A 47,373-nucleotide genomic window follows, 5' to 3' on the forward strand; every position below is an offset into this window, starting at 1 on the left:
TTTTCTTCTTTCTACAGGGTTTGTGCCGGGATCGGGATGGGGGGGGGGGGGGGAAGGGGAGAAGGGGGGGGGGGGGGGGGGCACGGGGGGGGGGGGGGGGGGGGGGGGGGCCCCCCCCCCCCCCACCCCCGCACCCCCGCACCTCGAACGCCGGCGGGGCTGGATTTGCCCCCTCCGGGGCGCCCGTACGGGTCGGGCGGGGGCACGGTGTACGGGGGTTGTCGGTGGGCGGACGTAGGGTGGTTGGCATGGCCGACCCTTCCAGCTACCGTCCCGCGCCGGGGCAGATTCCCGACTCCCCGGGGGTCTACCGATTCCGCGACGAGCACCGCCGGGTGATCTACGTCGGGAAGGCCAAGAGCCTGCGGCAGCGGCTGGCCAACTACTTCCAGGACCTCGCCGGGCTGCACCCCCGTACCGCCACCATGGTGACCACGGCCGCCTCCGTCGAGTGGACCGTCGTCTCCACCGAGGTCGAGGCGCTGCAGCTCGAGTACTCCTGGATCAAGGAGTACGACCCCCGGTTCAACGTCAAGTACCGGGACGACAAGAGCTACCCCTCCCTCGCCGTGACGATGAACGAGGAGTATCCGAGGGTCCAGGTCATGCGGGGGCCCAAGAAGAAGGGCGTGCGGTACTTCGGGCCTTATGGGCATGCCTGGGCGATTCGCGAGACCGTCGACCTCATGCTGAGGGTGTTCCCCGTGCGGACCTGCTCCGCCGGGGTGTTCAAGCGGTCCGCACAGATCGGGCGGCCCTGTCTGCTCGGCTACATCGGCAAGTGCTCCGCGCCCTGCGTCGGCCGGGTCACCCCCGAGGAGCACCGCGAACTCGCCGAGGACTTCTGCGACTTCATGGCGGGACGGACCGGGACGTACCTCTCCCGGCTCGAGCGGCAGATGCGCGACGCCGCCGAGGACATGGAGTACGAGAAGGCCGCCCGGCTGCGTGACGACATAGGGGCGCTGCGCCGGGCCATGGAGAAGAACGCCGTCGTCCTCGCCGATGCCACGGACGCCGATCTCGTAGCCGTCGCCGAGGACGAGCTCGAAGCGGCCGTGCAGATCTTCCACGTACGCGGTGGCCGGGTCCGCGGCCAGCGGGGCTGGGTCACCGACAAGGTGGAGGCCGTCGACACCGCCGGGCTCGTCGAGCACGCCCTCCAGCAGCTCTACGGGGAGGAGACCGGGGAGAGCGTGCCCAAGGAGGTGCTGGTCCCGGCACTGCCCGAGGACACCCCGGCGCTGAGCCAGTGGCTCGCCGAGCGGCGCGGATCGCAGGTCAGCCTGCGCATTCCGCAGCGCGGGGACAAGAAGGCGCTGATGGAGACCGTCCACCGCAACGCGCAGCAATCCCTGGCCCTGCACAAGACCAAGCGCGCCAGCGACCTCACCACCCGCTCCCGGGCCCTGGAGGAGATCGCCGAGGCCCTCGAGCTGGACAGCGCGCCGCTGCGCATCGAGTGCTTCGACATCTCGCACCTCCAGGGCGACGACGTGGTGGCCTCGATGGTCGTCTTCGAGGACGGGCTGGCCAGAAAGAGTGAATACCGGCGCTTCTCGATCAAATCCTTCGAGGGGCAGGACGACGTCCGGTCCATGCACGAGGTGGTCTCGCGGCGCTTCCGCCGCTACCTCCAGGAGAAGCTGAAGACGGGGGAGTGGTCCCCGGAGGACGGGGAGGACCCCCTCGCCGAGGACGAGGGGCGCCCCAAGCGCTTCGCGTACCCGCCCCAGCTCGTCGTGGTCGACGGCGGCCAGCCGCAGGTGGCCGCCGCCAAGCGGGCCTTGGAGGAGCTCGGCGTCGACGACGTGGCCGTGTGCGGGCTGGCCAAGCGGCTGGAGGAGGTCTGGCTGCCCGGCGAGGACGACCCGGTCGTGCTGCCCCGCACCAGCGAGGGGCTCTACCTGCTCCAGCGGGTGCGTGACGAAGCCCACCGCTTCGCCATCCAGTACCAGCGGAACAAGCGCGGAAAACGGCTCAAGGCGGGCCCGCTCGACGAGGTGCCCGGTCTCGGGGAAAGCCGCAGGCAGGCCCTGGTCAAGCACTTCGGTTCGGTGAAGAAGCTGAGACAGGCGACAATCGACCAGATCTGCGAGGTCCCGGGCATAGGCCGCAAGACGGCCGAGACCGTGGCCGCGGCACTCGCCCGGTCGGTTCCCGCCGGTCCTGCCGTCAACACGGCGACAGGAGAGATCATTGAGGATGACACCCCGCCCCAGCGGGTGGGGGCACCTCCCAGCGGCAGCTGGGAGACATCGTCCGAACGGGGGACCGAGCAATGACCGAGCGCGAGACCGAGCGCGAGACCGAGCAGACGACCGACGAGATGACCGACCACACGACCGAGCACGACCGAGACGGAGCACAGGTGAGCACGGGCACGACAGCGGAGCCCGGAGATACCGCCGAGGCGGCCATCCCCGAGCTGGTGATCATCTCCGGGATGTCCGGGGCCGGCCGCAGTACGGCGGCCAAGTGTCTGGAGGACCTCGGCTGGTTCGTCGTCGACAACCTCCCGCCGGCGCTGATCCCCACCATGGTGGAGCTCGGTGCCCGCTCGCAGGGCAACGTGGCGCGCATCGCCGTCGTCGTCGACGTCCGCGGCCGCCAGTTCTTCGACGCCCTGCGCGAGTCCCTCTCCGACCTCGACAGCAAGGGCGTCACCCGGCGCATCGTCTTCCTCGAGTCCTCCGACGACGCGCTGGTCCGCCGCTTCGAGTCGGTCCGCCGCCCGCACCCCCTCCAGGGCGACGGCCGCATCACCGACGGCATCGCCGCCGAGCGCGACCTGCTGCGCGAGCTGCGCGGCGACGCCGACCTGGTCATCGACACCTCCAGCCTGAACGTGCACGAGCTGCGCGCGAAGATGGACGCCCAGTTCGCGGGCGACGAGGAGCCCGAGCTGCGGGCGACCGTCATGTCCTTCGGCTACAAGTACGGCCTCCCCGTCGACGCCGACCTCGTCGTCGACTGCCGCTTCATCCCCAACCCGCACTGGGTTCCCGAACTGCGGCCCTTCACCGGCCTCAACCCGGAGGTGTCGGGCTACGTCTTCAGCCAGCCCGGCGCCAAGGAGTTCCTCGACCGCTACACCGAGCTGCTCCAGCTCATCGCCACCGGCTACCGCCGCGAGGGCAAGCGCTACGTGACCATCGCGGTCGGCTGCACCGGCGGCAAGCACCGCAGTGTGGCCATGTCCGAGAAGCTCGCTGCCCGCCTCGCCTCCGAGGGAGTCGAGACCGTCGTAGTCCACCGGGACATGGGGCGCGAGTGACCGGACGCACCCTGCGGCTGCGCCGCCTGCGCCGCCTCACCTCGGGGCGGGGCGAGGACGGCGCGGGCCGCACCGGGCTGCGCCGCGGCGCAGCCCCCAAGGTGGTCGCACCCAAGGTCGTCGCCCTCGGCGGCGGCATGGGCCTGTCGGCCTCCCTGGCAGCCCTGCGCCGGATCACCGGCGAGCTCACGGCCGTGGTCACGGTCGCCGACGACGGCGGCTCCAGCGGCCGCCTCCGCGAGGAGCTCGGCGTGCTGCCGCCCGGCGACCTGCGCAAGGCGCTGGCCGCGCTGTGCGGGGACGACGACTGGGGCCAGACCTGGGCCCGCGTGATCCAGCACCGCTTCCAGTCGGCCGGCGCCCTGCACGAACACGCCGTAGGCAATCTGCTGATCGTGGCCCTGTGGGAGCAGCTCGGCGACCCCGTCCAGGCCCTCGACCTGGTCGGGAAGCTGCTGGGCGCGCAGGGCCGGGTGCTGCCGATGTCGGCGGTGCCGCTGGAGCTCCAGGCCCTGGTGCGCGGCCACGACCAGACCCGCCCGGGCGAGGTCGACACCGTCCGGGGGCAGGCCACGGTGGCCACCACCCCCGGCGAGGTGCTCTCCGTACAGGTCGTGCCCGGAGATCCGCCGGCCGTGCCGGAGGCCGTCGCCGCGGTCCTGGACGCCGACTGGGTGGTGCTCGGTCCGGGGTCCTGGTTCTCCTCCGTGATCCCGCACCTGCTGGTGCCGGAACTGCTCGACGCGCTGATCGAGACCAAGGCCCGGCGGGTCCTCTCGCTGAACCTCGCGCCGCAGCCCGGTGAAACAGAGGGCTTCTCTCCGCAGCGTCATTTGGAGGTTTTGGCCCGACACGCCCCTAAACTCGCCCTGGACGTGGTGCTGGCCGACGAGGCCGCCGTGCCCGACCGCGAGTCCCTCGCCGATGCCGCAAAACGGTTCGGTGCCGCGGTCGAGCTGGCGCCGGTGGCCAGGGAAGACGGCTCTCCGAAGCATGATCCGGAGCTGCTCGCCGCCGCGTACGACCGTATTTTTCGGATGCATGGAAGGATCGGCCCATGGCGATGACGCCTGCGGTGAAGGATGAGATCTCCCGCCTGCCCGTCACCCGGACCTGCTGCAGGAAGGCGGAGGTCTCGGCGATCCTTCGGTTCGCGGGCGGGCTGCACCTGGTGAGCGGGCGCATCGTCATCGAGGCGGAGCTGGACACGGGGATCGCCGCCAGACGCCTGCGCAAGGACATCCTGGAGATCTTCGGCCATTCCTCGGACCTGGTGGTCATGGCTCCCGGCGGCCTGCGCCGCGGCAGCCGCTACGTCGTCCGGGTCGTGGCCGGCGGCGACCAGCTGGCGCGCCAGACGGGCCTCGTGGACGGCCGCGGCCGCCCCATCCGCGGTCTGCCCCCGCAGGTGGTCTCCGGGGCCACCTGCGACGCCGAGGCGGCCTGGCGCGGCGCGTTCCTGGCCCACGGCTCGCTCACCGAGCCGGGCCGGTCCTCCTCCCTGGAGGTGACCTGCCCCGGTCCGGAGGCCGCCCTGGCCCTGGTGGGCGCCGCCCGCCGGCTCTCCATCGCCGCCAAGGCGCGCGAGGTGCGCGGGGTGGACCGCGTCGTGGTCCGCGACGGCGACGCGATCGGCGCCCTGCTCACGCGGCTCGGCGCCCACGAGTCGGTACTGGCCTGGGAGGAGCGGCGGATGCGGCGCGAGGTGCGCGCCACCGCCAACCGCCTCGCCAACTTCGACGACGCCAACCTGCGCCGTTCGGCGCGGGCCGCGGTGGCCGCCGGAGCCCGGGTCCAGCGTGCCCTGGAGATCCTCGGCGAAGAGGTGCCCGAGCACCTCGCCGCGGCCGGCCGGCTCCGCATGGAGCACAAGCAGGCCTCCCTGGAGGAGCTGGGCGCGCTCGCCGACCCGCCGCTGACCAAGGACGCGGTCGCCGGCCGGATCCGCCGCCTGCTGGCGATGGCCGACAAGCGGGCCCAGGACCTCGGCATCCCGGGCACCGAGTCCAACCTCAGCGAGGATCTGGCCGACAACATGGCCGGCTAGCCGCACGCCGTTCCGTACGCCTGGTCCCGTACGCCGCAAGGGGGTCTGCACGTCACACGTGCGGACCCCTTTGAGACACGCCCCATTGACATGAGCATCGCCTGATCGTGAGCCTGTCGTCCGAACGCTTTCGTGGCAGACGACGCCCAGGGGGGCACATGAGGCAACGCGCGAGATCGATCCTCGCCGCAAGCGCACTCGTCTTCGGAACCACACTGGCCGCCCTCCCGGCGGCCCACGCCCGGCCCGCAGCGGACGCCGCACCCGGCGCCGACGAGGTACGGGTCTACGACGCGGACGTCACCAAGGAGCAGATCCCGCTCCTCCTCGCCGCGGGCCAGGACGCCCACGAGCTCACCGAACGCGCCCCGCAGACCGGGACCGCCAAGGTCGAGCTGTTCCTCACCGGCGGCCAGGCCAAGGAGCTCGCAGGCCAGGGCGTCAAGCTGGCCGAGCACCAGGTCCCCGCGGGCGCGGCCCGCTCCCGGGCCGCCGGCGACGGGGTCTTCCGCCCCTACAGCGGCAAGGGCGGCCTCCAGGAGGAGATCCTGGCGACGGCCCAGGCCAACCCGGGCCTCGCCAAGGTCGTCTCCATCGGCAAGACCGTCCAGGGCAAGGACATCCTCGCCCTGAAGGTCACCAAGAACGCCCGCACGACCAAGGACGGCGACAAGCCGTCCGTGCTCTACATGTCCAACCAGCACGCCCGGGAGTGGATCACCCCGGAGATGACCCGGCGGCTGATGCACCACACCCTCGACAACTACGGCAAGGACCAGCGGATCACCAAGCTGGTGGACTCCACCGAGCTGTGGTTCCTGCTGTCCGCGAACCCGGACGGGTACGACTACACGCACTCCCCCGACGGCGACCGGCTGTGGCGCAAGAACCTGCACGACAACAACGGCGACGGCAAGATCACCACCGGTGACGGCGTCGACCTCAACCGGAACTTCGCCTACAAGTGGGGCTACGACAACGAGGGTTCCTCGCCGAACCAGTCGAGCGAGACCTACCGCGGCACCAAGGCGTCCTCCGAGCCGGAGACCGTCGCCCTCGACAAGTTCGAGAAGCGCATCGGCTTCAAGTACGCCATCAACTACCACTCCGCCTCCGAGCTGCTGCTCTACGGCGTGGGCTGGCAGGTGGCCACCCCGACCCCGGACGACGTCGCCTACAAGGCGCTCGCCGGCACCCCGGAGAACTCCGCGATCCCGGGCTACTACCCGCAGATCTCCTCCGAGCTCTACACCACCAACGGCGAGGCCGACGGCCACGCCGCCAACGTCAACGGCGTCATGATGTTCACGCCGGAGATGACCACCTGCCAGACCGCCTCCGCCAGCGACCCGAACGACCGGTGGAAGCCCGAGGACTGCCGGTCCGGCTTCAACTTCCCGGACGACGAGAAGCTCGTCCAGGCGGAGTTCGCGAAGAACGTCCCCTTCGCGCTCGCCGTCGGCGAGAGCGCCGCGCACCCGGACCAGCCGAAGTCCTCCGTCGGCCTGAGCGCCGCGGACTTCACCCTGGACCCCTTCACCACCTCCTACGTGGCCAAGGGCGAGGACCAGACGGTCTCCGTCACCGCCCGCAAGGCGCTGAAGGACAAGCAGCTCAAGTTCCGCATCAACGGCGGCCGCACGCACGACGACGGGCTGAGGGCCTGGAAGGGCGGCGACGTCTACGGCGGCGAGGACAACAACTGGTTCGACGAGTACCGGGCCAAGGTCGACGGGGCCAAGCCCGGCGACAAGGTCGAGGTCTGGTTCACCGGCCGCGACCGCTCCGGCAGGCGGGTCTCCAGCGAGCACTTCACGTACACGGTGGCCGAGCGGCCGCGCGCCGACGTGCTGGTGATCGCGGAGGAGGGCGCCAAGGCCCAGCACGCGCAGGAGTACGTCGACGCCCTGCGCGCCAACGGCAAGTCCGCGGCGGTCTGGGACGTGGCGGTGCAAGGCGCCCCGCACCACCTCGGCGTGCTCTCCCACTTCCGTACGGCCGTGCACTACACCGGCGCCAAGACGCCCGGCGGCGACACCCAGCTCGCCGTGCGCGACTTCCTCAACGAGGGCGGCAAGCTGATCGAGGCCGGCGAGCTCGCGGGCGGCAACGCCCAGGTCGGCCGCGCCGTGACCGACGACTTCAGTCAGTACTACCTCGGCGCCTACAGCCGTACGAGCGCCGCCGGCGCCACCGGCTTCACCGGTGCGGGTGCCCTCGCCGGCGCCAAGGACGGCCTGGGCGATGCGACGGGCAACCCGATCAACGCCCCCGGCTCCTACGCGGTCACCTCCGACTCCCTGCCCGCGGCGCAGTTCCCGCAGTTCAAGAGCGCACAGGCGGGCTCGTACGCCGGGGTCGTGAACCCGTACGCCCCCTACGCCGGCGCGGGGATGGCCGCGGCCACCCACGAGGACGACGAGTGGAAGCGGCTGACCCGCACCATCGACCTGACCAAGGTCACCGCCGCCGACAGGCCGCAGCTCAAGATGGCCCTCAACTGGAACACCGAGCCGGGCTACGACAACGCGCTCCTCGAGGCCCACACCACCGGCGCCGAGGACTGGACCACGCTGCCCGAGGCGGGCGGCCTGACCGGCACCGCCGTCCCGACGGAGTGCGAGGCCGGGTTCTACGTCAACGGCCACCCGTTCCTGAAGCACTACCTCACCCTCGACAGCGCCGGCTGCACCGCCAACGGCACCAGCGGCCAGTGGAACAGCTTCACCGGATCCTCCGACGGCTGGAAGCAGGTCTCCTTCGACCTGAGCGCGTACGCGGGCAAGACCGTCGAGGTCTCCCTCTCGTACGTCTCGGACGGCGGCGCCGGCGGCCGGGGCCTGTTCGCGGACGAGGCGCGCGTCTCGGTCGGCGGCGCCGATCAGGCCGTGGAGGGGTTCGAGACCTCGCTGGGGGCCTGGACCGCCCAGGGCGCACCTGCCGGAAGCCCCGTGGTCGCGGGCGATTGGTCCCGGTCCGGGGAGCTGTTCAAGTCGTACGCGTCGGTCACTACGCGTAACACGGTGCTCCTCGGCTTCGGCCTGGAACACGTGCCGGCGGCGGCGGACCGAGCCGTACTCGTCGGTAAGGCGCTCAGGTCGCTGCACCGCTGATCATACGAGCCCCCGTTGCTCACCCTGAGTGACGGCGGGTCAAGGTCCGGGCCCCGCACCGAGCGCACGGTACGGGGCCCCGGCCGCGGTCCCCCCATGTGGCAGGGGGAGTGTCAGGTCCCGGCCGATGTCACTCAAAAGCTCACGGAGAGGTAGGGTCGTAAGCGGTCGGGGACATCCCATACAGCTCGCCGGCGGGACAGGCCGGCGCACCAACGAGGAGATCGGTTCGTGACGATCCGCGTAGGCATCAATGGTTTTGGCCGAATTGGCCGCAACTACTTCCGGGCGCTCCTTGAGCAGGGAGCGGACATCGAGATCGTCGGTGTCAACGACCTGACTGACAACGCGACCCTGGTGCACCTGCTCAAGTACGACACCATCCTGGGCCGCCTCAAGGCCGAGGTCTCCCACACCGACGACACCATCACCGTCGGCGGCAACACCTTCAAGACGTTCGCCGAGCGTGACCCCGCGAACCTGCCTTGGGGCGAGCTCGGCGCCGACATCGTCATCGAGTCGACCGGCATCTTCACGAAGAAGGCCGACGCCGCCAAGCACATCGCCGCGGGCGCGAAGAAGGTCCTCATCTCGGCTCCGGCCAAGGACGAGGACATCACCATCGTGATGGGCGTCAACCAGGACAAGTACGACGCGGCCAACCACCACGTCATCTCCAACGCCTCCTGCACCACCAACTGCGTGGCGCCGATGGCCAAGGTTCTCGACGAGAACTTCGGCATCGTCAAGGGCATGATGACCACGGTCCACGCGTACACGAACGACCAGCGCATCCTGGACTTCCCGCACTCGGACCTGCGCCGCGCCCGCGCCGCCGCCGAGAACATCATCCCGACCTCGACGGGTGCCGCCAAGGCGACCGCGCTGGTCCTCCCGCAGCTGAAGGGCAAGCTGGACGGCATCGCGATGCGCGTCCCGGTCCCGACCGGCTCGGTCACCGACCTCGTCCTGGAGCTCTCCCGCGAGACCACCAAGGAAGAGATCAACGCAGCCTTCCAGAAGGCCGCCGAGGGTCAGCTCAAGGGCATCCTCGACTACACCGAGGACGCGATCGTCTCCTCCGACATCGTGAACTGGCCGGCTTCCTGCACCTTCGACTCCTCCCTGACCATGGTTCAGGACGGAACGCAGGTCAAGGTCGTCGGCTGGTACGACAACGAGTGGGGCTACTCCAACCGCCTCGTCGACCTGACCGTCTTCGTCGGCGGCCAGCTCTAAGTCTCAGGTAGCAGGGCTAGGCACCAAGATGTGAGAACAGGGTCCGGTCAGCGCGATGGAGCGCTGCACGGGCCCTGTTGTCTGCCTCGACCGATCGGCCCCGCACCGGCAGAACCCGTGTATGGGGATAAGGAGTAGAAACACATGAAGACGATCGACGAACTGCTCGCCGAAGGCGTCGCCGGCAAGCGGGTCTTCGTCCGCGCCGACCTCAACGTGCCGCTCGCGGGCGACACGATCACCGACGACGGCCGCATCCGTGCCGTGCAGCCGGCCATCGCGAAGCTCGCCGAAGCCGGCGCCCGCGTGGTCGTCGCCTCGCACCTGGGCCGCCCCAAGGGCGCCCCGGACCCGGCCTTCTCCCTCGCCCCGGCCGCCAGGCGGCTCGGAGAACTGCTCGGTGCGGACGTCGCGTTCGCCACCGACACCGTCGGTGCCTCCGCCAAGTCGACCGTCGCCGCCCTCGCCGACGGCCAGGTCGCCGTCATCGAGAACCTGCGCTTCAACGCCGGTGAGACCTCGAAGGACGACGCCGAGCGCGGCGCCTTCGCGGACCAGCTCGCCGAGCTCGCCGACCTCTACGTCGGCGACGGCTTCGGCGCCGTCCACCGCAAGCACGCGTCGGTCTTCGACCTGCCCGCGCGCCTCCCGCACGCGGCCGGCTACCTGATCGCCACCGAGGTCGGCGTCCTGAAGAAGCTGACCGCCGACGTCAAGCGCCCGTACGTGGTCGTCCTCGGCGGTGCCAAGGTCTCCGACAAGCTGGCCGTCATCGACCAGCTGCTCGGCAAGGCCGACCGCATCCTCATCGGCGGCGGCATGGCCTACACCTTCCTGAAGGCCCAGGGGCACGAGATCGGCATCTCCCTCCTGCAGGAGGACCAGATCCCCGTCGTCCTGGAGTACATGGCGCGCGCCGAGAAGCTGGGCGTCGAGCTGGTCCTCCCGGTCGACGTCCTGGTCTCCGCCGACTTCCCGAACCTGAAGACCAAGGCCCCGGCCGACTACACCATCGTCGACGCGGACAAGATCCCCGCCGACAGGGAGGGTCTGGACATCGGTCCCAAGACCCGCGAGCTGTACGCATCGAAGATCGCCGATGCGGAGACCGTCTTCTGGAACGGTCCCGTGGGAGTCTTCGAGCACCCCGACTACGCCGGAGGCACCCGCGCCATCGCGCAGGCCCTCGTCGACAGCAGCGCGTTCACCGTGGTCGGCGGCGGGGACTCCGCCGCGGCCGTGCGTACGCTCGGCTTCGACGAGAACGCTTTCGGCCACATCTCTACCGGTGGCGGCGCCTCCCTCGAATACCTCGAGGGCAAGACGCTCCCCGGCCTCGCCGCACTGGAGGTCTGACCCTCAATGACCACGCGTACCCCGCTCATGGCGGGCAACTGGAAGATGAACCTCAACCACCTCGAGGCCATCGCGCACGTCCAGAAGCTCGCCTTCGCGCTCGCCGACAAGGACTACGACGCCGTCGAGGTCGCGGTCCTGCCGCCCTTCGTCGACCTGCGCTCGGTGCAGACCCTGGTCGACGGCGACAAGCTGAAGATCAAGTACGGCGCCCAGGACATCTCGGCGCACGACTCCGGCGCCTACACCGGCGAGATCTCCGGCTCGATGCTCGCGAAGCTGAAGTGCACGTACGTGGCCGTCGGCCACAGCGAGCGCCGCCAGTACCACGGCGAGAGCGACGAGCTCTGCAACGCCAAGGTCAAGGCCGCCTACCGGCACGGGCTCACCCCGATCCTGTGCGTCGGCGAGGGCCTGGACATCCGCAAGGCCGGACAGCAGGTCCCGTACACGCTGGCCCAGGTCGACGGCGGTCTCAAGGACGTCCCGGCCGACCAGGTCGAGTCCATCGTGATCGCGTACGAACCCGTCTGGGCGATCGGGACCGGCGAGGTCGCCACCCCCGACGACGCGCAGGAGGTCTGCGGGGCGATCCGCGGCCGCCTCGCCGAGCTGTACTCGCAGGAGCTGGCCGACAAGGTCCGCATCCAGTACGGCGGCTCGGTGAAGTCCGGCAACATCGCGGCGATCATGGCCCAGCCCGATGTCGACGGCGCCCTGATCGGCGGCGCGGCGCTGGACGCGGACGAGTTCGTGAAGATCGTCCGGTTCCGCGACCAGTGAGCTGCGTGATCGTCGCAGCGAGTAGGCGGTAGGACGGATCCGTCGTACCCTTGCGGGGGCCAGGAGGCTGCACCACCAGCCACTGGCCCCCGCGCACATCCAGCAGAGCCGGAAAGCCAGAAAAGCCAGAAAGTAGGAATCAGCCGTGATTATGGGGTTCTCGATCGCCCTGATCGTCTTCAGCGCCCTGCTGATGCTCCTCGTGCTGATGCACAAGGGCAAGGGCGGCGGCCTTTCCGACATGTTCGGCGGCGGCATGCAGTCGTCGGTCGGCGGCTCCTCGGTCGCCGAGCGCAACCTGGACCGCATCACCGTCGTCGTGGGTCTGCTCTGGTTCGCCTGCATCATGGCGCTCGGCATTCTGCTGAAGTAGGGAAGCCGACGGTTCTGGCCATTCAGCCGGTCCGGTCGGCTCCGCCCCGCCTATCATGAGGACGGCGTCCGCGGCCTGGAGTGAGTAACTCCATGTGATGGACGTGCGTTGGGCCTTACGTAGACTGGGGCGCCCGCAGCGGAATCCACTCACGCTTCGCGGCACCATCACGCAGGGAGTTACGACCGTGGCAAGTGGCAACGCGATCCGTGGTAGTCGGGTCGGAGCGGGGCCGATGGGTGAGGCCGAGCGCGGCGAGTCCGCGCCCCGCCTGCGCATCTCCTTCTGGTGCTCGAACGGGCACGAGACGCAGCCGAGCTTCGCCAGCGACGCGCAGGTGCCGGACACCTGGGACTGCCCGCGCTGCGGGTTCCCGGCCGGCCAGGACCGGGACAACCCGCCGGCGCCGCCGCGCACGGAGCCCTACAAGACGCACCTGGCGTACGTACGGGAGCGCCGCACGGACGCCGACGGCGAGGCGATCCTCGCTGAGGCGCTCGCCAAGCTCCGCGGCGAGATCTGAAAACGCAAGAGTGACGGTGTGACATCGGGCCCGGCCCGCAGGAGTTGTTCTCCAGCGGGCCGGGCCCCTTTGCGTACGTTGCGTCCCTTCCGATCCCTTAGGTTGGTGATCGGCGGGGCACGACAGGACGGAAGAAACGGGTTGATGTCCGAGATGAACGCAGACAGGCGTACGAGTCTCAACCGGACTGCCGAGTGGCTGGCACTCGGCAAGCACCGCGAAGAGCTGGGGCAGACGCATCTGCGAGAGCTGTTCGCGGCGGATCCGAACCGGGGCACGGGCTACACGCTGCGGGTCGGGGACCTGCACATCGACTACTCGAAGCACCTGGTGACCGACGAGACGCTGGAGTTGCTGCGGGAGCTCGCGGCGGCGACGGGCGTGGCCGAGCTGCGCGAGGCGATGTTCCGCGGCGAGAAGATCAACACGACCGAGGACCGGGCGGTCCTGCACACCGCCCTGCGCGCGCCGAAGGACGCGGTGGTCGAGGTGGACGGCGAGAACGTCGTCCCCGCGGTGCACGCCGTCCTCGACAAGATGGCGGCGTTCGCCGACCGGGTGCGGTCGGGGGAGTGGACCGGCTTCACCGGCAAGCGCATCAAGAACGTGGTCAACGTCGGCATCGGCGGCTCCGACCTGGGACCGGCGATGGCGTACGAGGCGCTGCGCGCGTTCACCGACCGCGCCCTGACCGTGCGGTTCGTGTCCAACGTGGACGGCGCCGATCTGCACGAGGCCGTACGGGAGCTGGACCCGGCCGAGACGCTGTTCATCATCGCGTCCAAGACCTTCACGACCATCGAGACCATCACCAACGCCGAGTCGGCGCGGGAATGGCTGCTGGCGGGTCTCGGCGGTGACACCGCGGCCGTGGCACGGCACTTCGTGGCGCTGTCGACCAACGCCGAGAAGGTCACGGCCTTCGGCATCGATCCGGCCAACATGTTCGGGTTCTGGGACTGGGTCGGCGGACGCTACTCCGTCGACTCCGCGATCGGGCTCTCGCTGATGATCGCGATCGGGCCGGACTCCTTCCGGGAGATGCTGGGCGGCTTCCGGACGGTGGACGAGCACTTCCGCACGGCGCCCCCGGAGCAGAACGCACCGCTGCTGATGGGCCTGTTGGGGATCTGGTACGGCGCCTTCTTCGACGCCCAGTCGCACGCGGTCCTGCCGTACAGCCACTACCTCTCCCGCTTCACGGCGTACCTGCAGCAGCTGGACATGGAGTCCAACGGCAAGTCCGTGGACCGGGACGGCAAGCCGGTGGACTGGCAGACCGGTCCGGTCGTGTGGGGCACGCCCGGCACCAACGGGCAGCACGCGTACTACCAGTTGATCCACCAGGGCACGAAGGTGATCCCGGCGGACTTCATCGGCTTCGCCCGGCCGATCGGCGAACTGTCGCCGAAGCTCGCGGCCCAGCACGACCTGCTGATGGCGAACTTCTTCGCGCAGACGCAGGCGCTGGCCTTCGGCAAGACCGCGGACGAGGTCCGCGCGGAGGGCGTACCGGAGCCCCTGGTCCCGCACAAGACCTTCAGGGGGAACCACCCGACCACGACGATCCTGGCGCAGGACCTCACCCCGGCGGTGCTGGGCCAGCTGATCGCGCTGTACGAGCACAAGGTGTTCGTCCAGGGCGCGGTGTGGAACATCGACTCCTTCGACCAGTGGGGCGTGGAGCTCGGCAAGGTCCTGGCGAAGCGGGTCGAGCCGGCGCTGACCGAGGGCGCGGACGTGCCGGGACTGGACGCCTCGACGAAGGCCCTCGTGGCGGCGTACCGCGGGCTGCGCGGCCGCGGCTGATCCGGTAGGCACCGCGAAACACGAAGGGCCCGCTCCCCGTCAGGGGGGGCGGGCCCTTCGTACGAACGGTGGCCGTACGGCTCAGGCCGAGGCCGGGGGGTACATCGACGACGGGAGCTTCGCGGCCGCCGCCCGGTCCAGGAGCCACAGCGTGCGGGAGCGCCCGTACGCCGCCGCCGCCGGGGCCTGGATCTCCCCGGCGCCGCCGAGCGCGATCGCCACCGCGCCCGCCTTGTCCTCGCCGGCCGCCAGCAGCCAGACCTCCCGGGCCGCCCGGATCGCCGGGAGGGTCAGCGAGACCCGCGTCGGCGGCGGCTTCGGCGCGCCGTGCACGCCGACCACCGTGCGCTCGGTCTCGCGTGCCGCCGGGTGCTCCGGGAACAGCGAGGCCACGTGCGTGTCCGGGCCCACGCCCAGCATCAGCACGTCGAAACGCGGCACCGGGCCGTGGTCCTCCGGACCGGCGGCCCGCCGCAGCTCCTCCGCGTACGCGTCCGCCGCCGCGTCGACGTCGTCCCCGTACGGGCCGTCCGAGGCCGGCATGACGTGCACGCGTGCCGGGTCCACCGGGACGGAGTCCAGGAGGGCCTCGCGGGCCTGTACGTGGTTGCGCTCGGGGTCGTCGGCGGGGACGTACCGCTCGTCGCCCCACCACAGGTCGAGGCGGGCCCAGTCGACGGCGTCGCGGGCCGGGGCGGCCGCCAGTGCGGCGAGCAGGCCGTTGCCGTTGCGGCCGCCGGTCAGGACGACGGAGGCGCTGCCGCGGGCCGCCTGGGCGTCGACGATCTTCGTGATGAGCCGGGCCGCTGCGGCCTGGGCCATCAGCTCCTTGTCCCGGTGGACGACGACCTGGGGAGTCGTCATACCCATGTGCTGCCGCCTTGTCGGTTGTGCGGTGGGTTCGGGCCCGGGTTCCGCTGCGCGGGGCTTTCCCGGGGTGGGGAGAGCCCCGCGCAGCGGGTACGGCTACTTGGCCGAGGCCTTCTTCGTTGCCTTGGCCGCCGGCTTCGCGGGCTCGGCGTCGGCCTTGGGGCCGGTCACGGTCTCGGGGGAGTCCGTGGCCTTGGCCTTGGCCGGAGCCGGGGCGGAGGCCTCCGCCGCCAGCTTGGCCACGCCGAACTTCAGCGAGGCCTCGTACGTGTTGTCCGGGTCGAGCCGGCGCAGCTCCTCCGCCAGCAGCTCGGCCGTGTCACGGCGCTTGAGCGCCACCGCACGGTCGGGCTGCCCCGGCATGCACAGCGTGGCCAGCGAGCCGTCGGCCCGGTCCAGGACGATGTCGCCGTCCTTGGTCTCCAGCCGGACCGAGGTCAGGCCGGGGCCCTTCGAGTGGGTCCGCTTGACGGGTACCTGGAGGCGGTCCGCCAGCCACATGGCCAGCAGCTCGCAGCTCGGGTTCTCGTCCTCGCCCTCGACGGCCGCCGAGGTGACCTTCAGGGCCTGCTGGTCCAGCGCGGCGGCCAGCATCGACCGCCACGGCGTGATCCGGGTCCAGGACAGGTCCGTGTCACCCGGGGCGTAGGCCGCGGCCCGCTCCCCGAGCGCCTGCAGCGGGTTCTCGCAGGCGTACGTGTCCGTGATCCGGCGCTGCCCGAGCGCACCCAGCGGGTCTCCCGCCAGGTCCGACGGGGCACCGTCCGGCCACCAGACCACGACGGGCGCGTCCGGCAGCAGGAGCGGGAGAACCACCGACTGGGCGTGGTGGACCAGTTCACCGTGAAGGCGGAGCACCACCGTCTCGCCGGTGCCCGAGTCCGCCCCGACGCGGACTTCCGCGTCGAGACGGGCGTCGCGGCGGCTGCGCGGCGAGCGGCTGACCCGCTTGATGACGACGACGATCCGCGAAGGGTGTTCGTGGGACGCGTCGTTCGCCGACTTGAGCGCGTCGTACGCGTTCTCTTCGTCGGTCACGATCACCAGCGTGAGGACCATGCCGATGGCCGGCGTGCCGATGTCCCGGCGCGCCTGCACCAAAGCGGCATTGATCTTGCTGGAGGTGGTCTCCGTGAGGTCGATCTTCATGGCCGGCGCCAGCTCCGTCCGTCTCGTGCGAGCATCTCGTCCGCCTCGACCGGCCCCCAGGTTCCCGCCGGGTACTGCGCGGGCTTGCCGTGCTTGTCCCAGTACTCCTCGATCGGGTCGAGGATGTTCCAGGACAGCTCGACCTCCTGGTGGCGCGGGAAGAGGTTCGCGTCACCCAGCAGGACATCGAGGATCAGCCGCTCGTACGCCTCGGGGCTCGACTCCGTGAAGGACTCGCCGTACGCGAAGTCCATCGTGACGTCCCGGACCTCCATGGAGGTGCCCGGAACCTTGGAGCCGAAGCGCACCGTCACGCCCTCGTCCGGCTGGACCCGGATGACCAGGGCGTTCTGCCCCAGCTCCTCGGTCGCGCCCGACTCGAACGGCAGGTACGGAGCCCGCTTGAAGACCACCGCGATCTCGGTCACCCGGCGGCCCAGGCGCTTGCCGGTCCGCAGGTAGAACGGGACGCCCGCCCAGCGGCGGTTGTTGATCTCCAGGCGGATGGCCGCGTAGGTGTCGGTCTTCGACTTGGGGTCGATGCCGTCCTCTTCGAGGTACCCGACGACCTTCTCGCCACCCTGCCACGCCCCCGAGTACTGGCCGCGCACGGTGTGCTTGCCCAGGTCCTCGGGGAGCTCGACGGCCGTGAGGACCTTGAGCTTCTCCGCCACCAGCGCCTTGGGGTGGAAGGAGCCGGGCTCCTCCATAGCGGTCAGCGCGAGGAGCTGGAGCAGGTGGTTCTGGATGACGTCGCGGGCCGCGCCGATGCCGTCGTAGTACCCGGCCCGGCCGCCGATGCCGATGTCCTCGGCCATGGTGATCTGCACGTGGTCGACGTACGACCGGTTCCAGATCGGCTCGAACATCGTGTTCGCGAAGCGGAGCGCCAGGATGTTCTGGACGGTCTCCTTGCCGAGGTAGTGGTCGATCCGGAAGACCTCGTCCCGCGGGAAGACCTCGTGGACGACCTTGTTGAGCTCCTCGGCGCTCTTCAGGTCGTGCCCGAAGGGCTTCTCGATGACGGCACGCCGCCAGGAGCCCTCCTTCTGCGCCAGTCCGTGGTTCTTGAGCTGCTGGACGACCTTCGGGAAGAACTTCGGGGGCACGGACAGGTAGAAGGCGAAGTTGCCGCCCGTACCCTGCGCCTTGTCGAGCTCGTCGATCGTCGACTTCAGCGTCTCGAACGCCGCGTCGTCGTCGAAATCGCCCTGCACGAAGCGGCAGCCCTGCACCAGCTGCTGCCAGACCTCCTCCCGGAAGGGGGTGCGGGAGTGCTGCTTGACGGCCTCGTACACCTCCTGGGCGAAGTCCTCGTGCTCCCATTCACGCCGGGCGAAGCCGATCAGCGAGAAGCCCGGCGGCAGAAGCCCCCGGTTCGCCAGGTCGTAGATGGCCGGCATCAGCTTCTTGCGCGACAGGTCACCCGTAACGCCGAAAATGACCAGGCCGGACGGCCCCGCGATGCGCGGGAGCCGCCGGTCCTGTGCGTCACGAAGCGGGTTCGCTCCGTTCACAGACAAAGTGTTCAGGCCTCCGTGGGGGCGAGGCGCTCGAGCTCCGCCTCGGTGGACTTCAGCAGGTCGTTCCAGGACGCCTCGAACTTCTCGACGCCCTCGTCCTCGAGCAGCTGCACCACATCGTCGTACGAGATGCCCAGCTTCGCGACCGCATCGAGCTCGGCGCGGGCCTGGTCGTACGTGGCGCGCACGGTGTCACCCGTGATCTGACCGTGGTCGGCGGTGGCCTCCAGGGTGGCCTCCGGCATGGTGTTCACCGTGTTCGGGGCGACCAGGTCGTCCACGTACAGGGTGTCCTTGTACGCCGGGTCCTTGACGCCCGTCGAGGCCCACAGCGGACGCTGCTTGTTGGCGCCGACACGCTCCAGGGCGTTCCAGCGGTCGGAGGAGAAGACCTCCTCGTAGGCCTCGTAGGCCAGACGGGCGTTGGCGAGGGCCGCCTTGCCCTTCAGGGCCTTCGCCTCGTCGGAGCCGACGGCGTCCAGGCGCTTGTCGATCTCGCTGTCCACACGGGACACGAAGAAGGAGGCGACCGAGTGGATCTCGGAGAGGTCCAGGCCCGCGGCCTTGGCCTTCTCCAGACCCGCCAGGTACGCGTCCATGACCTCGCGGTAGCGCTCCAGCGAGAAGATCAGCGTGACGTTGACGCTGATGCCCTTGCCGATGACCTCGGTGATCGCCGGCAGGCCGGCCTTGGTCGCCGGGATCTTGATCAGCGTGTTCGGGCGGTCCACCAGCCAGGCGAGCTGCTTGGCTTCGGCGATCGTCGCCGTGGTGTTGTGGGCGAGGCGGGGGTCGACCTCGATGGAGACCCGGCCGTCCTGGCCGTCGGTGCGGTCGTAGACCGGGCGCAGGATGTCGGCGGCGTCGCGGACGTCCGCCGTCGTGATCATGCGGATGGCCTCGTCGACGGTGACCTTGCGGGCGGCGAGGTCGGTGAGCTGCTGCTCGTAGCCGTCGCCGCTGCTGATCGCCTTCTGGAAGATCGACGGGTTGGTGGTGACACCGACCACGTGCGACTGGTCGATGAGCTCGGCCAGGTTGCCGGACGTGATGCGCTTGCGGGACAGGTCGTCCAGCCAGATCGCCACGCCCTCGTCGGAGAGGCGCTTGAGTGCGTCTGTCATGGGAATTGCATCTCCTACTGGTTCGTGTACCGGTGTCAGCGCGCGGCGGCGGTGATCGATTCCCTGGCGGCGGCGGTCACGGCCTCGGGGGTGAAGCCGAACTCGCGGAAGAGCACCTTGGCGTCGGCGGAGGCACCGAAGTGCTCCAGCGAGACGATCCGGCCGGCGTCGCCGACGTAGCGGTGCCAGGTCAGGCCGATCCCGGCCTCGACCGCGACGCGCGCCTTGACGGACGGGGGCAGGACGCTGTCCTTGTACGCCTGGTCCTGCTCCTCGAACCACTCGACGGACGGCATCGAGACCACGCGGGCCGGGATGCCCTCGGCCTGCAGCGCCTCGCGCGCGGCGACGGCGAGCTGGACCTCGGAGCCGGTGCCGATGAGGACGACCTGGGCGTCTGCGCTCTGCCCGTCGGGGCCCGTGGCCTCGAAGAGCACGTACCCGCCCTTGGCGGCGTCCTCGTTGCGCTCGTACGTCGGCACGCCCTGGCGGGTCAGCGCCAGACCGTGCGGGGCGCCCTTGCCGAAGACCTTGGTGTGGCGGCGCAGGATCTCGCGCCAGGCGACGACGGTCTCGTTCGCGTCGGCCGGGCGGACCACGTTCAGGCCCGGGATGGCGCGCAGCGAGGCGAGGTGCTCGACCGGCTGGTGGGTCGGGCCGTCCTCGCCCAGGCCGATGGAGTCGTGCGTCCACACGTACGTGACCGGCACGTGCATCAGCGCGGACAGGCGCACGGCGTTGCGCATGTAGTCGGAGAACACCAGGAAGGTGCCGCCGTAGATACGGGTGTGGCCGTGCAGCGCGATGCCGTTCATGGTCGCGGCCATGGCGTGCTCGCGGATGCCGAAGTGGACGGTGCGGCCGTACGGGTCGGCCTCCGGCAGCGGGTTGCCCTTCGGGAGGAAGGACGAGTGCTTGTCGATCGTGGTGTTGTTGGAGCCGGCCAGGTCGGCCGAGCCGCCCCACAGCTCCGGGATGACCGCGCCGAGGGCTTCGAGCACCTTGCCGGAGGCCGCGCGGGTGGCGACGCCCTTGCCGGTCTCGAAGACGGGGAGCTTGTCCTCCCAGCCCGCGGGCAGCTCGTTGGCGTTGATGCGGTCGAACTCGGCGGCGCGCTCGGGGTTGGCGGTGCGCCAGGCGGAGAAGTCCTTCTCCCAGGCGGCCTTGGCCTCGCGGCCGCGGTCCAGCGCCTTGCGGGTGTGCGCGAGGACCTCGTCGGAGACGTCGAAGGACTTCTCCGGGTCGAAGCCGAGGACGCGCTTGGTCGCCGCGACCTCGTCGTCGCCGAGGGCCGAGCCGTGCGAGGCCTCGGTGCCCTGGGCGTGCGGGGCCGGCCAGGCGATGATCGAGCGCATCGCGATGAAGGAGGGGCGCCCGGTCTCGGCCTTGGCCGCGGCCAGGGCCTCGAACAGCGCCTTCGGGTCGAGGTCGCCGTTCGGCTGCTGCGCAACGCGCTGGACGTGCCAGCCGTACGCCTCGTAGCGCCCCAGCGTGTCCTCGGAGACGGCCGTCTCGGTGTCACCCTCGATGGAGATGTGGTTGTCGTCCCACAGCAGCACCAGGTTGCCGAGCTTCTGGTGGCCCGCCAGGGCGGACGCCTCGTGGGAGATGCCCTCCTGGAGGCAGCCGTCGCCCGCGATCGCGTAGACCATGTGGTCGAACGGGGAGGCGCCCTGGGGGGCCTCCGGGTCGAACAGGCCGCGCTCGTAGCGGGCGGCCATGGCCATGCCCACCGCGTTGGCGATGCCCTGGCCCAGCGGGCCGGTGGTGGTCTCGACGCCGGCCGTGTGGCCGTACTCCGGGTGGCCCGGGGTCTTGGAACCCCAGGTGCGGAACGCCTCGAGGTCGGCCAGCTCCAGGCCGAAGCCGCCCAGGTAGAGCTGGGTGTACAGAGTGAGGGACGAGTGCCCCGCGGAAAGCACGAAACGGTCGCGGCCGACCCACTCGGGATCGGCCGGGTCGTGCCGCATCACCTTCTGGAAGAGGGTGTACGCGGCGGGGGCCAGGCTCATCGCCGTACCGGGGTGGCCGTTACCCACCTTCTGGACCGCGTCGGCGGCCAGGATGCGGGCGGTGTCGACGGCCCGCTGGTCGAGGTCGGTCCAGTCGAGCTCTGTGGTCGTCGGCTTGGTGCTCACCGTGGGTCAGGGCTCCTCTCCACATGTCTGTTACCCGGTGACGAACGGTGCACCGGCGCGATTCCGAGCCTACCCCCGTGACGGCGTGCAGCTATTCGAGTGCCCGCAGTCCGTCACAACGTCGGCAGTCCGATCGGACCAACACGAGGCGACCCCCGCGCAGGGCGACGTAAGTGCAACGTCTAGAGTGGCGTGGTACGTGCGAGCCTTCAGCGGACCTTTATGTCCGGAGCTTGCTGGTTTCTCTGTCAGGGGTGTGCGTGACGGCCGTCGAATCCCGTCCAGCGGGGGTGCTCGGGACGAGCCCCGGTCACCGGCCGTTCGGGGCCCGGGTCATGGCTTTCGTGGCTTTGACCAAGCCGCGGATCATCGAACTTCTGCTGATCACCACAGTGCCGGTGATGTTCCTCGCCGAGCAGGGTGTGCCGTCGCTGTGGCTGGTCCTCGCGACCTGCTTCGGCGGCTACTTGTCCGCGGGCGGCGCCAACGCGCTGAACATGTACATCGACCGCGACATCGACGCGCTGATGGACCGGACCTCGCAGCGGCCGCTGGTGACCGGCATGGTCAGCCCGCGCGAATGCCTGGCCTTCGGCATCACCCTCGGGGTGGTCTCCACCCTGTTCTTCGGGCTGCTCGTCAACTGGCTGTCGGCCGCGCTCGCGCTCGGCGCGCTCCTCTTCTACGTCGTCGTCTACACGATGCTGCTGAAGCGGCGCACCGCGCAGAACATCGTCTGGGGCGGCATCGCGGGCTGCATGCCGGTGCTGATCGGCTGGTCCGCCGTCAAGAACGAGGTCTCCTGGGCCGCGGTCATCCTCTTCCTCGTCATCTTCTTCTGGACGCCGCCGCACTACTGGCCGCTGTCCATGAAGGTGAAGGACGACTACGCGCGTGTCGGCGTGCCGATGCTGCCGGTCGTGGCCGGCAACCAGGTCGTGGCGCGCCAGATCGTCCTCTACAGCTGGGTGATGGTGGCCGTCTCGCTGCTGCTGACCCCGCTGGGATACACCGGCTGGTTCTACACCGCGGTCGCCCTGGCGGCGGGCGGCTGGTGGCTGTGGGAGGCGCACGCGCTGCACGCGCGGGCCAAGGCGGGCGTGACGGGCGCGAAGCTCAAGGAGATGCGCCTGTTCCACTGGTCCATCACCTACGTGTCGCTGCTGTTCGTGGCCGTGGCCGTGGATCCCTTCCTCCGTTGACACTTCCTCCGCCGATTACCCGCCGGTAGCATGGTGTCCATGGCAGACACCACCGCGGACACCGCAGGCAAGAAGCAGGACCGGACGGCCGCGAAGCTGGCCAAGCAGATCGGCGCGTTCGCCAAGCAGCACGGCGGCGCCGAGGGCCAGCTGGCGCACATCGGCCAGGCCGGCACCCGGATCGTCCTCGTCGGCACGGACGGCGGCTGGGGCGACCTGGTGGCCCCGACCTACGCGGTGGCCCAGCTGGCTGCCGAGAAGGCCGGCCTGACCCTCCACGAGGAGTTCGACGGCGAGTTCGCCGCGCGTGTGAAGACCGGGCCGTACGAGTGGTCGCGGATGGCCGGCATCCAGCTCGGCGGGGCGGCGAACCCGGCGGCCTGACGCCCGGCGTGCCGCGCTCCGGCGGGGGCTGCGCCCCTGTGGTGGCCGCTCGGTCAACAGCGCGAGCAACACCTCACACCCCGCTCACCCGTTAGGACGTGTGGAAGCCCCTTCCTCACGTCCGCAACGGGATGCCCGGATGATCGAAACGCCGCCCCTGGTGGACCAGTACTGCCACGGAGTGCTCCGTACCGAGCTCGGCCTCGGCACCTTCGAGGCCCAGCTGATCCGCTCGGCCGGCCCGCCCGCCGCCGGGACCACCTTCTTCGACACCCAGACCGGGTTCGCGGTGCGCCGCTGGTGCCCGCCGCTGCTCGGGCTGGAGCCGCACTGCGTCCCCGCCCGGTACCTGGCCCGGCGGCGCGAGCTCGGCGCGGTCGAGGCCGGGCGCAGGCTGCTGCGCGGCTCCGGCGTCGCCGCCTATCTGGTCGACACGGGAGTCCCCGGGGACCTCACCGGCCCCAAGGAACTGGCGCTCGCGGCGGACGCGGACGCCTTCGAGGTCGTACGGCTGGAACTGCTGGCCGAGCAGGTCGCCGACACCTCCGGCACGGTCCCCGCCTTCCTCGCCAACCTCGCCGAGGCCGTCCACCACGCCGCCGCGGCGGCCGTGGCCTTCACCTGCGGTGCGGACGCGGGGTATCCCGCCGTCCTCGGCCGCGCCCCCGAGCCGCCCGGTCCGGGTGAGGTGCACGGGGCGGCCGGGCGGTGGCTGGCCCGGCGCTCCAAGGGCGGGGCCGTCCGGGACCCCGTACTCCTGCGGCACCTGCTGTGGAGCGCGGTGGCGACCGGGCTGCCGCTCCAGCTGCACACCGGGGCGGGCGCGGGGGATCCGGGGCAGCGGCCCGAGCAGGCCGATCCTGCGCTGCTGACGGAGTTCGTACGGGCCACCGCGGGGCTGGGGACCCGGCTGGTGCTGCTCGGCGGATACCCGTACCACCGGCACGCCGCCCAGCTGGCGGCGGCCTTCCCGCACGTCCACGCCGATCTCGGCGCGGCGCTCGGGCAGAGCGGACCGCGGGCGGCGGGGGTGCTGGCCGAGGTCCTGGAGCTCGCCCCCTTCGGCAAGCTGCTGTTCTCCAGCGGCGGGCGCCGGCTGCCCGAACTGCACGCGGTGGGCGCCCTGGTGTTCCGGGAGGCGCTGGGCCGGGTGCTCGGCGGCTGGGTCGGCGAGGGCGCCTGGACCTGGCGGGACGCCGAACGGGTGGCGGCCATGATCGCGGCGGGCAATGCCCGCCGCGTCTACCGGCTGGACGAGCGCGGGTGAGCCGGCGCCCCTCGCCTCAGACGGACGAGAGCTGCGGGTCGGCCTGCGCCGGGATCGCCGCCTGCGCCGCCGGCCGCTCGCGCAGGCTCAGTGCCACGCGGACCACGGCGATCCACACCAGGCAGGAGCCGAGCATGTGGGCGGCGACCAGGGCCTCGGGCACGTGGGTGAAGTACTGGACGTAGCCGATGCCGCCCTGGGCGAGCAGCACGATCAGCAGGTCGCGGGCGCGCGCCCGGGTGTCGGCCGGAGCGTCGACCACGCGCAGCACCAGCCACATGGCCACGGCGAGCGCGCACACCACCCAGGCGGAGATCGCGTGGACGTGCGCGGTGGCCGCCCAGTCGAACGGCATCCGCTTGATCTCGCTGCGGTCGCCCGCGTGCGGACCGGAACCGGTGACCACCGTGCCCGCGGCGATCAGCACCAGCGTGGTCGCGATCAGCGCCCACGAGAGCTTGCGCACGGGACCGGGCACGCGCGGCCGGGGAGCGCCGTCGCCCTCGCGGGTGCGCTGCCAGGTGACCGTCGTGACGGTGATCAGCGAGGTGGCGAGGAGGAAGTGCCCGGCCACGCTGTACGGGTTGAGCCCCGTCAGGACGGTGATGCCGCCGAGGACCGCGTTGCCCATCACGATGAAGAACTGGGCCCAGCCGAGCTTCGTCAGCGAACGGCGCCACGGCTTGGCCGAGCGGGCCGCGATGATGCACCAGCCAACGGCCGCGCTGAGCACGTACGTCAGCATGCGGTTGCCGAACTCGATGGCCCCGTGGAAGCCCTGCGCCTGGGTGACGATCAGGCTGTCGTCGGTGCACTTGGGCCAGGTGTCGCAGCCGAGACCGGATCCGGTCAGCCGCACCGCACCGCCGGTGACGACGATGAGCACGCTCATGACGAGCGCGGCGAACGCGGCCTGCCGGACGATCCGGGGTGACGGAGTCCAGCGGCCGGCGATGAAAGCGAGAGGGGTCAACACGGCCCTTATCGTACGCGGGGCCTTGTGCAAACTTTCACGAGGGGGTCCCGACGGGCCTGCCCGTGGCCGCATCGGGCCCGACGACCAGCCGGAACCGGGCCCCGGCGGGGTCGCCTTCCTCGTGCCACCAGACGCGCAGGCGCCAATGGGCGCCGTCGCCGGGGTAGTCCGCGGAACCCGTGAACCCGTGCACCAATTCGGTGCCTACATCCTCGGCTGTCCTGTTTCTTACATCTGCCCCGCTGTGCCACGGATGTTCCTGTACGTTCCACAGCCCGTCAGGACCGCGCACCTCGAAGCGCCACACCGCGCGCCAGGGCGTGACCTCCAGCATCGTGCGCACCTGCTCGGCGCCGAGGTGCAGCCGGGCCGCGATCTCGGGCTCGGCCACCCCGTGGATCCTGGCCGCCACCACGGCCTGCGGCAGCAGGGGTTCGGGCAGCAGACCCCGCGCGCGCAGGTTCACCAGGGAGTCGAAGGGCAGGAAGCGCAGGCGCAGTTCCAGCTGGCGGCCGATGTGGTCGAGGGCCTCCTCCGCCTCCTGGGCCTCCTCCGAACCGGGGTCCGCGAGGAGCAGCTGGCGGAAACCGCCCTCCGCGTCCACCGCCCACGCCACCGCCTCCTCGGCGGAGCCCAGCTCCGCGAGGCGGTCCCCGAGGAACACCTTGGCCTGCGCGAGGCCGCGCCGGTTGACCGGATCGTGCCGGTCCAGGCCCGCCCACACCTCGACGGCCGCCCGGGTCAGGTCCCGGGCGCGCTCGCCCGCCGCCCGCTCCATGGCGCTCGGGCCGGTCTCGGCCGCCGGGCCGAGCGGGTAGCGGGGCAGCCGCTCCCCGTCGCTCAGCGGCCAGGAGAGCCAGACCCCCTGGTTGATCAGGCCCCGGGCGTACCAGCGGGCGTACTCCGGGGCGTGCCCGGCCGCCCGCTGCGCATACCGCAGCCCCTCCTCGACGGCCGCCAGGGCCCCGGCCCGGTCGCCGCCGGCGAACCGGCGGGCCGCCAGGTCACCGAGGCGAAGGCCGAGCCGCGCCGCGCACTCCGGATCGGTCCGCGCCGGTTCGCGCAGTGCGCCGATCAGCTCCGTCAGCAGCGCCTCCGCCTCGGCAGGCGCCGCCCGTGCGGCCCCCGACCGGACCTGCGCCCATTGAGCATCCAGCCGTAGTACGTCTTCCCGCTGCGCCATGCCCGCCCCCCGGCGTCCTGGTGTGCCCCGCCCCCGCGGGGCGGCGCCCATCCTCCTGCCAGGCCAACGTCCGGGGGCGGGGATTCACTCCCAGCGGAACAGCTTCGCGGCGGCGCCGAGCCCGAGCACGGCCCAGGCGGCGAGCACGGCCGCGTCCCCCCAGGGCAGCGCGGCCCCGTGCCGGAGCACCTCGCGCAGCCCGTCGGACAGCGCCGAGATCGGCAGCAGGCCGAGTACGGACTGCACGGCGCCGGGGAACTTCTCCATCGGCACGATCACCCCGCCGCCGACCAGCAGCAGCAGGAACACCAGGTTGGCGGCGGCCAGCGTGGCCTCGGCCTTCAGGGTGCCCGCCATCAGCAGCCCGAGCCCGGAGAAGGCGGCCGTTCCCAGCAGGACCAGCGCGGCGACCGCGAGCGGGTTGCCGTACGGGGACCAGCCCAGCGCGAAGGCGATCACCGTCAGCAGCGCGATCTGCAGGACCTCGGTGACCAGCACGGACAGGGTCTTGGAGGCCATCAGCGCCCACCGCGGCAGCGGCGAGGCGCCGAGCCGCTTGAGCACCCCGTAGCGGCGGTCGAAGCCGGTGGCGATGGCCTGCCCGGTGAACGCGGTGGACATCACGGCCAGCGCCAGGATGCCGGGCGCGAGGAAGTCGACGGACTTCCCGGCTCCGGTGTCGACGATGTCCACGGCGGAGAACAGCACCAGCAGCAGCGCCGGGATGATCACGGTCAGCAGCAGCTGCTCCCCGTTGCGCAGCAGCATCCGCGTCTCCAGCGCCGTCTGCGCCAGGATCATGCGGGACACGGGCGCGGCCCCCGGGTTGGGGGCGAACGTACCGGCGCTCATGCGCGCAGCTCCTTACCGGTCAGTTCCAGGAAGACGTCTTCGAGGGTGTGCCGCTCCACCGAGAGGCTGTTCGGCATCACCCCGTGCTGCGCGCACCAGGAGGCGACGGTGGCCAGCAGCTGCGGGTCCACGGCGCCGGTGACCCGGTAGACGCCCGCGCTGAGCTCGGCGGCCTCGGTGCCGTCGGGCAGCGCCTTGAGCAGCGAGCCGAGGTCGAGGGCGGGCCGGCCGGTGAAGCGCAGGGTGTTCTCGGCGCCGCCGCGGCACAGCTGCTCGGGGCTGCCGTGGGCGATGACCCGGCCGGCGTCGACGACGGCGACCTCGTCCGCGAGCTGCTCGGCCTCGTCCATGTGGTGGGTGGTGAGGACGACGGACACCCCGTCGGCGCGCAGTTCCCGTACGAGGTCCCAGGTCGCCCGGCGGGCCTGCGGGTCCAGCCCCGCGGTCGGCTCGTCCAGGAAGACCAGCTCGGGCCGGCCCACCACGGCCATGGCGAGGGCCAGGCGCTGCTGCTGGCCGCCGGAGAGGCGGCGGTAGGCGGTGCGGCCGCAGCCGCCCAGCCCGAGCCGCTCCACCAGGACGTCCACGTCGAGCGGGTCGGCGTACAGCTTGGCCATGTGGCGCAGCATCTCGACGGCGCGGGCGCCGGAGTAGACCCCGCCGGACTGGAGCATCACGCCGATCCGCGGGCGCAGCGCCTCGGCCTGGGCGACCGGGTCGAGGCCGAGGACGCGGACGGTGCCGGCGTCGGGGCGGCGGTAGCCCTCGCAGGTCTCCACGGTGGTCGTCTTGCCCGCGCCGTTGGGACCGAGGACGGCGGTGACCGAGGCCTTGCGGACGGTGAGGTCCAGGCCGTCCACCGCGGTTTTGGATCCGTACCGTTTCACCAGTCCGCGGATCTCCACGGCGGGGTCGTTGCTCATGCGGGTGAGTCTACGGAGGCGGAGAAGGGGGCCCGGGCGCCGGGGGAGACCACCTGCAGCGGGGCCGCCGTAGGCCGCTTCCGTGCAGGTGGCAGGGGGTGCCGCTTCACTCTCCGTGGACAAATTAGGTAACCCTTAGTGATGGAGGCCACCAGGAGTGGCGTCCGTCACGGCTTGTCGGGGCTCGACTAATTACGCAACAATGGCGTTGTGAAATACGGCGAACGGATGCTCGAGACCCCCCAGGGGGAGCTCGCTACCGGGGAGCGGTCAACCCGCAACCGGGTCGCGCGCTCCATCCTGGACCACGGTCCGTCCACCGTCGCCGACCTCGCCGCGCGTCTCGGCCTCACCCAGGCCGCCGTCCGCCGCCACCTCGACACGCTCGTCGCCGACGACGTGGTCGAACCCCGTGAGCAGCGCGTCTACGGCACGCGCACCCGGGGCCGGCCCGCCAAGGTCTTCGCGCTGACCGACTGCGGCCGCGACGCGTTCGACCAGTCCTACGACTCGCTCGCCGCGGACGCCATGCGCTGGATCGCGCAGGCCGCCGGCGGGGGCGAGCAGGGGGAGGCGGCCGTCGCCGCCTTCGCCAGGGCGCGGATGGACGCACAGGCCGAGACCTACCGGGAACGCCTGGCCGCCGCCGCCCCCGCGGAGCGCACCGAGGCCCTTGCCAAGGCGTTGACCGCCGACGGGTACGCTGCTACGGCGAAGAGCGCTCCCGGTCCGCACAGCGGTGAACAGCTCTGCCAGCACCACTGCCCGGTCGCCCATGTCGCCGAGCAGTTCCCGCAGCTCTGCGAGGCGGAGACCGAGGTCTTCTCCCGCTTGCTCGGGACGCACGTGCAGCGCCTCGCCACGATCGCCCACGGCGACGGGGTGTGCACCACGTTCATCCCCCGAGGCGCGGGCACCACACAGACCGACACATCAGCATCTGCAAGTACGGCCGGGAGGAACCCCGCATGACCACGGAGACTGCTCACCCTGAGCTCGATGGCCTGGGCACCTACGAATATGGCTGGGCCGACTCCGACGCGGCCGGCGCCGCCGCCAAGCGGGGTCTGTCCGAGGACGTCGTGCGCGACATCTCGGCCAAGAAGAACGAGCCGGAGTGGATGCTGAAGCTCCGTCTCAAGGGCCTCAAGCTGTTCGACAAGAAGCCCATGCCGACCTGGGGCTCCGACCTCTCCGGCATCGACTTCAACAACATCAAGTACTTCGTGCGTTCGACCGAGAAGCAGGCCGCTTCGTGGGAGGACCTGCCGGAGGACATCAAGAACACGTACGACAAGCTCGGCATCCCGGAGGCGGAGAAGCAGCGCCTCGTCGCCGGTGTCGCGGCCCAGTACGAGTCCGAGGTCGTCTACCACCAGATCCGCGAGGACCTGGAGGAGCAGGGCGTCATCTTCCTCGACACGGACACCGCGCTCAAGGAGCACCCGGAGCTCTTCCAGGAGTACTTCGGCACGGTCATCCCGGTCGGCGACAACAAGTTCGCGTCGCTGAACACCGCCGTGTGGTCGGGCGGCTCGTTCATCTACGTGCCCAAGGGCGTCAAGGTCGACATCCCGCTCCAGGCCTACTTCCGCATCAACACGGAGAACATGGGCCAGTTCGAGCGGACGCTGATCATCGTCGACGAGGACGCGTACGTCCACTACGTCGAGGGCTGCACCGCCCCGATCTACTCCTCGGACTCGCTGCACAGCGCCGTGGTCGAGATCATCGTGAAGAAGGGCGGCCGCTGCCGCTACACGACGATCCAGAACTGGTCGAACAACGTCTACAACCTGGTCACCAAGCGCGCCGTGGCGTACGAGGGCGCGACCATGGAGTGGATCGACGGCAACATCGGTTCCAAGGTCACCATGAAGTACCCGGCCGTCTACCTGATGGGCGAGCACGCCAAGGGCGAGACCCTGTCCATCGCCTTCGCGGGCGAGGGCCAGCACCAGGACGCCGGATCCAAGATGGTCCACATGGCGCCGAACACCTCCTCCAACATCGTCTCCAAGTCGGTGGCGCGAGGCGGCGGCCGCACCTCGTACCGAGGCCTGGTCGAGATCGGCGAGGGCGCCCACGGCTCCAAGTCGAACGTGCTCTGCGACGCGCTCCTGGTCGACACCATCTCCCGCTCGGACACGTACCCGTACGTGGACGTCCGCGAGGACGACGTCTCCATGGGCCATGAGGCCACGGTCTCCAAGGTCTCCGACGACCAGCTCTTCTACCTGATGAGCCGCGGTCTGACGGAGTTCGAGGCCATGGCCATGATCGTGCGCGGCTTCGTCGAGCCCATCGCGCGCGAGCTGCCCATGGAGTACGCCCTGGAGCTCAACCGGCTGATCGAGCTGCAGATGGAGGGTTCGGTCGGCTAGTCCCCGACCGCCCACCACCAGCTCCACGGTCCGCGCCCCCGGCGGGCCGAGGATCGTAACGACGTAGGAAGAGAGCAAGACGACAGCCATGGCTGAGGCTCAGAACATTCCGGCCGGGTCGACCACGGCCGGCGCGATCGCGGTGGCCGCCGAGTCCACCGTCGCCACCCGGATGAGCGCACCCCCGTCCTTCGACGTGGCGGACTTCCCCGTCCCCCACGGCCGCGAGGAGGAGTGGCGGTTCACCCCGCTGGCGCGCCTGCGTGGTCTGCACGACGGCACCGCGGTCGCCAACGGCACCATGAAGGCCCAGATCGACGCGCCCGAGGGCGTCACCGTCGAGTCGGTGGAGCGCGGCGACGCGCGCATCGGCAAGGCCGGCACCCCGGTGGACCGGATCGCCGCCCAGGCGTTCTCGTCCTTCGCCAAGGCCACGGTCGTCACCGTGCCCAAGGAGGCCGTCCTGACCGAGCCCGTGCGCGTCTCGCTGCACGGCGAGGGCGGCACGACCTTCGGCCACACCGTCTTCGACGTCCAGGCCTTCGCCGAGGCCGTCGTCGTCATCGACCACACCGGTGACGGCGTGCGCGCCGCCAACGTCGACTTCCTCGTCGGCGACGGCGCCAAGCTCACCGTCGTCTCCGTGCAGGACTGGGACGACACCGCGGTCCACTGCTCCCAGCACAGCGCGCTGGTCGGCCGCGACGCGACCTTCAAGTCGATCGTGGTCACCTTCGGCGGCGACGTCGTACGCCTGCACCCGCGGGTCAGCTACGCGGGCCCCGGCGGCGAGGCCGAGCTCCTCGGCCTGTACTTCACGGACGCCGACCAGCACCAGGAGCACCGCCTCCTGGTCACGCACGACGCCCCGCACTGCAAGTCCCACGTGGTCTACAAGGGAGCGCTGCAGGGCGAAGGCGCCCACGCCGTCTGGATCGGTGACGTCCTCATCGAGAAGAGCGCCGAGGGCACCGACACCTACGAGATGAACCGCAACCTCGTCCTCACGGACGGCGCGCGGGTCGACTCGGTGCCGAACCTGGAGATCGAGACCGGCGAGATCGTCGGCGCCGGCCACGCCTCCGCGACCGGCCGCTTCGACGACGAGCAGCTGTTCTACCTGCAGGCCCGCGGCATCCCGGCCGGCGAGGCCCGCCGCCTGGTCGTGCGCGGCTTCTTCGCCGAGCTCGTCCAGCAGATCGGTGTCCCGGACATCGAGGAGCGCCTCCTCGCCAAGATCGAGACCGAGCTCGAGGCGTCCGTCTGATGACCTACGTCAAGGCCTGTGCGCTGAGCGAGCTCGAGGAGAACACCCCGAAGCGGGTGGAACTCGACGGCACGCCGGTGTCCATCGTCTCCACCGAGGGGGAGGTGTTCGCGATCAACGACATCTGCTCGCACGCGAACGTCTCGCTCTCGGAGGGCGAGGTCGAGGACTGCATGATCGAGTGCTGGCTGCACGGGTCCTCGTTCGACCTGCGCACCGGCAAGCCCTCCGGTCTGCCGGCGACCCGCCCCGTACCCGTATACCCCGTAAAGATCGAAGGGGACGACGTGCTCGTCTCCCTCACCCAGGAGTCCTGAGGCACCCATGGCAACGCTTGAAATCCACGACCTGCACGTCTCCGTCGAGGCCGAGAACGGCGCCCGGGAGATCCTCAAGGGTGTCGACCTCACCGTCAAGCAGGGTGAGACGCACGCCATCATGGGCCCCAACGGCTCCGGCAAGTCCACCCTGGCGTACTCGCTCGCCGGTCACCCGAAGTACACCATCACCGGTGGCACCGTGACCCTCGACGGCGAAGACGTCCTGGAGATGTCCGTCGACGAGCGCGCCCGCGCCGGCGTCTTCCTCGCCATGCAGTACCCGGTCGAGGTCCCCGGCGTCTCGGTCTCCAACTTCCTGCGTACGTCGGCCACCGCCATCCGCGGCGAGGCGCCGAAGCTGCGTACCTGGGTGAAGGAGGTCAAGTCCGCGATGGAGCAGCTCCAGATGGACCCGGCCTTCGCCGAGCGCAACGTCAACGAGGGCTTCTCCGGCGGTGAGAAGAAGCGCCACGAGATCCTCCAGCTGGAGCTCCTCAAGCCGAAGATCGCGATCCTCGACGAGACCGACTCCGGCCTCGACGTCGACGCCCTGCGCATCGTCTCCGAGGGTGTCAACCGCGTCCGCGAGTCCGGTGAGGTCGGCACGCTGCTGATCACCCACTACACGCGCATCCTGCGCTACATCAAGCCCGACTTCGTGCACGTGTTCGCGAACGGCCGCATCGCGGAGTCCGGTGGCGCCGAGCTGGCGGACCAGCTGGAGGCCGAGGGCTACGACAAGTACGTGAAGGGTGGCGCGACCGCGTGACACAGATGCCTGGCCTCCTCGACATCGAGGCGATCCGCAAGGACTTCCCCCTTCTGGATCGTGTGGTCCACGACGGGAAGAAGATCGTTTACCTGGACAACGCGGCGACCTCGCAGAAGCCGCGCCAGGTGCTCGACGCGCTGAACGAGTACTACGAGCAGCACAACGCCAACGTCCACCGTGGCGTGCACGTGCTCGCCGAGGAGGCCACGGCGCTGTACGAGGGCGCCCGCGACAAGGTCGCCGCCTTCATCAACGCGCCGAGCCGCGACGAGGTGATCTTCACCAAGAACGCCTCGGAGTCGCTCAACCTGGTCGCGAACATGCTCGGCTGGGCGGACGAGCCCTACCGGGTCGACCGCGAGACCGAGATCGCCATCACGGAGATGGAGCACCACTCCAACATCGTCCCGTGGCAGCTGCTCTCGCAGCGCACCGGCGCGAAGCTGAAGTGGTTCGGCCTCACCGACGACGGCCGGCTCGACCTGTCGAACATCGAAGAGGTCATCACGGAGAAGACGAAGATCGTCTCCTTCACGCTGGTCTCCAACATCATGGGCACGATCAACCCGGTCGAGGCGATCGTCCGCCGCGCCCAGGAGGTCGGCGCGCTGGTGCTGATCGACGCCTCGCAGGCCGCTCCGCACATGCCGCTGGACGTGCAGGCGCTCGGCGCCGACTTCGTGGCCTTCACCGGCCACAAGATGTGCGGCCCGACCGGCATCGGCGTCCTCTGGGGCCGCCAGGAGCTCCTGGAGGACCTGCCCCCGTTCCTCGGCGGCGGCGAGATGATCGAGACCGTGTCGATGCACGCCTCGACGTACGCCCCGGCGCCCCACAAGTTCGAGGCGGGTACGCCCCCGATCGCCCAGGCCGTCGGCCTCGGCGCGGCCGTGGACTACCTGAGCGCGATCGGCATGGACAAGATCGCCGCCCACGAGCACGCGATCACCGAATACGCGGTGAAGCGCCTCCTGGAGGTGCCCGACCTGCGGATCATCGGCCCGATGACGGCCGAGGACCGCGGCGCCGCGATCTCCTTCACGCTCGGTGACATCCACCCGCACGACGTGGGTCAGGTCCTGGACGAGCAGGGCATCGCGGTCCGCGTGGGACACCACTGCGCGCGCCCGGTCTGCCTGCGCTACGGAATTCCTGCGACCACGCGGGCGTCTTTCTACCTGTACTCCTCTCCGGCGGACGTCGACGCACTGATCGACGGGCTGGAGCACGTACGGAACTTCTTCGGCTGACGAGGGCGACGAGGACGACGCAGTGAAGCTGGATTCGATGTACCAGGAACTGATCCTGGACCACTACAAGCACCCGCACGGGCGTGGCCTGCGCGACGGCGACGCCGAGGTGCACCACGTCAACCCGACGTGCGGCGACGAGATCACGCTGCGCGTGAAGTACGACGGCGAGACGCTCACCGACGTCTCGTACGAGGGCCAGGGCTGCTCCATCAGCCAGGCCAGCGCGTCCGTGCTGAACGAGCTGCTCGTCGGCAAGGAGCTGGCCGAGGCGCAGAAGATCCAGGGCGTTTTCCTGGAGATGATGCAGTCGAAGGGCAAGATCGAGCCCGACGAGGCCATGGAGGAGGTGCTGGAGGACGCGGTCGCGTTCGTCGGCGTCTCCAAGTACCCGGCTCGCGTGAAGTGTGCTCTGCTGAGCTGGATGGCCTGGAAGGACGCGACCGCCCAGGCACTGGGCGACGGCGCGGAGAGGAAGACGGCATGACCGAGAACGCGACGCCCGCCGAGGCGTCGATCAAGCCGGCCACCGAGGAGGAGGTCCGCGAGGCCCTCTACGACGTGGTCGACCCCGAGCTGGGGATCGACGTCGTCAACCTGGGCCTGATCTACGGCATCCACATCGACGACGCGAACATCGCGACCCTCGACATGACGCTGACCTCGGCGGCCTGCCCGCTGACGGACGTCATCGAGGACCAGGCGAAGTCGGCGACGGACGGCATCGTGAACGAGCTCCGCATCAACTGGGTCTGGATGCCCCCGTGGGGCCCGGACAAGATCACGGACGACGGCCGCGAGCAGCTGCGCGCACTCGGCTTCAACGTCTGAGCGACCTCGCTCCGCGAAGGGCCCCCGGCACTCTGTGCCGGGGGCCCTTCGCGTTCTCCCGGAGCTTGCGGGAGCTTCCCGAGAGGCCCTCCGTGTTCGTCCGGCGGACGATTGACGTGCACCGGATGTTGGCCGCGGTGGCCGAACCTGCTCGACGGCCGTCACGGCGTGACGTGGTTCGCGCTCGGCTCGACTCTTGGGACGGGACACCGATGAAGAAGCAGCTTGGCATCGCAGGGATCGCGGCGCTGGTCGTGGCCGGCACGGTCACCGTCGCGCCCGCGCAGGCGGTGACGTACGGGACGCCGACCATCAGCCTGTCCGCGTCGTACCTGTCCGGCGCCGTCGGCGCGGTCGGGGACCCCGTGGTGAACGTGACCGTGGGGCAGAGCGGCGCCGACGTGTCCGCGCTGACGGTCGGCGCCTCCGCGTCGAGCAAGGCCTCGGTCGCCGGCACGGGCGACGTGAGCGTCACCGGGGCCGGTGCGGTGCGGCAGCTGGCCGTCACCGCGCGCGGCCGCGGCTACACCGACCTCACGGTCAAGGTGACGGGGCTGGGCGGCAAGAGCGCCACCAAGACCCTGTCGTACGCGGCCTCCTCCGCCGTGCAGAACCCGGCCGACGCCCGCTACTTCACCGGCGCCTCGGACTCCTCGGCCGCCGTGGACGTCGGCGCCGGCTACACCGTCGTCGCCGACGACGAGAGCAACGTGCTGCGCCTGTACGACCGTTCCCGCTCGGCCGCCCCGGTCCGCACCTGGGACTTCAGCTCGCAGCTCGGCGTCACCAAGGAGGTGGACATCGAGGGGGCGACCCTGATCGGGAACACCGTCTACTGGACGGGCTCGCTCGGCAACAACAAGGACGGCGAGTACAAGGCGCCCCGGAACACGGTGTTCACCACCACGGTGAGCGGCTCCGGTTCGGGTACGCAGCTCGCGTACGGGCGCTCGTACAAGAAGCTCCGCGACGACCTGGTGGCCTGGGACAAGGCGAACGGCAACCGCTACGGCTTCGCGGCCGGCACGGCGGCGGGCGAGGCGCCCAAGCAGATCGACGGCTTCAACGTGGAGGGGCTGGAGTTCGCGCCGGGCTCGACCACGACCGCGTACCTGGGCTTCCGCGCCCCGCTGGCCCCGGCGGTGCCGGGCGGCAAGGCGCTGGTCGTACCGGTGACCAACTTCGACAAGATGCTCTCCAGCGGGGCCAACGCCACCTTCGGGGCGGGCATCGAGCTCGACCTCGGCGGGCTGGCGATCCGCGACATCCGCAAGAACGCGGCGAACCAGTACCTGATCCTGGCCGGCTCCTGGGCCGCGGACGACAACTCGGACCCGTACGCGCTCTACCAGTGGGACGGCGTCGCGGGCCACGCCCCGGTCAAGCGGGCCGACCTGCCGACGACCGACCCGGGCGGCTGGGAGGCCGTCGTGGACGTGCCGGACCTGTCGGTGGCGGGGGCGCGCGTGCAGCTGATCACGGACAGCGGGTCCGCGGACCTGTACGGGGACGGAGTCGAGGCCAAGGACCTGACGCACCCGGAGTGGAAGAAGGCCCGGGCGGCCTGGTTCACGCTGAACTGAGGTGCGGGACGCCGACGAACCGGATCTGGCGGGGGCACTGGCACGGCTGCCGGGGCAGTTCCTGACGGCGGACCGGCCGCGGGCGCAACTGGAGTACGACCCACGGACGGCCCGTGCCCTGGTGGCGGTGAGGGACGGCATCAGCCTCCAGGTCCTGCTGACGAACACGGAGTACGACGAGACGTACGTACGGGACGTCCTGATGCGCATCCTGAACTCCAGCCCCGCCGGCGTGTGAGGCGCGGGGTGTGGGGCGGAGCCCCGGGAAACGGGGAAGGGGCGGGGCGGGGACCAAACGCGCGCAGCGGAACCCGCACCCGGCGGCGACGCTACCCGGCAGCGCGGACCGCGGCCAACGCCACGGCAACGCTGCCTTCGATGTCCCGGATCGGGTAGATCACCTCGCGCACCGTGCGCTCACGGTCCACGACCAGCGTCAACCGCTTGAGCCGACTCACCCCCGCCGCCCGGAACGTCGGCAACCGCAACGCCGCCGTCAACGACAGCTCCGCATCCGAGAGCAGCGGAAACCGCAGCCCCTCCGCCTCCGCGAACTCCCTCTGCTCGTCGGGCCGCTGGGTCGACACCCCGTGCACCGTCGCCCCCGCCGCCGTGAACTCCGCCAGCTGGTCCCGGTACGTGCACGACTCGAACGTGCACCCCTTCGCGCCCGGGATCCCCGCCCACCCCGGCGGGTAGGACTCGGCCCGCGCGTACGCGCCGGGGAAGCAGTACAGGACCGTGAACGGCGTGTCCGCCACCGGATCCCGGACCTCCCCGAACCGGTCCGGCAGCGCCAGCTCCGGCAGTCGAGTGCCGCGCAGCGCGTGCACCCGTTCCGCCTCCCGCGAGGACTCCTCCGTGGTCGCCGTCATCTCTCCCTCTCCCAGGACCCAGGTGTCTCCCCAGTCCTGGAGGGCCACCAGGACCGGCAGCAGCCCCCGCCCGCGCGGGGTCAGCCGGTATTCGTGCCGCACCGGACGTTCCTGGTACGGCTCGCGCGTCAGCACCCCGGCTTCGACCAGCAGCTTCAGCCGCTCGGCGAGCACCTTGCGGGACATCCCCAGCTCGCGCTGGAACGCGTCGAAGCGGTGCACGCCGCGCGCGGCGTCGCGCACGATCAGCAGCGTCCACCAGTCGCCCACCACGTCGAGGGCCTGGGCGATGGCGCAGTCCGCGTCGTCGAGGTGTGTGCGCTGGGCCATGGGCACTCCTTTGTCCGTTGACCCAAGGCTGTCATGCTGACATAGTCCGTTCCCAAAAGGAACTGACCAACGGGCGGGGGCGTGGTGCAAGGCTTCAAGGACGTGCCGAGAGCGGTGTGGCTGCTGGCGGCGGGGGTGTTCGTCAACGCCGTCGTCAGCTTCACGTTCGTCTTCGTCTTCCTGTACCTGACCGGCCCGCGCGGCCTCGGCGCCGCCCAGGCGGGCCTGGTCACCGGCATCGGCGGCGTCGGCCTGGTCGCCGGCAACTTCACCGGCGGCTGGTACGGGGACCGCTTCGGCCACCGCCGGGTGCTGCTCGCCGCCTCCACCGCCGGCGGCCTCGCCCTGATGTCCTTCCCGCTCCTGCCCACCGCCGGGCTCTACGCCGCCCTGCCGCTGGCCCAGTACGCCTCCGGCGTGGTCCGGGCGGCGAACTCCGCGCTGGTCGCCGTCACCGTCCCCGAGGGGGCCCGACGGCAGGCCTTCGCCGTCGTCCGCTGCGTCTCCAACGGCGGCTTCACCCTCGGCCCGCCCCTCGGAGCCCTGATCGCGACCGGGCTCTCGTACGACTGGCTCTTCGTCTGCGACGGCCTCGGCACCCTGTTCTTCGCCCTCTGGACCTCACGGGTGGTCCCCGCCCGCGGGGCTTCCCGCAGTGCCGCCGCGGCCCCGGACGGGGGTCGGGGCCGCGGCTTGTGGGCGGAGCTGCGCGCACGGCCCGCCGTACTCGTCCTCCTCGGCGCGATCCTGGTGACCGACCTCGTCTACCGCCAGCAGTACGGCACCTTCCCCGTCTTCCTCGCCGACCACGGCCTCGACACCCGGGCCTTCGGCCTCGTGATCGCCCTCAACGGCGCGGTCATCCTGCTGCTCGAGCTCCCGGCCGCCGTCGCACTGCGTGCCCGGCCGCCGCTCCCGGTCATCGGCGTCGGCCTGGTGCTGGTCGGGGCCGGGTACGCGGCGCTGCTGCCCGGGGTGGGGGTCGCGAGCGCCGTGGTGATGATGGTGCTGCTGAGCCTCGGCGAGATCCTGTACAAGACCACCGCCACCGCATACGTCGCCGACCAGGCGCCCGAGCACGCCATCGGGCGGTTCCAGAGCCTGTACGCGGGGGTGTCGGTCAGTGGCGTCGTCCTCGGCCCGCCGCTGGGCGGAGCCCTGTACACGGCCGCGCCCGGGCTGCTGTGGCCGCTGTGCGCGGCGCTGGCGGCCGGAGCGGGCGGGGCGGTGCTGTGGGTGTCGGCGCGGCAGCGGCGACACGCGGGCCGACCGGCACATGAGACCGGTTCGCAACCGCAGGCCGTCGCCGGTTAGGTTTCGGGCATGACTGCTACGCGTACCACCGGCGCCGTCGCCGCCGGACTTGCCACCATCGCCTCCGACGGCACCGTCCTCGACACCTGGTTCCCCGCCCCCGAGCTGGTCGCCGAGCCCGGCCCGGCCGGCACCGAGCGCCTCACCGCCGACCAGGCCGTGGAGCTGCTGGGCGCCGCCGCGGCCAAGGCGATCCGCCTGGACGCGGTCCGCGACGTCGAGGTCGTAGCCGTCCGCACCGTGATCTCCTCCCTCGAGGACAAGCCGCTGGACGCGCACGACGCGTACCTGCGCCTGCACCTGCTCAGCCACCGCCTCGTCAAGCCGCACGGCCAGAGCCTGGACGGCGTCTTCGGACTGCTGGCCAACGTCGCCTGGACCTCGCTGGGCCCGGTCGCCGTGGACCAGGTCGAGACCGTACGGCTGAACGCGCGCGCCGAGGGCCTGTACCTCCAGGTCACCTCGATCGACAAGTTCCCGCGGATGACGGACTACGTCGCCCCCAAGGGCGTGCGCATCGCCGACGCGGACCGGGTCCGCCTGGGCGCGCACCTCGCCGAGGGCACCACCGTCATGCACGAGGGCTTCGTCAACTTCAACGCCGGCACCCTCGGCACCTCCATGATCGAGGGCCGCATCTCGGCGGGCGTCGTGATCGGCGACGGCTCCGACATCGGCGGCGGCGCGTCCACGATGGGCACCCTCTCGGGCGGCGGCAAGCAGATCATCTCGATCGGCGAGCGCTGCCTGATCGGCGCCGAGGCGGGCGTCGGCATCGCGCTGGGCGACGAGTGCATCGTCGAGGCCGGCCTGTACGTGACCGCGGGGACCCGCGTCACCCTCCCGGACGGCCAGATCGTCAAGGCCCTGGAACTCTCGGGGGCCAGCAACATCCTCTTCCGCCGCAACTCGGTCACCGGCACGGTCGAGGCCCGCCCGAACAACGCGGTCTGGGGCGGCCTGAACGAGGTCCTGCACAGCCACAACTGACCTCCGCCGCCGAGCTGACCTGCGGCTGGACTGCCGCCGGTCGTCACGCCGGCCACCACGAGTGCCCTCCCCGGCCCACAACGGCCGGGGAGGGCATTTCAGCAGGGATCACTTCCCGGGTATGCCGACGAGGTTCGGGCCGTTGTCGATCAGCCTGCCCCGGTTCTTGGCGGCCTGGCGTTGTGCCGGGGTCACGCACAGGGTGTCGCCGTCCCACGCGTCGCGCCAGACGTAGCCCGGCTCGCAGGTGCTCGGCCCGTAGGCGCCGCCGCCGGGCTGGCGGTGGGGGTTGCGGTCGTGGACCCTCTGGCGTTGTGCCGGGGTCACGCACAGGGTGTCGCCGTCCCACGCGTCGCGCCAGACGTAGCCCGGCTTGCACGTGTTCGGCCCGTAGGCGCCGCCGCCGGGCTGCCGGTTGGGGTTGTAGTCGCCCGGGAGGACGCTCCGGGCCGACGACTGGGTCTGGGGCGTGGTGATCGCCGCGGATGCCGGCAGCGCGATGCTTCCGGAGACGAAGGCGGCCGAGGTGAAGACCAGCATGAGGCGCGAGATCCGACGCTTGGAGTGCGCTCCGGTCGGCGTGTGGACGTGGTTCGACATGAATGCTCCTTGAGGTGTGCGCCCAGCGGCAGGCGCCGCCGGACCTGTGCCGTGAACACCCCCAAGTAGGCGCGAGGGCGACAGCCCCCGTCAGGCCACGGAAAGATGTGGCTTGACGGCGGGGAGCAGGCCTGCAGGACCTGACCGCCTCGAAACGACAAGCCCCCTGCCGGCGGAGAAACCGCAGGCAGGGGGCTTGATCGTGCAGGTACGGACACGTGCCGCACGGGAGGCCGCTCCCGTACCACCCGGTCCGACGTCCTCCCGCCCCGAGCGCGGGAGGACGGGCCGGTCAGGAGTGGGGGAGGGTGCGGATGAGGCCCGCGAAGGCCTCCTCCTCCGCCTCGGTCAGCTCGACCGACTCCATCGGGTGCGCGGCAGCGGTGCGCTGCGCCGGGATGACCGCGATGCCCTCGAACGCGCCGGGCTCCGGGTGGTTGAAGCGGGCGCCCCACAGCATGTGGCCGAGGCCGAGCACCCAGACGAGGGCGGCCACGAGCAGGACGGCAAGGCCGATTTCCTGGGCGAGGGAGATGGAGGGGAACACGCGGTCCTCCGGGGATACGGGCCGACATGGCCGAGCGTGGGGACATGTTCGAGCGTGGGGACACTCAACACCACAACCCGGGTCGAATGGGTGGTGATGTGGCGAGCGTCACGCCAGGGGCGAAAGTCCCCACTTGTCCGCAGATCCGAACCGAACCGGCCCGGAGGCCTCCCCGCTCAGTCCGCCAGGCGCAGCTTGAAGCCCTCGTGGCTGCGCGCGAAGCCCAGCCGCTCGTAGAAGCGGTGGGCGTCCGCCCGCTGCTTGTTGCTGGTCAGCTGGACCAGACCGCAGCCGCGCTCGCGCGCCCGCGCCACGGCCAGCCGCATCAGCTCCGCGCCCAGTCCGCCGCCCCGCCGGTCCGCGCGGATCCGCACCGCCTCGACCAGCGCCCGCTCCCGCCCGCCCTGGCCGAGGCCGGGAACGTACGTCAGTTGGAGGCAGCCGAGCACCGTCCCGGTCCCGCCCTCGCAGAGGACCAGCATCTCGTTGCGGGCGTCCGCCTCGATCGCGGCGAACGCCCGCTCGTGCGCCTCGGTGACCTCGGCCCGCTCCTCCTCGCCGGCGTCCGCCAGCAGGGCCAGTACGGCGGGCAGGTCCTCTCGGGTGACAGTACGGAAGATCATGACCGGCAGTGTGGCAGGGGGCCCGGAAGGGACGGCGTCCGGGCCCCCTGCGGCTCAGGTCCGCACCGCGGTCACGGGCGGAAGCGGAGCACCTGCGGGTCGTGGTCGCTGTTCTGCGCCGAGAACTCCGCGTTGATGTGCACGCTGTCGTACGCGAAGGACTTGATCGCCGGGCTGGTCAGGATCTGGTCCAGCACCTGGGCGTTGCCCTGGTAGACGTACGAGTAGCGCTCCGCCTTCGGCAGCGACTTGATCGCCGAGTACAGCGCCCCGCCGTCCTCCAGCGCCTGCGCGGTCCCCGAGAACTCGAAGTCGTTGATGTCGCCGAGGGCGAGGACGTTCGCGTTCTTGTCCGCAGCCAGGATCTCCTTGACGAAGCCGTTCACGGCCTGCGCCTGCAGCAGCCGCTTGGCCTCCGAGGAGCGGACCGGCGGCTGGTGGGACGAGGTCAGGCCCTCGTCGCCGCCCTTGGAGCCGAAGTGGTTGGCGATCACGAAGACCGTCCTGCCCTTGAAGACGAACTCGCCCGCCAGCGGCTTGCGGCTGTCGGCCCACGCCGGGTTCGCCGGGTCGATCCGGCCGGGGGAGTGGGTCAGGGCGGCCTTGCCCTGCTCCTTGACGACACCGGTCGCGGTCACCGCGTCGCCCGCCGCGCGGTCGGTGAAGGAGACGCGCGCCGGGTTGAACAGGAACACCTGGCGGATGTTGCCGCCGGGCTCGCCGCCGTCCTTCTTGTCCTCCGGGTTGACGGTGCGCCACTGGTACGCCGGGCCTCCGGCCGCCACGATCGCCGCCGTGAACTTCGTCAGCGTCTGCTCCGCCGACACGGTGCCGTCGTTCTTGGCGCCGTTGTCGTCCTGGATCTCCTCCAGGGCCAGGATGTCGGGCGAGGCGAGGTTCGCGACGACGGCCTTCGCCAGGTTGTCGAACTTCTCCTGCGGGTCGCTCGGGTCGAGGTTCTCCACGTTGTACGTGGCCACCGCGAGCTCGCCCGGGGCCTGCGCCTTGGTCTTCTCGGGGGCGAGGGTGCCCGCCTTGACCGCGCCGAGGGTGCGGGCCACCAGGGTGTAGCCGCCGAACTGGTTGAAGTCCAGCGGGCCTTCGGTGGTGCCGGTCAGCTTGTCGCCGACGTTGGCCACCGGGAAGGGCTGCTGCGCCAGCGGCGCGAGCTGCTGGATCTGGAGCCGGCCGGTGTTCTGGGACTCGTACGAGCCGTAGATCGTGCCGCCGCGCTTGGCGGTGTTCTCCCAGCCCTTGACCGTGACCCACAGCTCCGCGTACGGGTCGGTGGCGCCGACCACGCGGGAGTTGCCGATCTTCACGTTCATGCCCTCGAGGGACTCGTAGAAGTCCAGGGCGTAGCGCGAGGGGTCCAGGGTCAGGCCGTTGATGCTGCCGGCGGCGGCCGCGTCGCCCGCCGGGGCGTACGCGGCGGGCACGTTGTACTCGTTGATCGCGGCGGCCTCGGGCAGCGCGTTGCCCGAGGAGACGACGGTCACGGCCGGCTTGGAGATCTGGGTGACCGACTGGTTGCCGGAGGAGACGCCCCCGGGGATGTACTCGCCGACCAGGCCGGAGACCTTGACCGCGTCGCCGACGGCGACGGTCGGGACGGAGCTGGTGAAGACGAAGACGCCCTCACTGGTCGCGTCGTTGTCGTCGGCGTCCGGGTCCTGCATCCAGAAACCGCGCGAACCGTACGTGCGCACGCCGGTCACGATGCCCGCGACGTCGGCGACCTGCTTGCCGTTGAGCGGCGATATCCGGGTGGTGCCCTGGATGTCGTGGATGCGTATCGGATCGGCGGACACGGCGCCTTCGGCGGCGTCGGCGGTGCCCGCCAGCAGGCCGGTGGCCAGGGCGGTGGCGACGAGTGCCGAGACGGCGGCGGAACGGGGATGCGAGGAGCGCATGGTCAGGAACTCCGGTGTGTGGAAGAGACGAGCGAAGGGGTGATGCGTGGTTTTGGCGGGATACGTGCGGCGGACCCGCGGCCGGGCCGCAGGAGATCCGCAGGAATCCCGGTGGTTCCCCATAGATCTACGCGCGTCAATTTCCTGGGTGACCAGGGAAGTTGTCAAGGCCTCCAGGGGATACGGAAGCTGACTGTGGGATGAACCAAAGGAGATGACCCGCCGGGCGCGCCCGATATGCGTCTACGCTTGTGCGCCGGACGGCCGCCCACGGCGGCCGGACCACCGCCCCGGGGGCGGCCCGACCGCCGCCCCGACGGCGGCCGTGCCCACCGCCCCACCGCGTCCGCGAGGAGACCGCCCCATGTCCGCAGAGCCGCACGCCACGCTGCCGCCCGTACGGCTGCCCTCCGATGCGGAACTGGCCCGCGACGCCCTCGGCGCCCCGCTGTTCGCCCGCGCCGTACGGCTCGCCCGCTGGGCCGGACCGGACACCCGCGTCGACATCGGCGGCGAACTCGTCGCCGCCCAGCTGCCCGAGGCCGCCGCCGCGCTCGGCCTCGACGCCGCCGACGAGGAAGGCGCGGTCCTCGCGAGCCAGGCCTGGCGCGTGGCCGTGGACACCGGCCTGGTCGACGTGACCGAACCCGATGACGACGACGGCGACGAGGAGTCCGGCACCGCCGTGCCCGGCGAGGACCTGGCCCTGGTGACCGGCGGCGCGCCGGGCGAGGTGCTCGACCTGTGGCTGGCCGCCCTGGACACCGTGCTCGCGGACGCCGCCGTGCCCGATCTGGACGGCCTCGTCGACGCCTTGGACGCGGGCGACGACATCGACTTCGACCAGCTCGACTGGAACCCGCGCCGCGAGGCGGACTTCCTCGACGAGGTCCTCGCCAACCTCTACCTGCTCACCGTCACCGAACACGGCGCCTCGGACGGCCCGATTCCGCTCCCCGTGCTCGCCGCTTCGATGGTCATCCCGGAGGACATGAGCGAGCCGACCGACGCCGTGCTGGAACAGGTCTCGAACGCGATGATGCGCCTCGACAACCAGTTCCGGCAGCTGGAGCCGATCGGGCTCGTGGAGTTCCGGCCCGTCGACGAGGCGCTGATGGCGGAGGTGGACGACGAGGAGCCCGCCGCCGGTCCGGCGGTCGGCGCGGCCGACGACGAGGACGTCTCCCGGTACGGGATGGTGCGGCTGAGCCCGCTCGGCCTGTACGGGATCCGCGCCCGCATGCTGGAGGCCGGGGTCGCCGCCCCCGCCGTCGGAGAGCTGGCCGACAAGGGCGCGGACGCCCTGCTCGACGCCGTCTCCGGCTACCCCGAGGGCGCGGCCCAGGCCGAGATCGAGCAGTGGTTCGTCGGCCGTGAACTGCCCGCCGCGGTCGCCGAACTGCTGGCCGCCGCCCAGGGCGCCGACGAGGGCGGCCCGCTGCGCCGACTGCGCTGCCAGCAGGCCCTCGCCCCGGCCGGTCCGGAGGCCGAGCCCGCGGTCCGCGCGGTGCTGGACGACCCGGAGCTCGGCGGGCTCGCCCGGGTCTGGCTGTCCGAGCGCGGGGTGGCCGACGTACCGGCGCCGGACGGGGCGATGGTGTTCTGGCTGACCGTCGACACGATCGCGGCGCAGCTCGCGGCGGACGGGGAGACCGCGGAACTGCCGCTGCTGATGGAGTCGCTGACCGCGCACCACGCCGGGTTCTTCGACCAGGTGTGGAGGGTGGAGCACCCGGCGACGGCGTACGTGCTGGAGGCGATGGGCCGGATGCACCCGGACAAGAAGGCCGCCAAGGAGGCCCGCAAGGCCGCCTTCAAGGCCCGCTCGCGGCCGTCCTGACGCCGCGCGGAACCAGGGCCGGCACGAAAGCGGGAGAGAGGGCCGCAGTGGGTACCGGAACGCGCCGTTCCTGAGCCGGACTTGGCCATTCCGGCCACCGGCAAGGGGTCGGTTTCCCTTCGTGGGTAGTTCAGCCGCCGTTCACGTGCGGGCGGGAGCGTGTGCGCCGACGACCGCACGACAGGCGCACCCACCTCCCCACCCCTGGAGACCCGATGCCGCTCAGCCGTAGAGACTTCACCGCCCGCACCGTCATCGCCGGCGCGGGAGTCGCGCTCACCGGAACGGTCGGCGCACTCGCCACCGCCCCGGGAGCGCTGGCGGCCGACGACGGCACCCGCCGCGACGAGCAGGGCCGGCCCTGCGAGCCCGGCTACGGCCCGCTCCTCGCGGACCCGGCCGGACTGCTCGCCCTCCCCGCCGGGTTCAGCTACCGCGTGATCACCCACAGCGGTGTCACCACGCTCGAGTCCGGCGAGTCCACGCCGTCCCACCACGACGGCACGGCCGCCTTCGAGGGCCACCGCGGCGTCACGCTCCTCGTCAACAACCACGAGCTCAAGGGCAAGCGGGCGGACTGGGCCCACCCCGTCCCCCTCGCCGAAGGCCTCGTCTACGACCCGGCCGCGGCCGGCGGCTGCACGGTCGTCGAGGTCCGGCGCGGCGGCGAGGTCGCCGAATGGGTGGGCGTCGCCGGTACGTCGACCAACTGCGCCGGCGGTGCCACCCCCTGGGGCACCTGGCTGACCTGCGAGGAGACCGAGGACCTCGCCGGCAAGAACGGGATGACCAAGGACCACGGCTACGCCTTCGAGGTCGACCCGCACGACCGCCGCGCCAACCGCGACCCCAAGCCGATCAAGGCCTTCGGCCGCTACGCCCACGAGGCCGTGGTCATCGACCCGCGCCAGGGCCACGCGTACCTGACCGAGGACGCCTCCGGCCCCAACGGGCTGCTCTACCGCTGGACCCCGCCGAGCGGCTTCCGTCACGGGCGCGGCAAGCTCCGTACCCTCGCCGCCGACGCCGGAGTGCTCGCGGCCGCCAAGTGCTTCGACAGCGCCGGCCGGTTCGTCGACGACCTCTCGCGCGCGACGAAGACCGGCACCGTCTACGGGGTCGATTGGGTGGACGTGGCGGACCGCGACGCGCGGACGGTGCCGGTGCGCAAGCAGTTCGCGGACGGCGCGGTGACCCGTGCGCGCAAGCTGGAGGGCATGTGGTGGGCCGACGGCGGCGCCTACTTCGTCTCCTCGTACGCCCGTGAGGAGAGCCCGGGCGCGGCGCACGACGGCCAGGTGTGGTTCTACGACCCGAAGCGGCGCACGGTCCGGCTGATGGTGGTGCTCGGGGTGAACGCCGACCCGGCCGCGGACGGCTCCCTCGACGGCCCCGACAACATCACGGTCTCCCCGTACGGCGGGCTGGTCATCGCGGAGGACGGCAGCGGCCTGCAGCACCTCTTCGGCGCAACCGAGTCGGGACGCACCTACCCGCTGGCGCGCAACGAGCTGAACATCGGGACGGCGCAGGAGCCGGAGTACTCCGAGTTCACGGGGGTCTGCTTCTCCCCGGACGGGCGCACGCTGTACGCCAACATCCAGGACCCGGGCATCATGCTGGCCATCACCGGACCGTGGCGGCGCGCGCACTGACGCGTCGGTGGCCGACGGACCGGAGCCCGGTTTTCCGCCGGCTGGTACTCACGATCGACGGCTCGGGGGGGGGGGGGGGGGGGGGGGGGGGGGGGGGGGGGGGGGGGGGGTGGGGGGGGGGGGGGGGGGGGTGAGGGGGGGGGGGGGGGGGGCCCATCCAGGAACGAA

At 71.1% G+C, this 47,373-nt stretch carries 42 protein-coding genes; 28 read left to right on the plus strand and 14 right to left on the minus strand.

What is annotated here, in order from left to right; translation table 11 throughout:
• Window positions 1–248: 248 nt before the first annotated feature.
• From uvrC to pgi, 11 genes are all read left to right on the plus strand, one after another.
• Window positions 249–2,285 (plus strand): excinuclease ABC subunit UvrC, encoded by a 2,037-nt coding sequence (gene uvrC, locus ACZ49B_RS28670; RefSeq protein ID WP_468311397.1) that lies wholly within the window; start codon window positions 249–251, stop codon window positions 2,283–2,285.
• Window positions 2,286–2,329: 44 nt separating this feature from the next.
• On the plus strand, window positions 2,330–3,277 hold the full coding sequence (rapZ, locus tag ACZ49B_RS28675) for an RNase adapter RapZ (RefSeq protein WP_266633636.1): 948 nt from the start codon (window positions 2,330–2,332) through the stop codon (window positions 3,275–3,277).
• On the plus strand, window positions 3,274–4,344 hold the full coding sequence (locus tag ACZ49B_RS28680) for a gluconeogenesis factor YvcK family protein (RefSeq protein WP_468311398.1): 1,071 nt from the start codon (window positions 3,274–3,276) through the stop codon (window positions 4,342–4,344). Before rapZ ends, ACZ49B_RS28680 begins: the two co-directional genes overlap by 4 nt.
• Complete coding sequence (gene whiA, locus ACZ49B_RS28685) at window positions 4,335–5,324, plus strand: DNA-binding protein WhiA (protein WP_030160342.1); 990 nt, start codon at window positions 4,335–4,337, stop codon at window positions 5,322–5,324. Before ACZ49B_RS28680 ends, whiA begins: the two co-directional genes overlap by 10 nt.
• Before the next feature lie 158 nt (window positions 5,325–5,482).
• On the plus strand, window positions 5,483–8,437 hold the full coding sequence (locus tag ACZ49B_RS28690; RefSeq protein WP_468311401.1) for a M14 family metallopeptidase: 2,955 nt from the start codon (window positions 5,483–5,485) through the stop codon (window positions 8,435–8,437).
• A 231-nt stretch (window positions 8,438–8,668) separates the two neighbouring features.
• A complete protein-coding gene (gene gap / locus ACZ49B_RS28695; RefSeq protein WP_030160344.1) occupies window positions 8,669–9,676 on the plus strand; it encodes a type I glyceraldehyde-3-phosphate dehydrogenase in 1,008 nt (335 codons plus the stop codon).
• A 144-nt stretch (window positions 9,677–9,820) separates the two neighbouring features.
• Window positions 9,821–11,032, plus strand: coding sequence for a phosphoglycerate kinase (locus ACZ49B_RS28700; RefSeq protein ID WP_468311403.1), 1,212 nt, complete (start codon window positions 9,821–9,823; stop codon window positions 11,030–11,032).
• Between the two features lie 6 nt (window positions 11,033–11,038).
• Window positions 11,039–11,815 (plus strand): triose-phosphate isomerase, encoded by a 777-nt coding sequence (tpiA, locus tag ACZ49B_RS28705; protein ID WP_468311405.1) that lies wholly within the window; start codon window positions 11,039–11,041, stop codon window positions 11,813–11,815.
• Between the two features lie 145 nt (window positions 11,816–11,960).
• Window positions 11,961–12,188, plus strand: a complete 228-nt coding sequence (gene secG / locus ACZ49B_RS28710) for a preprotein translocase subunit SecG (protein WP_078622294.1) — start codon at window positions 11,961–11,963, stop codon at window positions 12,186–12,188.
• A gap of 187 nt (window positions 12,189–12,375) precedes the next feature.
• Window positions 12,376–12,711, plus strand: a complete 336-nt coding sequence (locus ACZ49B_RS28715; protein ID WP_007263454.1) for an RNA polymerase-binding protein RbpA — start codon at window positions 12,376–12,378, stop codon at window positions 12,709–12,711.
• Between the two features lie 153 nt (window positions 12,712–12,864).
• On the plus strand, window positions 12,865–14,520 hold the full coding sequence (gene pgi / locus ACZ49B_RS28720) for a glucose-6-phosphate isomerase (protein ID WP_468311453.1): 1,656 nt from the start codon (window positions 12,865–12,867) through the stop codon (window positions 14,518–14,520).
• 81 nt (window positions 14,521–14,601) lie between these two features.
• On the opposite strand, the gene pgl is transcribed toward pgi, so the two are convergent.
• The 5 genes from pgl to tkt form a co-directional block, all read right to left on the minus strand.
• Window positions 14,602–15,384 (minus strand): 6-phosphogluconolactonase, encoded by a 783-nt coding sequence (gene pgl / locus ACZ49B_RS28725; RefSeq protein ID WP_053785795.1) that lies wholly within the window; start codon window positions 15,382–15,384, stop codon window positions 14,602–14,604.
• 102 nt (window positions 15,385–15,486) lie between these two features.
• The gene (opcA, locus tag ACZ49B_RS28730) at window positions 15,487–16,539 is read right to left on the minus strand and encodes a glucose-6-phosphate dehydrogenase assembly protein OpcA (protein ID WP_468311408.1); all 1,053 of its coding nucleotides are present in this window, start codon (window positions 16,537–16,539) and stop codon (window positions 15,487–15,489) included.
• Window positions 16,536–18,062 carry a glucose-6-phosphate dehydrogenase gene (gene zwf, locus ACZ49B_RS28735; RefSeq protein ID WP_385581576.1) on the minus strand — a complete coding sequence of 509 codons (1,527 nt, stop codon included), beginning with the start codon at window positions 18,060–18,062 and terminating at the stop codon, window positions 16,536–16,538. Before zwf ends, opcA begins: the two co-directional genes overlap by 4 nt.
• A gap of 5 nt (window positions 18,063–18,067) precedes the next feature.
• A complete protein-coding gene (tal, locus tag ACZ49B_RS28740; protein WP_468311410.1) occupies window positions 18,068–19,186 on the minus strand; it encodes a transaldolase in 1,119 nt (372 codons plus the stop codon).
• A gap of 35 nt (window positions 19,187–19,221) precedes the next feature.
• Complete coding sequence (gene tkt / locus ACZ49B_RS28745) at window positions 19,222–21,324, minus strand: transketolase (RefSeq protein ID WP_468311412.1); 2,103 nt, start codon at window positions 21,322–21,324, stop codon at window positions 19,222–19,224.
• Window positions 21,325–21,578: 254 nt separating this feature from the next.
• On the opposite strand from tkt, the gene ACZ49B_RS28750 reads away from it, so the two are divergent.
• The 3 genes from ACZ49B_RS28750 to ACZ49B_RS28760 all read left to right on the plus strand — a co-directional run bounded on the left by ACZ49B_RS28750 (window position 21,579) and on the right by ACZ49B_RS28760 (window position 24,177).
• A complete protein-coding gene (locus ACZ49B_RS28750) occupies window positions 21,579–22,526 on the plus strand; it encodes a heme o synthase (protein ID WP_468311455.1) in 948 nt (315 codons plus the stop codon).
• A 39-nt stretch (window positions 22,527–22,565) separates the two neighbouring features.
• Window positions 22,566–22,910: a hypothetical protein gene (locus tag ACZ49B_RS28755; RefSeq protein ID WP_468311414.1), complete on the plus strand. Its 345-nt coding sequence runs from the start codon at window positions 22,566–22,568 to the stop codon at window positions 22,908–22,910.
• A gap of 139 nt (window positions 22,911–23,049) precedes the next feature.
• A complete protein-coding gene (locus ACZ49B_RS28760; RefSeq protein WP_468311415.1) occupies window positions 23,050–24,177 on the plus strand; it encodes an amidohydrolase family protein in 1,128 nt (375 codons plus the stop codon).
• A 16-nt stretch (window positions 24,178–24,193) separates the two neighbouring features.
• Here ACZ49B_RS28760 and ACZ49B_RS28765 read toward each other — a convergent pair whose 3' ends face one another.
• From ACZ49B_RS28765 to ACZ49B_RS28780, 4 genes are all read right to left on the minus strand, one after another.
• On the minus strand, window positions 24,194–25,183 hold the full coding sequence (locus ACZ49B_RS28765; RefSeq protein WP_468311417.1) for a COX15/CtaA family protein: 990 nt from the start codon (window positions 25,181–25,183) through the stop codon (window positions 24,194–24,196).
• 4 nt (window positions 25,184–25,187) lie between these two features.
• Entirely contained in the window at window positions 25,188–26,336 is a 1,149-nt protein-coding gene (locus ACZ49B_RS28770; protein ID WP_468311419.1) for a hypothetical protein, read from the minus strand.
• An 84-nt stretch (window positions 26,337–26,420) separates the two neighbouring features.
• Window positions 26,421–27,188: an ABC transporter permease gene (locus ACZ49B_RS28775; protein WP_468311421.1), complete on the minus strand. Its 768-nt coding sequence runs from the start codon at window positions 27,186–27,188 to the stop codon at window positions 26,421–26,423.
• Window positions 27,185–28,111 carry an ABC transporter ATP-binding protein gene (locus ACZ49B_RS28780; RefSeq protein ID WP_468311423.1) on the minus strand — a complete coding sequence of 309 codons (927 nt, stop codon included), beginning with the start codon at window positions 28,109–28,111 and terminating at the stop codon, window positions 27,185–27,187. The genes ACZ49B_RS28775 and ACZ49B_RS28780 overlap by 4 nt, the downstream gene beginning before the upstream one ends.
• Window positions 28,112–28,321: 210 nt before the next feature.
• On the opposite strand from ACZ49B_RS28780, the gene ACZ49B_RS28785 reads away from it, so the two are divergent.
• From ACZ49B_RS28785 to ACZ49B_RS28830, 10 genes are all read left to right on the plus strand, one after another.
• Window positions 28,322–29,083, plus strand: a complete 762-nt coding sequence (locus ACZ49B_RS28785; RefSeq protein ID WP_468311424.1) for a helix-turn-helix transcriptional regulator — start codon at window positions 28,322–28,324, stop codon at window positions 29,081–29,083.
• Window positions 29,080–30,495, plus strand: coding sequence for a Fe-S cluster assembly protein SufB (sufB, locus tag ACZ49B_RS28790; RefSeq protein WP_468311426.1), 1,416 nt, complete (start codon window positions 29,080–29,082; stop codon window positions 30,493–30,495). The genes ACZ49B_RS28785 and sufB overlap by 4 nt, the downstream gene beginning before the upstream one ends.
• 88 nt (window positions 30,496–30,583) lie before the next feature.
• Complete coding sequence (gene sufD, locus ACZ49B_RS28795; protein WP_468311428.1) at window positions 30,584–31,762, plus strand: Fe-S cluster assembly protein SufD; 1,179 nt, start codon at window positions 30,584–30,586, stop codon at window positions 31,760–31,762.
• Entirely contained in the window at window positions 31,762–32,079 is a 318-nt protein-coding gene (locus ACZ49B_RS28800) for a bifunctional 3-phenylpropionate/cinnamic acid dioxygenase ferredoxin subunit (RefSeq protein ID WP_053785806.1), read from the plus strand. The genes sufD and ACZ49B_RS28800 overlap by 1 nt, the downstream gene beginning before the upstream one ends.
• A 7-nt stretch (window positions 32,080–32,086) precedes the next feature.
• The gene (gene sufC / locus ACZ49B_RS28805; RefSeq protein ID WP_327282841.1) at window positions 32,087–32,851 is read left to right on the plus strand and encodes a Fe-S cluster assembly ATPase SufC; all 765 of its coding nucleotides are present in this window, start codon (window positions 32,087–32,089) and stop codon (window positions 32,849–32,851) included.
• The gene (locus ACZ49B_RS28810; protein ID WP_133898376.1) at window positions 32,848–34,104 is read left to right on the plus strand and encodes a cysteine desulfurase; all 1,257 of its coding nucleotides are present in this window, start codon (window positions 32,848–32,850) and stop codon (window positions 34,102–34,104) included. The genes sufC and ACZ49B_RS28810 overlap by 4 nt, the downstream gene beginning before the upstream one ends.
• 22 nt (window positions 34,105–34,126) lie before the next feature.
• Window positions 34,127–34,591, plus strand: coding sequence for a Fe-S cluster assembly sulfur transfer protein SufU (sufU, locus tag ACZ49B_RS28815; protein ID WP_030858995.1), 465 nt, complete (start codon window positions 34,127–34,129; stop codon window positions 34,589–34,591).
• Window positions 34,588–34,935 carry a metal-sulfur cluster assembly factor gene (locus tag ACZ49B_RS28820; RefSeq protein WP_030292256.1) on the plus strand — a complete coding sequence of 116 codons (348 nt, stop codon included), beginning with the start codon at window positions 34,588–34,590 and terminating at the stop codon, window positions 34,933–34,935. The genes sufU and ACZ49B_RS28820 overlap by 4 nt, the downstream gene beginning before the upstream one ends.
• Window positions 34,936–35,147: 212 nt before the next feature.
• Window positions 35,148–36,518: a DUF3616 domain-containing protein gene (locus ACZ49B_RS28825; RefSeq protein WP_468311432.1), complete on the plus strand. Its 1,371-nt coding sequence runs from the start codon at window positions 35,148–35,150 to the stop codon at window positions 36,516–36,518.
• Window position 36,519: 1 nt separating this feature from the next.
• Window positions 36,520–36,756, plus strand: a complete 237-nt coding sequence (locus tag ACZ49B_RS28830; protein ID WP_468311434.1) for a hypothetical protein — start codon at window positions 36,520–36,522, stop codon at window positions 36,754–36,756.
• A 91-nt stretch (window positions 36,757–36,847) separates the two neighbouring features.
• Here ACZ49B_RS28830 and ACZ49B_RS28835 read toward each other — a convergent pair whose 3' ends face one another.
• Entirely contained in the window at window positions 36,848–37,723 is an 876-nt protein-coding gene (locus tag ACZ49B_RS28835; RefSeq protein WP_468311436.1) for a winged helix-turn-helix transcriptional regulator, read from the minus strand.
• 84 nt (window positions 37,724–37,807) lie between these two features.
• Between ACZ49B_RS28835 and ACZ49B_RS28840 the strand changes: the two genes are divergently transcribed.
• Window positions 37,808–39,037 carry an MFS transporter gene (locus ACZ49B_RS28840; protein WP_468311457.1) on the plus strand — a complete coding sequence of 410 codons (1,230 nt, stop codon included), beginning with the start codon at window positions 37,808–37,810 and terminating at the stop codon, window positions 39,035–39,037.
• A gap of 9 nt (window positions 39,038–39,046) precedes the next feature.
• Complete coding sequence (gene dapD, locus ACZ49B_RS28845; RefSeq protein ID WP_468311438.1) at window positions 39,047–40,027, plus strand: 2,3,4,5-tetrahydropyridine-2,6-dicarboxylate N-succinyltransferase; 981 nt, start codon at window positions 39,047–39,049, stop codon at window positions 40,025–40,027.
• Window positions 40,028–40,135: 108 nt separating this feature from the next.
• Here dapD and ACZ49B_RS28850 read toward each other — a convergent pair whose 3' ends face one another.
• The 4 genes from ACZ49B_RS28850 to ACZ49B_RS28865 all read right to left on the minus strand — a co-directional run bounded on the left by ACZ49B_RS28850 (window position 40,136) and on the right by ACZ49B_RS28865 (window position 43,710).
• A complete protein-coding gene (locus tag ACZ49B_RS28850) occupies window positions 40,136–40,627 on the minus strand; it encodes a hypothetical protein (protein WP_468311440.1) in 492 nt (163 codons plus the stop codon).
• 292 nt (window positions 40,628–40,919) lie between these two features.
• Window positions 40,920–41,174 (minus strand): hypothetical protein, encoded by a 255-nt coding sequence (locus ACZ49B_RS28855; protein WP_468311441.1) that lies wholly within the window; start codon window positions 41,172–41,174, stop codon window positions 40,920–40,922.
• A gap of 176 nt (window positions 41,175–41,350) precedes the next feature.
• Window positions 41,351–41,797, minus strand: coding sequence for a GNAT family N-acetyltransferase (locus tag ACZ49B_RS28860; protein WP_468311443.1), 447 nt, complete (start codon window positions 41,795–41,797; stop codon window positions 41,351–41,353).
• Between the two features lie 71 nt (window positions 41,798–41,868).
• Entirely contained in the window at window positions 41,869–43,710 is a 1,842-nt protein-coding gene (locus tag ACZ49B_RS28865) for an endonuclease/exonuclease/phosphatase family protein (protein WP_468311445.1), read from the minus strand.
• Between the two features lie 364 nt (window positions 43,711–44,074).
• Here ACZ49B_RS28865 and ACZ49B_RS28870 point away from each other — a divergent pair, with 364 nt between their 5' ends.
• Entirely contained in the window at window positions 44,075–45,550 is a 1,476-nt protein-coding gene (locus ACZ49B_RS28870) for a hypothetical protein (protein ID WP_468311447.1), read from the plus strand.
• 215 nt (window positions 45,551–45,765) lie between these two features.
• On the plus strand, window positions 45,766–47,205 hold the full coding sequence (locus ACZ49B_RS28875; RefSeq protein WP_468311449.1) for an alkaline phosphatase PhoX: 1,440 nt from the start codon (window positions 45,766–45,768) through the stop codon (window positions 47,203–47,205).
• Window positions 47,206–47,373 lie beyond the last annotated feature (168 nt).

Source organism: Streptomyces sp. NPDC031132, assembly GCF_055570595.1.

Excerpts from the sequence above, each read along its gene's own strand:
- ACZ49B_RS28820 (WP_030292256.1), top strand. The coding sequence starts at position 34,588 with ATGACCGAGAACGCGACGCCCGCCGAGGCGTCGATCAAGCCGGCCACC.
- ACZ49B_RS28700 (WP_468311403.1), top strand. The coding sequence starts at position 9,821 with ATGAAGACGATCGACGAACTGCTCGCCGAAGGCGTCGCCGGCAAGCGG.
- ACZ49B_RS28770 (WP_468311419.1), bottom strand. The coding sequence starts at position 26,336 with ATGGCGCAGCGGGAAGACGTACTACGGCTGGATGCTCAATGGGCGCAG.
- ACZ49B_RS28850 (WP_468311440.1), bottom strand. The coding sequence starts at position 40,627 with ATGTCGAACCACGTCCACACGCCGACCGGAGCGCACTCCAAGCGTCGG.
- ACZ49B_RS28755 (WP_468311414.1), top strand. The coding sequence starts at position 22,566 with ATGGCAGACACCACCGCGGACACCGCAGGCAAGAAGCAGGACCGGACG.
- sufC (WP_327282841.1), top strand. The coding sequence starts at position 32,087 with ATGGCAACGCTTGAAATCCACGACCTGCACGTCTCCGTCGAGGCCGAG.
- opcA (WP_468311408.1), bottom strand. The coding sequence starts at position 16,539 with ATGAAGATCGACCTCACGGAGACCACCTCCAGCAAGATCAATGCCGCT.
- sufD (WP_468311428.1), top strand. The coding sequence starts at position 30,584 with ATGGCTGAGGCTCAGAACATTCCGGCCGGGTCGACCACGGCCGGCGCG.
- ACZ49B_RS28860 (WP_468311443.1), bottom strand. The coding sequence starts at position 41,797 with ATGATCTTCCGTACTGTCACCCGAGAGGACCTGCCCGCCGTACTGGCC.
- pgl (WP_053785795.1), bottom strand. The coding sequence starts at position 15,384 with ATGACGACTCCCCAGGTCGTCGTCCACCGGGACAAGGAGCTGATGGCC.
- ACZ49B_RS28800 (WP_053785806.1), top strand. The coding sequence starts at position 31,762 with ATGACCTACGTCAAGGCCTGTGCGCTGAGCGAGCTCGAGGAGAACACC.
- ACZ49B_RS28870 (WP_468311447.1), top strand. The coding sequence starts at position 44,075 with ATGTCCGCAGAGCCGCACGCCACGCTGCCGCCCGTACGGCTGCCCTCC.
- whiA (WP_030160342.1), top strand. The coding sequence starts at position 4,335 with ATGGCGATGACGCCTGCGGTGAAGGATGAGATCTCCCGCCTGCCCGTC.
- uvrC (WP_468311397.1), top strand. The coding sequence starts at position 249 with ATGGCCGACCCTTCCAGCTACCGTCCCGCGCCGGGGCAGATTCCCGAC.
- ACZ49B_RS28875 (WP_468311449.1), top strand. The coding sequence starts at position 45,766 with ATGCCGCTCAGCCGTAGAGACTTCACCGCCCGCACCGTCATCGCCGGC.
- rapZ (WP_266633636.1), top strand. The coding sequence starts at position 2,330 with ATGACCGACCACACGACCGAGCACGACCGAGACGGAGCACAGGTGAGC.
- ACZ49B_RS28775 (WP_468311421.1), bottom strand. The coding sequence starts at position 27,188 with ATGAGCGCCGGTACGTTCGCCCCCAACCCGGGGGCCGCGCCCGTGTCC.
- ACZ49B_RS28825 (WP_468311432.1), top strand. The coding sequence starts at position 35,148 with ATGAAGAAGCAGCTTGGCATCGCAGGGATCGCGGCGCTGGTCGTGGCC.
- ACZ49B_RS28760 (WP_468311415.1), top strand. The coding sequence starts at position 23,050 with ATGATCGAAACGCCGCCCCTGGTGGACCAGTACTGCCACGGAGTGCTC.
- dapD (WP_468311438.1), top strand. The coding sequence starts at position 39,047 with ATGACTGCTACGCGTACCACCGGCGCCGTCGCCGCCGGACTTGCCACC.
- tal (WP_468311410.1), bottom strand. The coding sequence starts at position 19,186 with ATGACAGACGCACTCAAGCGCCTCTCCGACGAGGGCGTGGCGATCTGG.
- tpiA (WP_468311405.1), top strand. The coding sequence starts at position 11,039 with ATGACCACGCGTACCCCGCTCATGGCGGGCAACTGGAAGATGAACCTC.
- pgi (WP_468311453.1), top strand. The coding sequence starts at position 12,865 with ATGAACGCAGACAGGCGTACGAGTCTCAACCGGACTGCCGAGTGGCTG.
- ACZ49B_RS28865 (WP_468311445.1), bottom strand. The coding sequence starts at position 43,710 with ATGCGCTCCTCGCATCCCCGTTCCGCCGCCGTCTCGGCACTCGTCGCC.
- ACZ49B_RS28835 (WP_468311436.1), bottom strand. The coding sequence starts at position 37,723 with ATGGCCCAGCGCACACACCTCGACGACGCGGACTGCGCCATCGCCCAG.
- ACZ49B_RS28690 (WP_468311401.1), top strand. The coding sequence starts at position 5,483 with ATGAGGCAACGCGCGAGATCGATCCTCGCCGCAAGCGCACTCGTCTTC.
- ACZ49B_RS28780 (WP_468311423.1), bottom strand. The coding sequence starts at position 28,111 with ATGAGCAACGACCCCGCCGTGGAGATCCGCGGACTGGTGAAACGGTAC.
- sufB (WP_468311426.1), top strand. The coding sequence starts at position 29,080 with ATGACCACGGAGACTGCTCACCCTGAGCTCGATGGCCTGGGCACCTAC.